63 protein-coding genes, 1 tRNA gene and 1 pseudogene (1 of these 65 cut by a window edge) are annotated in these 54,646 nt (G+C 69.4%); 25 read left to right on the top strand and 40 right to left on the bottom strand.

The features are described from left to right. Positions 1-326: 326 nt before the first annotated feature. The 3 genes from CA984_RS01375 to CA984_RS01385 are packed head-to-tail and all read right to left on the bottom strand — an operon-like array spanning position 327 to position 1,688. Complete coding sequence (locus CA984_RS01375; RefSeq protein WP_086567015.1) at positions 327-899, bottom strand: anthranilate synthase component II; 573 nt, start codon at positions 897-899, stop codon at positions 327-329. After that, positions 899-1,054: a hypothetical protein gene (locus tag CA984_RS45780; RefSeq protein WP_086567017.1), complete on the bottom strand. Its 156-nt coding sequence runs from the start codon at positions 1,052-1,054 to the stop codon at positions 899-901. The genes CA984_RS01375 and CA984_RS45780 overlap by 1 nt, the downstream gene beginning before the upstream one ends. A gap of 10 nt (positions 1,055-1,064) precedes the next feature. Next, a complete protein-coding gene (locus tag CA984_RS01385) occupies positions 1,065-1,688 on the bottom strand; it encodes a class E sortase (protein WP_086567020.1) in 624 nt (207 codons plus the stop codon). Positions 1,689-1,898: 210 nt separating this feature from the next. Between CA984_RS01385 and CA984_RS01390 the strand changes: the two genes are divergently transcribed. Then, on the top strand, positions 1,899-2,144 hold the full coding sequence (locus CA984_RS01390) for a cell division protein CrgA (RefSeq protein WP_012886909.1): 246 nt from the start codon (positions 1,899-1,901) through the stop codon (positions 2,142-2,144). 49 nt (positions 2,145-2,193) lie between these two features. On the opposite strand, the gene CA984_RS01395 is transcribed toward CA984_RS01390, so the two are convergent. Both CA984_RS01395 and CA984_RS01400 read right to left on the bottom strand, forming a co-directional pair. Continuing rightward, positions 2,194-3,072: a rhomboid family intramembrane serine protease gene (locus CA984_RS01395; RefSeq protein ID WP_086567022.1), complete on the bottom strand. Its 879-nt coding sequence runs from the start codon at positions 3,070-3,072 to the stop codon at positions 2,194-2,196. Between the two features lie 153 nt (positions 3,073-3,225). Further along, complete coding sequence (locus CA984_RS01400) at positions 3,226-3,762, bottom strand: peptidylprolyl isomerase (RefSeq protein WP_012886907.1); 537 nt, start codon at positions 3,760-3,762, stop codon at positions 3,226-3,228. Between the two features lie 286 nt (positions 3,763-4,048). Between CA984_RS01400 and CA984_RS01405 the strand changes: the two genes are divergently transcribed. Beyond that, the gene (locus CA984_RS01405; RefSeq protein WP_133061501.1) at positions 4,049-4,534 is read left to right on the top strand and encodes a hypothetical protein; all 486 of its coding nucleotides are present in this window, start codon (positions 4,049-4,051) and stop codon (positions 4,532-4,534) included. Positions 4,535-5,071: 537 nt separating this feature from the next. Here the strand turns inward: CA984_RS01405 and CA984_RS01410 are convergent. Then, positions 5,072-5,686: a hypothetical protein gene (locus CA984_RS01410; protein WP_086567027.1), complete on the bottom strand. Its 615-nt coding sequence runs from the start codon at positions 5,684-5,686 to the stop codon at positions 5,072-5,074. Between the two features lie 124 nt (positions 5,687-5,810). Here CA984_RS01410 and CA984_RS01415 point away from each other — a divergent pair, with 124 nt between their 5' ends. Continuing rightward, a complete protein-coding gene (locus CA984_RS01415) occupies positions 5,811-6,479 on the top strand; it encodes a response regulator transcription factor (RefSeq protein WP_086567224.1) in 669 nt (222 codons plus the stop codon). Between the two features lies 1 nt (position 6,480). Then, a complete protein-coding gene (locus CA984_RS01420) occupies positions 6,481-7,899 on the top strand; it encodes a sensor histidine kinase (protein WP_086567030.1) in 1,419 nt (472 codons plus the stop codon). Positions 7,900-8,080: 181 nt separating this feature from the next. On the opposite strand, the gene CA984_RS01425 is transcribed toward CA984_RS01420, so the two are convergent. The 6 genes from CA984_RS01425 to CA984_RS01450 all read right to left on the bottom strand — a co-directional run bounded on the left by CA984_RS01425 (position 8,081) and on the right by CA984_RS01450 (position 12,743). Next, positions 8,081-9,043: a GNAT family N-acetyltransferase gene (locus CA984_RS01425; protein ID WP_133061502.1), complete on the bottom strand. Its 963-nt coding sequence runs from the start codon at positions 9,041-9,043 to the stop codon at positions 8,081-8,083. Positions 9,044-9,208: 165 nt separating this feature from the next. Further along, the gene (locus CA984_RS46990; protein WP_207620637.1) at positions 9,209-9,649 is read right to left on the bottom strand and encodes a hypothetical protein; all 441 of its coding nucleotides are present in this window, start codon (positions 9,647-9,649) and stop codon (positions 9,209-9,211) included. Further along, entirely contained in the window at positions 9,627-10,238 is a 612-nt protein-coding gene (locus tag CA984_RS01435; RefSeq protein ID WP_086567037.1) for a PadR family transcriptional regulator, read from the bottom strand. Before CA984_RS01435 ends, CA984_RS46990 begins: the two co-directional genes overlap by 23 nt. Before the next feature lie 102 nt (positions 10,239-10,340). Continuing rightward, complete coding sequence (locus tag CA984_RS01440; protein ID WP_086567040.1) at positions 10,341-11,561, bottom strand: hypothetical protein; 1,221 nt, start codon at positions 11,559-11,561, stop codon at positions 10,341-10,343. Next, the gene (locus CA984_RS01445; RefSeq protein ID WP_086567227.1) at positions 11,558-12,070 is read right to left on the bottom strand and encodes a SigE family RNA polymerase sigma factor; all 513 of its coding nucleotides are present in this window, start codon (positions 12,068-12,070) and stop codon (positions 11,558-11,560) included. The genes CA984_RS01440 and CA984_RS01445 overlap by 4 nt, the downstream gene beginning before the upstream one ends. A gap of 136 nt (positions 12,071-12,206) precedes the next feature. Next, a complete protein-coding gene (locus tag CA984_RS01450; RefSeq protein WP_086567044.1) occupies positions 12,207-12,743 on the bottom strand; it encodes a DUF6609 family protein in 537 nt (178 codons plus the stop codon). A gap of 250 nt (positions 12,744-12,993) precedes the next feature. Here CA984_RS01450 and CA984_RS01455 point away from each other — a divergent pair, with 250 nt between their 5' ends. After that, on the top strand, positions 12,994-13,341 hold the full coding sequence (locus CA984_RS01455) for a VOC family protein (RefSeq protein WP_086567047.1): 348 nt from the start codon (positions 12,994-12,996) through the stop codon (positions 13,339-13,341). Here the strand turns inward: CA984_RS01455 and CA984_RS45785 are convergent. Continuing rightward, positions 13,319-13,492 carry a hypothetical protein gene (locus CA984_RS45785; protein WP_165781058.1) on the bottom strand — a complete coding sequence of 58 codons (174 nt, stop codon included), beginning with the start codon at positions 13,490-13,492 and terminating at the stop codon, positions 13,319-13,321. The genes CA984_RS01455 and CA984_RS45785 overlap by 23 nt on opposite strands. 100 nt (positions 13,493-13,592) lie before the next feature. Between CA984_RS45785 and CA984_RS01465 the strand changes: the two genes are divergently transcribed. Then, positions 13,593-14,324 (top strand): ABC transporter ATP-binding protein, encoded by a 732-nt coding sequence (locus tag CA984_RS01465; protein WP_165781059.1) that lies wholly within the window; start codon positions 13,593-13,595, stop codon positions 14,322-14,324. Further along, positions 14,324-16,747: an ABC transporter permease gene (locus tag CA984_RS01470; RefSeq protein ID WP_207620639.1), complete on the top strand. Its 2,424-nt coding sequence runs from the start codon at positions 14,324-14,326 to the stop codon at positions 16,745-16,747. The genes CA984_RS01465 and CA984_RS01470 overlap by 1 nt, the downstream gene beginning before the upstream one ends. Before the next feature lie 176 nt (positions 16,748-16,923). Here CA984_RS01470 and CA984_RS01475 read toward each other — a convergent pair whose 3' ends face one another. From CA984_RS01475 to CA984_RS01485, 3 genes and pseudogenes are all read right to left on the bottom strand, one after another. Continuing rightward, a complete protein-coding gene (locus CA984_RS01475; RefSeq protein WP_207620641.1) occupies positions 16,924-17,883 on the bottom strand; it encodes a CU044_5270 family protein in 960 nt (319 codons plus the stop codon). Further along, positions 17,844-18,140: pseudogene (locus CA984_RS47605) on the bottom strand (RNA polymerase sigma factor); the annotation flags it as partial. The gene CA984_RS01475 and the pseudogene CA984_RS47605, both read right to left, overlap by 40 nt. Before the next feature lie 113 nt (positions 18,141-18,253). Beyond that, positions 18,254-19,195 carry an LLM class flavin-dependent oxidoreductase gene (locus CA984_RS01485; RefSeq protein WP_086567059.1) on the bottom strand — a complete coding sequence of 314 codons (942 nt, stop codon included), beginning with the start codon at positions 19,193-19,195 and terminating at the stop codon, positions 18,254-18,256. Between the two features lie 75 nt (positions 19,196-19,270). Between CA984_RS01485 and CA984_RS01490 the strand changes: the two genes are divergently transcribed. Next, positions 19,271-19,996, top strand: coding sequence for a helix-turn-helix domain-containing protein (locus CA984_RS01490; RefSeq protein ID WP_086567061.1), 726 nt, complete (start codon positions 19,271-19,273; stop codon positions 19,994-19,996). 197 nt (positions 19,997-20,193) lie between these two features. Here the strand turns inward: CA984_RS01490 and CA984_RS01495 are convergent, their stop codons facing one another. The 4 genes from CA984_RS01495 to CA984_RS01510 all read right to left on the bottom strand — a co-directional run bounded on the left by CA984_RS01495 (position 20,194) and on the right by CA984_RS01510 (position 23,641). Further along, positions 20,194-20,616, bottom strand: coding sequence for a hypothetical protein (locus CA984_RS01495; RefSeq protein ID WP_086567063.1), 423 nt, complete (start codon positions 20,614-20,616; stop codon positions 20,194-20,196). Positions 20,617-20,920: 304 nt separating this feature from the next. After that, positions 20,921-21,772, bottom strand: coding sequence for a DUF72 domain-containing protein (locus CA984_RS01500; protein ID WP_086567066.1), 852 nt, complete (start codon positions 21,770-21,772; stop codon positions 20,921-20,923). A gap of 68 nt (positions 21,773-21,840) precedes the next feature. Further along, a complete protein-coding gene (locus CA984_RS01505) occupies positions 21,841-22,488 on the bottom strand; it encodes a response regulator (RefSeq protein WP_242675667.1) in 648 nt (215 codons plus the stop codon). After that, positions 22,463-23,641: a sensor histidine kinase gene (locus CA984_RS01510; protein WP_086567070.1), complete on the bottom strand. Its 1,179-nt coding sequence runs from the start codon at positions 23,639-23,641 to the stop codon at positions 22,463-22,465. Before CA984_RS01510 ends, CA984_RS01505 begins: the two co-directional genes overlap by 26 nt. 160 nt (positions 23,642-23,801) lie before the next feature. Here CA984_RS01510 and CA984_RS01515 point away from each other — a divergent pair, with 160 nt between their 5' ends. After that, positions 23,802-24,515, top strand: a complete 714-nt coding sequence (locus CA984_RS01515; RefSeq protein WP_086567072.1) for an ABC transporter ATP-binding protein — start codon at positions 23,802-23,804, stop codon at positions 24,513-24,515. Continuing rightward, complete coding sequence (locus tag CA984_RS01520) at positions 24,512-25,345, top strand: ABC-2 transporter permease (protein WP_086567074.1); 834 nt, start codon at positions 24,512-24,514, stop codon at positions 25,343-25,345. Before CA984_RS01515 ends, CA984_RS01520 begins: the two co-directional genes overlap by 4 nt. Before the next feature lie 28 nt (positions 25,346-25,373). Here the strand turns inward: CA984_RS01520 and CA984_RS01525 are convergent, their stop codons facing one another. Together CA984_RS01525 and CA984_RS01530 are read right to left on the bottom strand one after the other, a co-directional pair. Beyond that, the gene (locus CA984_RS01525; RefSeq protein ID WP_086567076.1) at positions 25,374-25,616 is read right to left on the bottom strand and encodes a hypothetical protein; all 243 of its coding nucleotides are present in this window, start codon (positions 25,614-25,616) and stop codon (positions 25,374-25,376) included. A 574-nt stretch (positions 25,617-26,190) separates the two neighbouring features. Next, a complete protein-coding gene (locus CA984_RS01530; RefSeq protein WP_242675668.1) occupies positions 26,191-26,550 on the bottom strand; it encodes a DUF6247 family protein in 360 nt (119 codons plus the stop codon). A 153-nt stretch (positions 26,551-26,703) separates the two neighbouring features. On the opposite strand from CA984_RS01530, the gene CA984_RS01535 reads away from it, so the two are divergent. Further along, positions 26,704-27,330, top strand: coding sequence for a ClpP family protease (locus tag CA984_RS01535; RefSeq protein WP_086567079.1), 627 nt, complete (start codon positions 26,704-26,706; stop codon positions 27,328-27,330). Further along, positions 27,327-27,917, top strand: coding sequence for a ClpP family protease (locus CA984_RS01540; RefSeq protein ID WP_086567081.1), 591 nt, complete (start codon positions 27,327-27,329; stop codon positions 27,915-27,917). The genes CA984_RS01535 and CA984_RS01540 overlap by 4 nt, the downstream gene beginning before the upstream one ends. A 27-nt stretch (positions 27,918-27,944) precedes the next feature. Here CA984_RS01540 and CA984_RS01545 read toward each other — a convergent pair whose 3' ends face one another. After that, on the bottom strand, positions 27,945-28,301 hold the full coding sequence (locus tag CA984_RS01545) for a helix-turn-helix domain-containing protein (protein WP_086567083.1): 357 nt from the start codon (positions 28,299-28,301) through the stop codon (positions 27,945-27,947). Positions 28,302-28,938: 637 nt separating this feature from the next. Between CA984_RS01545 and CA984_RS45790 the strand changes: the two genes are divergently transcribed. After that, entirely contained in the window at positions 28,939-29,259 is a 321-nt protein-coding gene (locus CA984_RS45790; protein ID WP_165781060.1) for a hypothetical protein, read from the top strand. Here CA984_RS45790 and CA984_RS47610 read toward each other — a convergent pair. Further along, complete coding sequence (locus CA984_RS47610; RefSeq protein WP_242675669.1) at positions 29,186-29,599, bottom strand: DUF6247 family protein; 414 nt, start codon at positions 29,597-29,599, stop codon at positions 29,186-29,188. The genes CA984_RS45790 and CA984_RS47610 overlap by 74 nt on opposite strands. Positions 29,600-29,768: 169 nt before the next feature. Here CA984_RS47610 and CA984_RS45800 point away from each other — a divergent pair, with 169 nt between their 5' ends. Then, positions 29,769-29,912, top strand: a complete 144-nt coding sequence (locus tag CA984_RS45800; protein ID WP_165781062.1) for a hypothetical protein — start codon at positions 29,769-29,771, stop codon at positions 29,910-29,912. Positions 29,913-29,997: 85 nt separating this feature from the next. On the opposite strand, the gene CA984_RS01560 is transcribed toward CA984_RS45800, so the two are convergent. The 5 genes from CA984_RS01560 to CA984_RS01580 form a co-directional block, all read right to left on the bottom strand. Next, the gene (locus CA984_RS01560; protein ID WP_086567088.1) at positions 29,998-30,639 is read right to left on the bottom strand and encodes a response regulator transcription factor; all 642 of its coding nucleotides are present in this window, start codon (positions 30,637-30,639) and stop codon (positions 29,998-30,000) included. Further along, positions 30,636-31,901, bottom strand: a complete 1,266-nt coding sequence (locus tag CA984_RS01565; protein WP_165781063.1) for a sensor histidine kinase — start codon at positions 31,899-31,901, stop codon at positions 30,636-30,638. Before CA984_RS01565 ends, CA984_RS01560 begins: the two co-directional genes overlap by 4 nt. Positions 31,902-31,909: 8 nt before the next feature. Continuing rightward, positions 31,910-32,878, bottom strand: coding sequence for a hypothetical protein (locus CA984_RS01570; RefSeq protein WP_133061504.1), 969 nt, complete (start codon positions 32,876-32,878; stop codon positions 31,910-31,912). Positions 32,879-33,233: 355 nt separating this feature from the next. Further along, entirely contained in the window at positions 33,234-33,854 is a 621-nt protein-coding gene (locus CA984_RS01575; RefSeq protein WP_165781064.1) for a HepT-like ribonuclease domain-containing protein, read from the bottom strand. Next, positions 33,844-34,140 carry a nucleotidyltransferase family protein gene (locus tag CA984_RS01580; protein ID WP_086567096.1) on the bottom strand — a complete coding sequence of 99 codons (297 nt, stop codon included), beginning with the start codon at positions 34,138-34,140 and terminating at the stop codon, positions 33,844-33,846. Before CA984_RS01580 ends, CA984_RS01575 begins: the two co-directional genes overlap by 11 nt. Positions 34,141-34,334: 194 nt before the next feature. On the opposite strand from CA984_RS01580, the gene CA984_RS47615 reads away from it, so the two are divergent. Further along, positions 34,335-34,577 (top strand): hypothetical protein, encoded by a 243-nt coding sequence (locus tag CA984_RS47615; protein WP_086567099.1) that lies wholly within the window; start codon positions 34,335-34,337, stop codon positions 34,575-34,577. 61 nt (positions 34,578-34,638) lie between these two features. Here CA984_RS47615 and CA984_RS01590 read toward each other — a convergent pair. Further along, positions 34,639-34,711: transfer RNA gene (locus CA984_RS01590), tRNA-Ala, on the bottom strand. 387 nt (positions 34,712-35,098) lie between these two features. Between CA984_RS01590 and CA984_RS47620 the strand changes: the two genes are divergently transcribed. After that, the gene (locus CA984_RS47620) at positions 35,099-35,737 is read left to right on the top strand and encodes a thermonuclease family protein (protein ID WP_086567102.1); all 639 of its coding nucleotides are present in this window, start codon (positions 35,099-35,101) and stop codon (positions 35,735-35,737) included. 243 nt (positions 35,738-35,980) lie between these two features. Here the strand turns inward: CA984_RS47620 and CA984_RS01600 are convergent, their stop codons facing one another. From CA984_RS01600 to CA984_RS01615, 5 genes are all read right to left on the bottom strand, one after another. Further along, on the bottom strand, positions 35,981-38,224 hold the full coding sequence (locus CA984_RS01600) for a family 2 encapsulin nanocompartment cargo protein terpene cyclase (RefSeq protein WP_086567104.1): 2,244 nt from the start codon (positions 38,222-38,224) through the stop codon (positions 35,981-35,983). A gap of 470 nt (positions 38,225-38,694) precedes the next feature. Then, entirely contained in the window at positions 38,695-39,435 is a 741-nt protein-coding gene (locus tag CA984_RS01605; protein ID WP_086567106.1) for an HAD-IA family hydrolase, read from the bottom strand. A 29-nt stretch (positions 39,436-39,464) separates the two neighbouring features. Next, positions 39,465-39,584, bottom strand: a complete 120-nt coding sequence (locus CA984_RS47625; protein ID WP_211264163.1) for a DLW-39 family protein — start codon at positions 39,582-39,584, stop codon at positions 39,465-39,467. 153 nt (positions 39,585-39,737) lie between these two features. Further along, entirely contained in the window at positions 39,738-40,148 is a 411-nt protein-coding gene (locus CA984_RS01610) for a VOC family protein (RefSeq protein ID WP_086567109.1), read from the bottom strand. 186 nt (positions 40,149-40,334) lie between these two features. Further along, positions 40,335-40,619: a GNAT family N-acetyltransferase gene (locus CA984_RS01615; RefSeq protein ID WP_086567112.1), complete on the bottom strand. Its 285-nt coding sequence runs from the start codon at positions 40,617-40,619 to the stop codon at positions 40,335-40,337. A gap of 727 nt (positions 40,620-41,346) precedes the next feature. Here CA984_RS01615 and CA984_RS01625 point away from each other — a divergent pair. The 3 genes from CA984_RS01625 to CA984_RS01635 all read left to right on the top strand — a co-directional run bounded on the left by CA984_RS01625 (position 41,347) and on the right by CA984_RS01635 (position 42,942). After that, complete coding sequence (locus tag CA984_RS01625) at positions 41,347-41,718, top strand: STAS domain-containing protein (protein WP_086567116.1); 372 nt, start codon at positions 41,347-41,349, stop codon at positions 41,716-41,718. A gap of 308 nt (positions 41,719-42,026) precedes the next feature. Then, positions 42,027-42,425, top strand: a complete 399-nt coding sequence (locus CA984_RS01630) for an ATP-binding protein (protein ID WP_086567119.1) — start codon at positions 42,027-42,029, stop codon at positions 42,423-42,425. Positions 42,426-42,537: 112 nt separating this feature from the next. Beyond that, positions 42,538-42,942 (top strand): GNAT family N-acetyltransferase, encoded by a 405-nt coding sequence (locus CA984_RS01635; RefSeq protein ID WP_086567121.1) that lies wholly within the window; start codon positions 42,538-42,540, stop codon positions 42,940-42,942. A gap of 40 nt (positions 42,943-42,982) precedes the next feature. Here CA984_RS01635 and CA984_RS01640 read toward each other — a convergent pair whose 3' ends face one another. After that, positions 42,983-43,456, bottom strand: a complete 474-nt coding sequence (locus CA984_RS01640; protein ID WP_086567122.1) for an NUDIX domain-containing protein — start codon at positions 43,454-43,456, stop codon at positions 42,983-42,985. A 192-nt stretch (positions 43,457-43,648) separates the two neighbouring features. Here CA984_RS01640 and CA984_RS01645 point away from each other — a divergent pair, with 192 nt between their 5' ends. Then, complete coding sequence (locus tag CA984_RS01645) at positions 43,649-44,722, top strand: polysaccharide deacetylase family protein (protein ID WP_242675671.1); 1,074 nt, start codon at positions 43,649-43,651, stop codon at positions 44,720-44,722. A 138-nt stretch (positions 44,723-44,860) separates the two neighbouring features. Here the strand turns inward: CA984_RS01645 and CA984_RS01650 are convergent, their stop codons facing one another. Further along, positions 44,861-46,132 carry an MFS transporter gene (locus tag CA984_RS01650; protein WP_086567128.1) on the bottom strand — a complete coding sequence of 424 codons (1,272 nt, stop codon included), beginning with the start codon at positions 46,130-46,132 and terminating at the stop codon, positions 44,861-44,863. Between the two features lie 474 nt (positions 46,133-46,606). Here CA984_RS01650 and CA984_RS01655 point away from each other — a divergent pair, with 474 nt between their 5' ends. Together CA984_RS01655 and CA984_RS01660 are read left to right on the top strand one after the other, a co-directional pair. Next, positions 46,607-47,623, top strand: a complete 1,017-nt coding sequence (locus tag CA984_RS01655) for an alpha/beta fold hydrolase (protein ID WP_086567232.1) — start codon at positions 46,607-46,609, stop codon at positions 47,621-47,623. Between the two features lie 67 nt (positions 47,624-47,690). Beyond that, on the top strand, positions 47,691-48,446 hold the full coding sequence (locus CA984_RS01660; RefSeq protein ID WP_086567130.1) for a class I SAM-dependent methyltransferase: 756 nt from the start codon (positions 47,691-47,693) through the stop codon (positions 48,444-48,446). A 56-nt stretch (positions 48,447-48,502) separates the two neighbouring features. Here the strand turns inward: CA984_RS01660 and CA984_RS01665 are convergent, their stop codons facing one another. Then, complete coding sequence (locus CA984_RS01665; protein ID WP_086567133.1) at positions 48,503-48,985, bottom strand: metallophosphoesterase family protein; 483 nt, start codon at positions 48,983-48,985, stop codon at positions 48,503-48,505. A 146-nt stretch (positions 48,986-49,131) separates the two neighbouring features. On the opposite strand from CA984_RS01665, the gene CA984_RS01670 reads away from it, so the two are divergent. The 3 genes from CA984_RS01670 (at position 49,132) to CA984_RS01680 (ending at position 51,305) form a co-directional block, all read left to right on the top strand. After that, entirely contained in the window at positions 49,132-49,554 is a 423-nt protein-coding gene (locus CA984_RS01670) for a DUF6153 family protein (protein WP_086567235.1), read from the top strand. Between the two features lie 84 nt (positions 49,555-49,638). Further along, entirely contained in the window at positions 49,639-50,265 is a 627-nt protein-coding gene (locus CA984_RS01675; RefSeq protein WP_086567135.1) for a DUF305 domain-containing protein, read from the top strand. A gap of 515 nt (positions 50,266-50,780) precedes the next feature. Next, the gene (locus CA984_RS01680; protein WP_086567238.1) at positions 50,781-51,305 is read left to right on the top strand and encodes a DUF4396 domain-containing protein; all 525 of its coding nucleotides are present in this window, start codon (positions 50,781-50,783) and stop codon (positions 51,303-51,305) included. An 8-nt stretch (positions 51,306-51,313) separates the two neighbouring features. Here the strand turns inward: CA984_RS01680 and CA984_RS01685 are convergent, their stop codons facing one another. Both CA984_RS01685 and CA984_RS01690 read right to left on the bottom strand, forming a co-directional pair. Further along, positions 51,314-54,127, bottom strand: a complete 2,814-nt coding sequence (locus CA984_RS01685) for a DUF5682 family protein (RefSeq protein ID WP_086567138.1) — start codon at positions 54,125-54,127, stop codon at positions 51,314-51,316. Next, on the bottom strand, positions 54,124-54,646 hold the end of the coding sequence (locus CA984_RS01690; protein ID WP_031158397.1) for an ATP-binding protein. The gene runs 593 nt beyond the window's last position; the window shows 523 of its 1,116 coding nt (coding positions 594-1,116); the start codon falls outside the window, past its right edge; its stop codon occupies positions 54,124-54,126. The genes CA984_RS01685 and CA984_RS01690 overlap by 4 nt, the downstream gene beginning before the upstream one ends.

The following is a 54,646-nucleotide window of genomic DNA, read 5'->3' on the forward strand; positions in this document are numbered from 1 at the left end:
GTCTTCGAGGGCGCAGGGGGCTTTTGAGGGCTCGGGGCCTTTTCGAGGGCTTCGGGGGCGGATTTTTAGGGGCTCTCTGGGACCCGGCGTTCTCTGGGGCTCAGGACCCTCTCAGGGCTCTGGGCACGCTCAGGCCCCTGGGCTCTCTCAGGGCTCTGGGGCCTCTGGGGCTGTCAGGGCGATATAAAACCGTCTGGCCCGGTAGCCGATCCGTTCGGGAACAGATACCGGTAGCCGGTCCGCCCGAGAACGGATAAGAGCCCTTCCGCCACTCGGGGGCGATGGCGGAAGGGCTCACTGGTTAGTCGTTCAAGACGGTTCCGGCGTTACACGAATCCCGCGAGCCAATTTCCGAGCAGCCGGTGGCCGTGTTCGGAGATCACCGATTCGGGGTGGAACTGCACGCCCTCGATGGGGGCGGTGCGGTGGCGCAGGCCCATGATCAGGCCGTCACCGGTGGTCGCGCTGACTTCGAGGATCTCCGGGACCGTCTCCGGCACGACCGCCAGCGAGTGGTAGCGCGTCATGGTCACCGGGGACGGCAGCCCGGCGAAGACACCGCGGCCGTCGTGCGCGATCGCGCTGGTACGGCCGTGCATCAGCTCCGGAGCCCGTGCCACGGTGGCGCCGTGGGCGACCGCGATGGCCTGGTGGCCGAGGCAGACGCCGAGCAGCGGAAGGTCGCGGGCCTCGCAGTAACCGACGAGCGGGACGCTCACCCCGGCTGCTTCGGGGGTGCCGGGACCCGGACTGACCAGGACCCCGTCGAAGCCGGCTGCGTCCTCCGCCACGACGTGGTCACGTGGGCGCACGTCGCAGGTGGCGCCGAGCTCACGGAGATACTGGACGATGGTGTGGACGAAGCTGTCGTGGTTGTCCACGACGAGAATGCGGGTCATCAGTCCACCGTGGTGTGATCGAGGGGGACGCGGGGTTCGAGCCAGGGGAACACGACGTACCAGAGTACGGCCGCCGCCAGCCCTGCCAGCACCGCCGCGATGAACACCTTGGTCGCGAGGCCGCCGGGGAGCAGCCGCCAGATCCAGCCGTACACGGGACTCTCCTCATCTGCGACGGTCCTCACTCCTGTCCAGCTCTCCGAAGACGATGAGCCGCTGGGCGGCGGAGTACTCCGGATGGCAGGTCGACAGGGTGATGAGGGCATCGGTGGGCTTGCTGCCGGGCTTGCCGGGGACCGGGGCGATCACTCCGACCTCGGTGGGCTCGACGACGCGCTTGCCGGTGACCCGGTAGGTGTAGCGGGCCTCGCGGGCGTCGACCACGATGTCGTCGCCCCGGCGGAGCTCGTCGAGCCGGCTGAAGGGCGCGGCGTAGGTGGTCCGATGCCCCGAAAGAACGAAATTTCCGATTTTTCCCGGCATGGCTGAGCCCGGGTAGTGGCCGGGCCCCATCCGCAGTTCCTCGAAGCCGACGCCCTCCACCACGGCGTAGCGGTAGTCGTCCCCGAACCGGGGGATCCTCAGCAGCGCCATCGCCCCGCCCAGCCGGATACGTGTGAGCTTCGCGGGCTCCTTGGCGGCGAACTCCTTGAGGAGCTGCTCGCGCAGCACGGTCTGCTGCCGGTCGGTGTAGGCACCGGTCCCCCAGAGGAGGTATGCGCAGAAGAGCAGAATGATCACCCCGGCGGTGATGCTCAGCTCCCCGAAGGCCCTCAGCGCGGCTCTCATGGGCTCAGGCTAGTGACGGCGGATCATCCCGACCGGGCGCGGATCACGCGATTGATCCAAGGTTTGCGCTGCGATGATCCCTTCTGGGATCGCCATGTCCCGTGTGCGGAGACTATTCTTACTCGGGTCTTCGCCCACCAGCGATTACGCTAGCTGACATAACCTGCGCACGGTCCGGATCGCGCAGGGTCGACGCAGGAAGAGACCCCAGTGCCCAAGCCCAAGACTCGCAAGAAGGCGGTCTACACGCCGCCGCAGACGACCCAGCAGGTCAAGATGAGCCCGCGCTGGCTGGCGCCGGTCATGGTGGCATCCTGGATCATCGGCATCCTGTGGATCGCCATCTACTACGTGGCGCCCACCGCACCCTTCATCGGTGACCTGGCGAACTGGAACCTGCTGATCGGGTTCGTTTTCATCATCTTCGGTGTGGTGTTGTCCACTCGCTGGCGTTAGTTTTTTCCACAGAATTTATCCACACCCTGGGGAAGCATCAGGGTGTGGATCAGCCGGTGAGGCCGAACTCGGCCTGGAAGGCGTACGGCGGCAGCAGTGCGACCATCGCCACGAGCACCACGAGCACCGCCACGCAGCCTCCCCACTGGACCGCGTTACGGTTCTTCGGCGGGGCGTAGGCGAGGATCCCGCCGACGATCGCACCGGTGACCAGGCCGCCGAGGTGTCCCTGCCAGCTGATGTTGGGGATGATGAAGGTGATCACCGCGTTGGCGCCGATCAGCCAGAGCACGCCGCGGGCGTCGTAGCCGAGCTTCTTGGAGACCACGAACAGCGCGCCGAACATGCCGTAGATCGCACCCGAGGCGCCCACCGCGCCAAGGTCCAACAGGTAGACGGCGACGGATCCGCCGAGCGCGGAGAGCAGGTAGAGCGCCAGAAAGCGCAGCGAGCCGAGGCGTCGCTCCAGCTCGGGACCGATGGCGTAGAGCGCCCACATGTTGAACAGGATGTGGGTGAGTGCGAAGGAGCCCGCGGTCAGCGGCTTGTGCAGGAAGGCCCCGGTGATCAGGCGCCACCATTCGTCCCGGTAGGCGACGTCGCCGGAGCTCATCGAGAAGTAGTTGAGCACCCAGGCGGGGCTCAGGGTCTCCGCGGCGTAGGCCAGGATGTTGACGATCAGCAGTGCCCAGGTGACCCGCGGCGTGATGACGGCCCGGCCGCCGAAGGTCGACTGCGCCTGCCGTACCGTCTTGTTTCCCTGGGCCACGCACTCGGGGCACTGGAAGCCGACGGAGGCGTCGCGCATGCAGTCGGGGCAGATGGGACGCTCGCAACGCTGGCAGCGCACGTAGGTCTCACGGCCCGGGTGCCGGTAACACGTGGGAACGGCGGCGGTTTCAGGCTCGCTGGGTGGCTGAGTGGTCATGGCGTGTCGCTGGCCCCTTCGACCGTGCTGTTATCCACAGACTGCCAGCCTATTCATGATCCCGAGCACCTGGACACATGAAACGGCGGCCTCCATGTGGAGGCCGCCGTTTCAGGAGCGCTCAGCGCCGCACGCGGTCGGTTCCGAGAGCGGTCAGCCCTGCACGCGGTCGATGGTGACCGACTCCAGCACGACGGGCTCCTTGGGCCGGTCCCGGGCGTCGGTGTCGGTCTTGGCGATGGCGTCGACGACGTCCTGGCCCTCGATGACCTCGCCGAAGATGGAGTGCTTGCCGTTCAGGTGCGGCGTGGGCACCACCGTGATGAAGAACTGCGAGCCATTGGTGCCCTTGCCGAACTGGATGCCGGCGTTGGCCATGGCGAGCAGGTAGGGACGGTTGAAGTAGAGGTCCGGGTGGATCTCGTCGTCGAACTTGTAGCCCGGACCGCCGGTGCCCTGACCGAGCGGGTCGCCGCCCTGGAGCATGAAGCCCTCGATGACCCGGTGGAAGACCGTTCCGTCGTAGAGCTTGTCGGTGGTCTTCGCGCCGGTGGTCGGGTTCACCCACTCGCGGGTGCCCTCGGCCAGCTCGACGAAGTTGCGCACGGTCTTGGGCGCGTGGTCCGGGAAGAGCTGGATCTTCACGGTGCCACGATTGGTCTTCAGGTTCGCGATCAACTTCTCAGCCACGATCGGATTGCCCCCTTCTGGTCTTGGCTAAAGCCTGTGCAACATGCTGCTCTTGTGGTGTTTTGATGGTTGCGGCCGTAGCCGGTCCATCTAGCATCCTCCCATGACTGGTCATGATTGAGCCGCCTTCGAGCGGGCAGGGGTGGCAACGGGGCCCCGACGACCTGGGGAGGATAACGTGCCTCTTGCACAATTTGGAAAGCGTCCCATCGAGATAGTGATACCGGAATCGCGCCTGAACCAGGTGAAGGCTCAGGTCGCGCGTGCCGCCGACCGGGTAGGCCCGATGGCCACTCATGCCCGGGACGCGGCCACTCACGCCCGTGAGGCCGCCACCCACGCCCGTGGGACGGCAAACGACAAGGTCTACGTGGCCAGGGAGTGGGCGGCACCGAGGCTGGACGCCGCCGCTCACTCATTCGAGGAGCAACTCGCACCGAAGATCAGCGCGATGCTGTCGCAGGCGGCGACCAGGATCGATCCGGCACCGGCGGCCAAGTCCCGCAGGTGGCCGATGGTCCTGCTGTTCACCGGTCTCGCGGTCGGAGCCATCGGCTTCGCGATGTACCGCAAGAGCGCCGACCAGTGGACCGAGGCGATGAAGGACAGCACGGCCGACGCGTCTCGCTGGGTGGGAGAGAAGGCGCACTCCGCGACGGGCAAGGCATCCGAGATGATGCACGGCGTCAAGTCGAAGGCCGAATCCACCGCCGAGGAGACCGCTCACACGGCCGACGTCCAAGCGGATCAGGCAGCCAAGAAAATGTCCTGATCTATAGCGGTACGAATCTGTAGCGGTACAAGATTCATCGGAGTACGGCCCGCACCCTCACGGTGCGGGCCGTACTTCCGTGCTGACCGGCGGGCAGCGACCTCGGGGTGCGGGGGAATCGGTCTGAACAGCCAGGGCCCCGGGGCGGGCCGGCTCTCAGGATCATCCTCTTGGCCACCGGTCCCCCGAGTAGCGACGGACCAGCGCCCACGTCACCAGATACACGGCGCCCAGGAAAAGCCCGCAGAGCAGCACCGCAAACAAGATCGACTCGAAACTGTACCCGAACATGCCCACCTCCGCCGGTCCTGGAGATCAGCCTGTTCGCGATGGCCCATCCGCGTCAATACGGTCGTCGCCTGCCGCCGCATGTCAATCCGGCCGCCGTCAGCCCTTTTCAGCCCGGACCCACAGTGCCTCACCTCACACGGCTCCGGCCCGTGAGTGCCGCTGCGGCGTGAACTCACAGGCCGGAGCCGCGCGTCCGAGCCCGTGCGCGCCGTACCGGTCCCCGTCCGGTACGGCCCGCACCACGGGCTACTCGCCGGCCTCTCCGGGCGCCTCCGCCTTCTCCGCCTTCTGAGCGCAGGCGACGGCCACGCCCTCGGGGAGCGGCGCTCCCGGCACGGCCTCGGCCGTCACCTTGGTCAGCAGGACGCCGTGGGAGAGCGCGTCGAGGCGGCTCTCGCCCTCCTTCAACGGGGAGACCCTGACCGTGGTGGCCCCGGCGATCTCGTCCTGCTTCGAGGGGTCGAGCGGGGTGGCCGGAACGGCGAGCGTGGCGGCCACCGAATCGGTGACCTCGGTCACCTTGGTCGCCTCGGTGCTCTCGGCGGCCTTGGTGGTCTCGGCGGCCTTGGTGGTCTCGGTGATCTTCACCGGGCCCGCCCCGGTGTCCCTGGTGGCCTCCACCGAGCCGGTCTCGATGGCCTTCCGCCAGTGCTCGCCCTTGGCCTGGAGGTCCTTCAGTTCGGCGTCGGTGAGCCTGCGCACCGCGACGGCGCCCTGCCCGTCGCCGGCCTCGCACACGATGCTGAAGGCCGCCTCCGGCCTGGCGGGGGCGGGGTCGTCGGAGGCGTTGGCGGCACCGGTCAGGGTGGCCATCAGGGCGCCTGCGGTGACCACGGATGCGGCGAGAAAACGGATGCGCATTCTGTTCTCCTCGATCGGTCGGATCTGACGGTCACACCGTCCCGCGCGCCGCCTGAACCCAGCCTGAACATCGCCGAAGCCGTCTTCAGGTTGGCTTTAGGTGGTCTGCGGCACGCTGGGCGGTATGCGCGTGCTGCTGGTTGAGGACGAGAAGCGCCTGGCCGACCTGCTGAAGGGCGGGCTGGCCGGCGAGGGGTTCGCCGTGGACGTCGCCCATGACGGGCGCGACGGGCTGTGGATGGCGAGCGAGAACGTCTACGACGTGATCGTGCTCGACGTCATGCTGCCCCGGATGAACGGTTACACCGTCTGCGCCAAGCTCCGCGACGCGGAGAACTGGACGCCGATACTGATGCTCACCGCCAAGGACGGAGTGCACGACGAGGCCGAGGCCCTGGACACCGGCGCCGACGACTTCCTCTCCAAGCCGTTCTCGTACGTGGTGCTGCTGGCCCGGCTGCGCGCGCTGATCCGCCGGGGCGGCCGGGCCAGACCTGTCTCCATCACGGTGGGCGACCTGACCGTCGACCCGGCCGGGCTCCGCTGCCGCCGGGGCGAGGTGGAGATCTCCCTCACCCCGAAGGAGTTCGCGGTCCTGCACGGCCTCGCGCGCAGGCCGGGCGAGGTGGTCTCCAAGAGCGAGCTGCTCGCCCAGGCGTGGGACTTCTCCTACGACGGCGACCCGAACATCGTCGAGGTCTACATCAGCGCGCTCCGCCGGAAGATCGACTCTCCGTTCGGCCGGTCGTCCCTGGTGACCGTGCGCGGTGCGGGTTACCGGCTGGAGTCCTGAGGTGTCGCGCCTGTCGGTCAGGGTCCGGGCGACCCTCGCCGCCACCGCCATCGTCGCGGTCGCGCTGGGCGTCGCGGCGGTGGTGCTCGTCGGCGTGCTCAAGGGCAGCCTCGTGGACAGCGCCTCCGCCGAGGCGGCCCGGCGCGCCTACGGCACCGCCGACATGATCACCGCCAGCCCCGGGATCATCGCCGGCAGGGTCACCGATCCGCTGGACCCCGATGTCCAGGTCATCGAGGAGGCCGACCTCTCCGAAGCGGAGTGGCGGGCGGCCCTGGCCCAGCCCGCCCAGGCCGCCCTGCCGATCACCTCCGGACCGGACACTCCCTGGACGGGGACCACCAGATCGGACACCACCCGGTCGACCGCCTCCCGAGGGGAGACAACCCGATCAGACGCCGTCAGGCCGGAGACCACCGGACCGGCCGCCGTACACGCCGAGCGGTGGGCGCCCGCCGGCTCATTCACGGTGGCCACCATGCCCGTGTCCACCGTCGAGGGCGTGGTGCTCGTTCAGGCCAGGGCCTCCCTGGAACCCACCAGCGCCGCCCTGCAGACCCTGCAGGGGCTGCTGATCCCCGGCATCCCCGGACTGCTCCTGCTGGTCGCGGCCCTGACCTGGCTGGCGGTCGGCCGCGCGCTCGCGCCGGTCTCCGCCATCCGCACCGAGATGGCCGACATCACCGCCAGCGATCTGCACCGCCGGGTACCGGTGCCACGGTCCCGCGACGAGATCGCCCGGCTCGCCGAGACGATGAACCGCACGCTCGACCGCCTGGAACTCGCCGTCGACCGGCACAAGCGCTTCGTCGCCGACGCCGCCCACGAGCTGCGCAGCCCGCTGGCCATCCTGCGGACCCGCCTGGAGCTCGCCCCACCCGGACCGCTGGCGGCCGAGGCGCTGACGGACGTGGAGCGGATCCAGGCGCTCACCTCCGACCTGCTGCTGCTGGCCCGCCTGGACGCCGGCGAGCCGGCCTGTCACGGGGAGGTGGATCTCGGGCAGGTCGCCGCCGAGGAGGCGACCCGGTCCCGGCCCAGACCGGAGATCCGCGTGGAGCTGGAGGTGGCCGCGGACGTGGTCGTCCGCGGCTCGGCCGAGGAGTTGCGCCGCCTGGTGGCCAATCTGGTGGACAACGCGGTACGGCACGCGGACTCTACGGTCACCGTGCGCCTGGCCCGGGACGGGGGCGGAGCCGTACTCGACGTGCGCGACGACGGGCCCGGCATCCCGGCCGAGCACCGTGAGGCGGTCTTCGACCGGTTCACCCGGCTGGACGAGGCCCGGGACCGGGACGCGGGCGGGTCGGGGCTCGGTCTCGCCATCGCCCGGGACATCGCGGTACGGCACGGCGGCGGCCTGAGTGTCGTGGGGGAAGGCCCGGGAGCGCGGCTGCGGGCCCGCCTCCCCTCGCCATGAACCACGGGTGATCCGCGGACGGAGGTGATCCGCGGGCGCAGGTGGTCCGCGGAGGCGGATGATCCGCAGTCACAGATGATCCGGGGACGCGGGTGGTCCGCAGAAGCGGATGATCCGCGGACGCGGGTGGTCCGCGGGAGGGTCCCGCACCGGGGGTGAGGGGCTCCGGGGAGCGTCCGTCTCAGCCGATCGGGAGGGCGTAGGTGGTCGTGCGGTGCTCGACCTCGAATCCGGCGCGGGTGTAGATCCCCAGCGCACCGGTCGGGTTGTCGGCGTCCACCCCCAGCCCGGCCCTCTGGTAGCCCTGGGCGCGGAACTCGGTGAGGGCGTGGGCGAGCAGCGCGCTCGCCACCCCCTTCCCCCGCCATTCGCGCAGGGTGCCGATGATCTGGATCCACGCCTCCCGGACCCCGGTGGCCTCGGTGTCGGCCTCGAAGTAATGGGTGAGCAGCACCGCCACGTTCCCGCCCGCCCCGTCCTGGACGAGGAAGGAACCCTCGGGACGGAAGGCCTGCACGCCGACGATGGCGTTCTTCCAGCTCTCCGGGGTGTGGGGGACACTGCCCCAGTGGTCGGTGAAGGACGCGTTGCGCACCTCCCGGGCGGCCTCGGCGAGGTCCTCGCCATAGGCGACGATCTTCAACCCGTCCGGCAGGGCGATCGCGGGCGGTTCCGTGCCCAGGTCGCGGCTCATGCCGTAGAACCACCGGACCGGGGTCATCCCCGCCCCGGCGACCAGCGCCGCCGCGCCCGCGTTGCTGTCGAACGCGTGGACGTGGAGTTCGAGGGGCTGTCCGGGGAAGCGGCGTCCGTGCAGCACCGGTGTGGTGCGGACCGCCCAGTCGAGCAGATGCCTGCCGAGACCGCGACGGCGGTAGTCCGGATGGACCGCGCCCCACAGGGTCATCTGATGGACCGGGTCGGCGGCCGGGCGGCAGGCGGTGACGCCGAAGGCCACCATCCTGTCCCCGTCCCACGCGGCCAGGGTGCCCTCGGCCAGGTCGAGCAGGGGGTTGTCGACGTCGTCGGCGAGGTCGTCGGCTCCGTAGTTCTCCCCGACCCGGTCGGCCCTCTCGACGTCGGCGAGCAGCTCCGCCCATTTGCCGGTGTCGTTCTTGGTCAGCGGGATCCAGTCGAACGTCATGCCCTGGAGCATACGAACACGTGCGGCCGGCCAGCGAGTGCTTTTCTCCGCACGGAACGCCATACAAGCACGGAAGCCATACAGCGCACGGAACGCCGCACAGCGCACGGACCGCCATACAGCGCACCGAGCGCGGCACAGCGCACCGGGCGGCACGGAACGGGCTCAGAGCAGACGCACCGGGCAGTCCAGCTCCCGGCCGATCCGCTGGAGTCCGGTGGCGAAGCCGTCGCGTGTCTTCCCGCCGGAGCCGATGAAGAACCGGTTGGCTGCCGAGACGGCCCAGCGGCCCCGGCTCGCGACGTTGAAGACGCGATGGGTGAGGAGCGCGCCCTCGGGATGCGGCTCGACGGCGTACTCCCCGCGATACCACCAGCCGCCCTGCGCGGCGAAGGTCCGGCCGGTCACCTCGACGGTCATCGCGTAACCCGTCGCCCGCAGGGTGAACCGCCCGGGACCGCCCTCGATCGTGCCGCCCGTCGAGGAGAGCAGCCAGGCGTTGTCCCTCCCGACCGGACCGGGACGGACCGAGAGCACCAGCCGCTCCACCCGCTCGACCGGGGCCGCGACCACCCCGGCGACCTCATACATCAGCGTCTTTCCCATCCGGCCCTCCTGACAGATCCGCTCTGCGCTGGTCGGTCCAGGCGAGCTCCCCGGATCCGAGCCGGTCCAGGACGCTCCGCACCCAGGTGAGCTCGGCGCTCCGGAGCGCACGCTCGCACTCCAGTTCGAGCACGAGCACGCGGGGGAGCCCGCTCTCCGCCAGGCCTCTCATGTGCGCGTCGCAGGCGAAGACCGCGCTCTCCAGCGCGGCCGCGCGGGTCAGCAGCGCCCGCTCGGCCTCGGGCACCGGCAGGCAGCCGACCAGCGAGATCGCGGCGAGGAAACCCCGCGTGTCCGGCCCCGGCTCGCTCAGCAGCCTCCGCAACCGGGTCGCCAGCTCGGCCCGGCCCTCGTCGCTGAGCTCGTAGACCGTGCGCTCGGGACGGCGTCCCTCCCGGCCCGTCTCCACGGGCACGATCAGCTCGTCCCCGGCCAGGCGGCCGACCGCGTGGTAGAGGCTGCGGGGCAGCCCGGTCACGTAGTCCTTGTGCGTGTCGAGAATGAACCGGTGCATCTCGTAGGGGTGGCTCGGCTTGACCGAGAGCAGCGCGAGCACGGTGAGCCCGACCAGATCGGGACCTCGCGCCATCGCCGTCCTCCTAGTGCAGAATTCTTTATTGCATTCTGCACTATAAAGATATGGTGCGAGCCGCACAAGGACGAGGATCTCGTACGGCTCGCGGACGGTCGCTCAGCGACGGGTGAAGACCGGCTCCCACGAGCCGGGTCTCTGGCTGTTCTCGCGGTATCCGGTGAGCGGCACGGCCTCGCCGCCGTTCACGTCCACCAGGAGCAGCCGGTTGCTGAACTCGCCGTTGACGCAGCTGTTGAACCCCTTGGACTCACACGCCCAGGTGATCACGTGGCTGTCGTCCGCCCAGGCCACGATCTGCTCGACCCATTGCCCGTCGATCGGCTTGACCGACAGGACCTCGCCGGTGCGCACGTCCTTCAGGGCCATGGCGGCGTTCTTGTCCGGGATCTGAGCCGGGATCCACCGGCCGTCGGGCGACACTCCGGCCGCCTCGTAGGTCTCGGCCGCCCCCGGTGGTCCGGGCCGCGGGTTGCCGTCCAGGTCATAGAACTTCTTGGTGCCGGGCGGCGTGCTGTTGTGCTCCCACACCAGCGTGCCGTCCGTGCTCCAGGAGAAGTCCTGGCGGCCGCCGAACCGGTTGTTCTCATCCGGCTCCAGCGCGTGGAACGCGGCCCGCCCGCTGTCCAGGTCGACGACGGTGTAGCCGGTCCGGGACGTGGGCATCATCTCCTGGCTGTTGTTCACAGGGACGTAGGACTCGTCCGGGTTGCCGCCATAGTTGGTCACCAGAAGCTTCTTCGCGTCGGGGGACCAGCGCACCGCCCCGGCCGGGCGCTCCAGATCGATCCACCGGACCTCGCCGCCCCGGCCGGTGATCACCCCGACCCGGTGCGCGGGAACCTGCTCCAGCACCGCGACCGACTCCCCGCCCGGCGCGACGTCGAGCCATGCCCACGGGGTCTGCTCGTAGGTCTGCCCGCCCTTGTCGTAGAGGCTCCAGGCCCGCGTCAGCACCTGCCGGTCGTCGGAGATCTTCACCTGGTCCCAGACGTAGTAGGAGTAGACCGCCGTGCCCCCCGCGGCCACCAGGGTCCTGGGCGGCGCGGACTCCGGGTCTCCCACCGTCTCCGCGGACGGGCTCGGATCGGTCATGACGACGACGGCGGACCGGTCGCCGTCCACCTGCCCCCTCTGGACGAGGACCGGGACCGTGAGCGCACCGGCCACGACGGCCGCGGTCGCCCCCGCGACCACCGCGAACGCCTTGACCCTGGAACGCCGCCGCCCCCGGAGGACCCTCGACGCCAGGTCGGAGGGGACCCGCGCCTCGTCGGACCAGTCGCGGAGGGTCCGCCTGACGAGCTCGTCGATGGTCATGCCGTCGCCTCCCCGAAGATCGTGTACGGCTCCCGCAACTCGGGCGCGAGTTCGCGCAGCCTGGCCAGGGAGCGGTGGGCGGTGCTGCGGACCGTGCCCACCGAGCAGCCGAGGATGCCGGCCACCTCGGCCTCCGGCAGATCCTCGTAGTACCGCAGGACCAGCACGGCCCGCTGCCTGGCCGTCAGTCTGGCCAGCGCGCGGCGCATGTCGATCCGCAGATCGACTCCGTGCGTGCCGTCGGGCAGGGCCCGGCCGGGCGGCTCCGCGACGACGGTCTCCCGGCGTCGGCGCCACCAGGAGACCTGCTGGCGGTACATCGCCTGCCGGACGTATGCCTCGGGCGCCTCCACGCTCCGCCACCTGGTCACCGTCCTGGCCAGCGCCGTCTGCAGCAGGTCCTCAGCCGCGTGCTGGTCGCCACCGGTCAGCAGGTAGGCCAGGCGCATCAGCGCGGGGGACCTCGCCGAGACGAATTCGCGGAACCGTCGCTCCTCTGCGGCGTCCACGATCACCTCCACTGTGTGGTTACGCCCTACAGACGCACCGGAGTGGACGCCACTATGCTCCGCGGGCCGTACGGAATCAGCCGGGACGCCGGCGCGGCCGGTCCTCTCGCCTGGTCACGCCCTCGTTCCCGCCGGATCACGTGTAGGTGAGCGCCGGGTAGAGGAACAGCATCCAGGAGCCGATCCCGATCTTCAGGAGCGCGTCGAAGCCACCGACCAGCCGGAGCGGCAACTTCGGCGCCACCTTCAACCCGATCCAGGCGTTCAGCGACGTCACCACGCCGAGGACCGCGATCAGCGGCCCGTGCGCCATTCCCATGATGATGAAGTGCAGGCCGACCACGAAGAGGATGCTCAAGATCATGGTCCGGTCGTCCCGGTCCTTGAACGTGGTGATCACGTAGTAGAGGAGACCGGCCTCGACGACGAAGGAGAGGACCAGGGCGGCGATCTGCACCAGGGAGGGCGTGCCCAGGGACGGCTTCAACAGCGCGCTGAGGCCGCTCGCGGTGAATCCGGCGATGAACCCGCCGATGCCGAACGGTATCCACCGGCTGGGGAAGATCCAGCCGAGCAGGAAACCGAGGCCGACGAAGATGAGGAAGAGCCCGCCGCCGCGGATCAGCGGGTAGGGGTGGGGCAGGACGGAGTCCAGCGCGAGCAGGGGGAGCATGACGCCCTTTCGGTCAACACGTTAGCGCAGACGAGATATACCTTAAAATCTAAAGTCGAGATATATCGCGTTTCTGGCTGAAACGCGAGCCGGACTACGCCGATCGCGACCTTCGTCCCTTTCGTCCCCTTCGGACCCTTCGATCCGCTCGGGCCGGTGGCAGGCGGCGGTGTCGGTGCCGTCGGGCAGACTGTGGCCGTGCCGAGCCGCCACAGTGCGAACGCGGCTCCTCAAGTGGAAGGAACCGCCCATGAGCATCCGCCGCGTGGTGCCCGACATACATTCGGAGAACCTGGAGGAGAGTCGGGAGTTCTACGGCCTGCTGGGCCTCGTGGAGGTCATGCACCAGGGCTGGGTCATGACCCTGGCTTCGCCGTCCAACCCCACGGCGCAGCTCACCCTCATGGGCGCGGACTCCACGGCGGCCGTCCAGCCTGACCTGAGCATCGAGGTGGACGACGTGGACGCGGTGTACGAGGCCGTGACCGCCCAGGGCGCGGAGATCGTGCACCCCCTGCAGGACGAGGCCTGGGGGGTGCGCCGCTTCTTCGTCATCGACCCCAACGGCCGGGTGGTCAACGTCGTGAGCCACCGGTGACCCGGTGTCCCGACAGACCCGCGCCCGTACGGCCGGGCACGTCGGGGGCGAGACGGCGCAGGGCGCCCACGGGGAGATCGGGCGCCTCGTAGAGGACCTCGCCCCGCCTGCCCGCCGCGACGGCGCGGGCCGCCGTGATCAGCTCGTCCACCGGTGCGGTATGTCGATGAGGGTGGACCCATGACGATGTCATGCATGGTTGATGATCGCGTCTCTGGCCCGCGTGAGCCCAGGTCAGAAGACTTGTCCCCATGAACGATGTGGTGCGTCTGGACGCGGTCAGCAAGGTTTACGGCAGGGGACCGAACACGGTGTTCGCCCTGCGCGAGGTGTCGATCGGCATCCCCCACGGCAGCTTCACCGCCGTGATGGGCCCTTCGGGGTCGGGCAAGAGCACGTTCCTGCACTGCGCCGCCGGACTGGACCACCCCTCCTCCGGCTCGGTACGGCTCGGCGGCACGGAGCTGGCGGGAATGAACGAGACGGAACTGACCGAACTGCGGCGCAAGCGGATCGGTTTCGTCTTCCAGGCGTTCAACCTGGTCTCGTCCCTCACCGTGACGGAGAACATCACCCTCCCGCTGAAACTGGCCGGGGTCCGGGTGGACCGGTCCTGGCTTGAGGAGATCGTCAACCGGGTCGGGCTGGCCGGCCGTACCGGGCACCGGCCCGGGGAGCTCTCCGGGGGGCAGCAGCAGCGGGTGGCGATCGCGCGGGCCCTGGTGACACGGCCCGAGGTGGTCTTCGGCGACGAGCCGACCGGCGCGCTGGACACGATCACCGCGCGGGACGTGCTCACACTGCTCCGCGAAGTGGTCACCACCATGGGACAGACCGTGGTGATGGTCACCCACGACCCGGTCGCCGCCTCCTACGCCGACACCGTCCTGTTCCTCGCCGACGGCAACGTCGTCGACGCGATGGCCGCCCCCAGCGCGGAGAAGGTCGCCGACCGGATGACGCGACTCGGAGCGTGGGTGTGATGATCGGTTTCGCGCTCAACACGCTGCGGCACCGCAAGGCTGCCTTCGCCGGCGCCTTCCTCGCCCTGGTCTGCGCCGCCGCGCTGGTCTGCGCCTGCGGCATCCTGCTCGACACCGGTCTGCGCGGCGCGGTCGAACCCGTCCGATACGCCGGGACCCCGGTCCTGGTCGCCGGAGACCAGAACGTCCGTGAGACGACCCGCGACGGCGACAAGGTCAAGAGCAAGGCCAAGCCGATCTCCGACCGGGCCTGGATCCCGTCGTCCCTGGCCGACAGACTGAGGACGGTCCCCGGCGTCCGCAAGGTCGTCACCGAGGTGACGTTCCCGGCGACCGCCGAGGGACGTCCGGTGTGGGGCCACGGCTGGGAGTCCGCGCCGCTCACCCCCTTCACCCTCCGCGAGGGGCGGGCGCCCGCCGCCGGCGAGGTGGTGGCCGACGCGGCCGCCGGGCTGGCCGTGGGCTCCCGCGTGAACGTCCGGACCGCGACCGCCACCCGCGTCTACCGGGTGGCCGGTGTCACCGCCGAGGCGCTCGATCAGCGGACCTCGCTGTTCTTCTCCACCGAGGAGGCCGCCCGGCTGGCCGGACGGCTGGGCATGGTCAGCGTGATCGGCGTCTTCCCCGAGGTCGACGTCGCTCCCGCGCTCGCCGGCACCCCCGGTGTCGTCTACACCGGCGACGAGCGCGGCAGGATCGAGTTCCTGAACGCGGAGAAGGCCCGGACCAAGCTGGTCAGCCTGGGCGGCGCGCTCGGCGGCACCTCGCTGATCGTCGCGATCCTCGTCGTGGTCGGCACGTTCTCGCTCTCCATTCAGCAGCGCCAGCGCGAGCTCGCCCTGCTGCGCGCCGTGGCCGCCACCCCCGGACAGATCCGCAGGCTGATCGGCGGCGAGGCACTGCTCCTCGGTCTGCCGGCGGGCCTTCTCGGCGCCGGGCTCGGCGTCGGGCTGGCGTTCTGGCTGCGGTCGCAGTTCGTGGGGCTTGGCGTGATGCCGGCCAACCTGTCGCTGGTGGTGAGCTTCTTCCCGCCCGCCGCCGCGGTGCTCGCCGTCCTGGGGGCGGCGTGGACGGCGGCCCGGGTGTCGGGCCGCCGTACCGCGCGGATCAGGCCGGTGGAGGCGCTGGGCGAGGCCGCGGTACGCCCGCCGGGCATTCCGCCGGGCCGCACGATCGCCGGGCTGGCCTGCCTCGGCGGGGGCGTCGCGCTGACCCTGCTGCTGTCGACGCTGGAGATCGAGGCCGCCTCCAGCCCCGTCACGATGCTGACGGCGCTGGTCTGGACGATCGCGGTAGCCCTGCTCGGCCCGGTCATCGCCCGCGTCGCCACGGCGGTGCTCGGCCTGCCACTGCGCGCCTTCCGCGCCAGCGGCCACCTCGCCGCCGCGAACCTGCGCACCGGCACCCACCGCTTCGCCTCCGTCGTCACCCCGCTCAGCCTGATGATCGCGATGACCTGCACCATCCTGTTCGTCCAGGACACCATGGGCCACGCGGTCGTCGAACAGTCACGCCAGGGCAACCACGCCGACTACGTGCTCGGCCCGCGCCTGCCCGGCGTCACTGCGGACGCCGTACGGAAGCTCGAAGGCGTCGAAGTGGTCACCGAGGTCCTGCGCACGTCGGTCAGAGTCGGGCTGGAGAGGTACGGCGCGCAGGGCGTGACCACCGCGGGGCTGGAGCGGACCATGGACCTCGGGGTGAGCGCGGGATCGCTCGGCAGGATGGGCGCCGACACCCTCGCGGTCAGCGAGACGGCCGCGAGAAGCCTCGGGGTCGAGGTCGCCGACCAGGTACGGCTGACGCTCGGCGACGGCACCCCCGTCACGCTCAAGGTCGCCGCGATCTACCGCCGGGGCCTCGGCTTCGGCGACCTCACCCTGCCCCACGCCCTGGTCGCCGCCCACGTGGACGACCCGCTCAACCAGACCGCGCTCGTCTCCGCCCCCTCGGTGAGACGGGACGCGCTCGCGGCGGTGCTCGGCGGTGTCGGCGTCCTGGATCGGGTCGAGGCGGCGGCCGAACAGTCCAATGCCGGAGTCAACTACGTGGCCATGGGCCTGATCATCGCCTTCACCGCGATCGCGGTGGTCAACACCATCGCGATGGCGACCTCCGACAGGACCCGCGAGCTCGCCCTGCTCAGACTCGTCGGCACCACCCGCCGCCAGCTCATGCGGATGCTCCGCCTGGAGACTCTCGTCGCGGTGCTGGTCGCGGTCACCCTCGGCACGCTCATCGCCCTGGTGACGCTCAGCGCGTTCAGCACGGGCATGACCGGCTCCGCGCTGCCGTACGTGCCCGTGCTCACCTACCTGGAGGTCATCGCCGCCGCGGCGGGTCTGGCTCTCCTCGCCACCGTTCTCCCGGCCCTCCTCGCCCTGCGGAGCAGGCCCGCCGAGGCCATCGGCACCCGCGAATGACCGTCCGGGGACCGGCGGCACGGGACCCGGGACCGCGACGGTCCCGGGTCTCCGGTCTCCGGTCTCCGGTCCTCCCCAGCCTTCCCGGTTCTCCCGGTCCTCCCGGTTCTCCCGGTTCTCCCGGTTCTCCCGGCCGGAGCGTGCGGGCCCCCGCCCCGCACGCTCGTCGTCCCCGGTCAGGGCGTCTGGCCGGGCCCGTCGACGATGCCGGAGTCCAGCACGGACATGGCGACGGCACCGTCGCCGTCCACGACCTTCATACCGAGGTAGTGGTAGTCCCCGGGATCGAGGATGTAGTAGCCCTTGCTCTCCCCCACGGTGAGGACGACGCCGATGCCCTTGCGTCCGTCCCCGTCCGCGGTGTTCTCCTCGATCGTGACATTCGGGATCTTCGCCAGGGCCCGGTACATCGCCGCGGTCGTGTCCGCGGGGATCATGGGCCCGAACTTCATGTACCAGCCGATCGCCCCGAAGGCCCTGACGTCCCCCTCGGCCCCCGCCGGGCAGGTGGGCCCGCAGATCGACAGCGGTGTCCGCTCCTCCTTGAGGTTACGGAAATGCTCCAGCAGCGCGTCCGGATCAGTGGGGAGGCCCTCCAGTTCCCGCTGGGTCCGGCTGGGGTCCGTCCGCGCGTTCGGCTCCCCGTCGCCGATCCTCAGCTCGCCACCCTCTGCGCGGACGGCCGACCCGCGCCCGTCCATCCGGCTCCAATGCTCGAACGCCGGCAGGTCACCCCCCATATGCTGTGACTCCTTGATGTAGAACCACTGGTCCGGGCGGATGTCGGCGGTCTTGGTCCGGGTGGCGACGAGCGCGGCGTTCTCAAGCACCACGACCGCGTCGGGCGGTTGGGCCGCGGGCTGCCGGTCCCCCGACTGCGCGGTCCCCCCTGGCTGGGGCACGGCCACCAGTTGGGGCACGGCCACGGCCGCGGCGACGGCGAGAGCACCGGCTCCGCCCAGGGCGAGACCCCAGCGCGGGCGGGCCGCGGGCCGTCCGCGGCCACCTGCCGATCGACCTGATCGGTGAACGGCTCGACCACCGAGTCCGCCCCCGTGCGGCTCAGTGCCCGATACAGGCTGATCTCGCGGCGGCGGTGCCGGCGGATGAGGTTGGTGGCGATGCCGTACAGCCATGGCCGCGCGTCGTCACGGGACAGGTCGTACGACTCCAGGCTCTGGAAGGCCACCGTGAAGGTCTCGGCGACGATGTCCTCGGCGGGATCCTGGCCCAGCCGCCTGATGACGTAGCGCTTGAGCGCCGGCGCGTGGCGGGTGAACAGCGTGGCGAACTGTTCGGGCTCACGCCGGGACCGTTCGATCACCGCGGCGTCGTCGGCCGCTTCCACGGCTGCCGGCCGGGGCGGTGCGGCCGTCCGGCTCTCGTGTCGCATCTCTTGCCTCTCGGGTCTCTGCCATGACACCCGTTATTGCCACCCGGAGGATCCGCGGTTCCCGGAAATCATGCGATGGATACAGGGGCCGGCCCGAACCGCGCGGCCACCCCCTACCGGCTGAGCGTGGCCGGGCGGCCGATCCCGGCGATCAGCTCCAGCTGGTCGAGCTGCGCGTCGAGGGTCGGGGCCGCGATGCGGCAGACGAGGTGTTCCGCACCCGCCTCCGTGTAGCGGTTCAGCGTCGCGGCCACCCGCTCGGCCGGGCCCGCGACCATCGCCTGGATCGTCCGCACCGTCTCGTACGGCAGGCCGTACGTGGACCGGCAGTAGGCGTCGAGCTGCCGCTCGCCCCGCTCCACGTCGTCGGTGACCAGCACCGTGACGAACAGCGCCGGGGTGACCGCGTCGCCGGGGCGGCCCGCCGCCCCGGCTGCCCGCCGTACCGCCCGGAGACCCGCGCGGTAGTCGGCCGGGTCGGGCGGGTAGGGCAGCCAGCCGTCGTAGAGCCGCCCGGTGCGCTCCAGCGCCGACGGGCCGGCCCCGCCCAGCCAGATCGGCGGCCCGCCGGGCCGGTAGGACGGCGTGGAGTCGGGCAGCCCGTCGAAGCGCAGCACCTTGCCGTGGAACGCCCGCTCGCCCGCCCACAGTGCCCGCCACAGGGCGACGGTGTCGTCCAGCCGTCCGAAGCGGCGCTCCCACGGCACCTCCGACACCGCGTACTCAGCCTCCGACCTGCCGGGGAAGCCCGCGCCCACGGTGACGACCAGCCGCCCGGCCGACAGGTGGTCGATGGAGGCCAGCTCCTGCGCGGCCGTGACCGGACGGCGGAAGGCGGGCAGCAGCGCCGCGGTGCCGAGCGTGACGCGTTCGGTCACCGGCGCGAGGGCGGCGAGCATGGCCAGCGGCTCGACGCGCGCGCCGAGCAGGGTGTCGTTGGCCCAGACCGAGTCGTAGCCGAGCCGTTCAGCGCGGACGCCGAAGTCGACCAGCCGCCGGGCGTCGTTCCACTGGCTGTGGTTGGTGGGGAGCAGGACCCCCAGTCGCGTGTTCACAGGACGGATCGTGCTCCCGTCCGGGAATGCCGACAATTCCCTCGACGGAATAGACGGACCCGGCAGACTGGGATCGTGGACTTCTCCCAGACCCTGCGCGCGACCCGGCAGCGCCGCCACCTCAGCCAGCTCGACCTCGCCCTGCGCGCGGGCACGACGCAGCGCCACCTCAGCTTCATGGAGAGCGGCCGCTCCCGGCCCGGCCGGACCATGGTGGTACGGCTGGGCGAGTCGATGGAACTACCGCTCAGGGAGCGCAACGATCTCCTGCTCTCGGCCGGTTACGCCCCCGTCTACCCGCAGACCCCGCTGGACGACCCGAGCCTGGAGCACGTGCGCACCGCGCTGGGGCACATCCTGGCCGGGCACCTGCCCTACCCCGCGATCGTCGTGGACGCGGGGCACGACCTGGTGCTCGCCAACGACGCGTTCGGCCTGCTCACCGAGGGCGTCGCGGAGCACCTGCTGCGCCCGCCGGTCAACGTGCTGCGCCTCTCCCTGCACCCGGAGGGCCTGGCGCCCCGGATCGTCAACCTGGCGCAGTGGGCTCGCCACATCCTCGACCGCATCCCGCACGACGACCTGTACGACGAGCTGTCCGGCTACGTGCCGCACGCCGCCCCGGGGCCCGACCACGTGGGCTTCGCCGCCCCCGTCCGGCTCCGCTCGACGCTCGGCGAGCTGCGGCTGACGACCACGATCACGACGTTCGCGACCGCGCTCGACGTGACCGTGGCGGAGCTGAAGCTGGAGGCGTTCCTGCCCGCCGACACGGCCACGGCGGCGCTGCTGGCCGGGTGACGGGCCGGGGCGGTCCGGGGACGATCACGGCCCGGCCCGGCCCGAAGCGGGTGGGATCGGACCGGACCGGCTCGGCTCCGCTCGGAGCGGGTTGGATCGGGGCGACCCGGCCCGGCCCGGCTCGGAGCGGGTTGGATCCGACCGGGTCGGCCCCGGGAGGCGGTCGCGGCCCGGGGCGGATCGACCACGACCGGCTGTCAGATGCCGGGGAACATGTAGTCGGTGGTGATGCGGCCGTTCTCGTCCAGGACGAGGACCTCCAGGCCGCCGCCGACCGCCTCACCGCCGCCGACGGGCACCATCTCCCAGTTGAGCTTGACGACGTCGTGGAGGCGGACGGCGCCGTCCCGCGCCTGGAAGGTGAACTGCCCGGGGGCGACGAACCGTTCATAGCTGCGGGTCACCCGGACGTCGAGTTCGTCATAGCCGTGGGCTTGGAGAGTGGTGGAGTCAAAGCCCAGTCCTGCGGCGATCTCCCGGATCTCCTGGGGCGGCTGAAGGATGTGGGCACCGCCCTCGGCCCAGAGCTCCTCGATGGCTCTGCGACGCAGCTCGGCGTCCGGCTCGCTCCAGAGGGCGATGTAGCGGGCAGCCAGGTCCTGGGCATGGATGTCGGTCACTTTTTCTCCTTGGCTGGTGCCGGTGTTCCTGCCAGATCCTGCGAGAAGGGACCATGGGCCGACAATTCCTCAGAGGGAATGACCCGCTTCCACACGGGACTGACCGGCCGGCCCCCGCGGGCCGTCACCGCCGACCGCCACCGGTTGTCCGGCCGTCCCGGGTGCGATCCCGGCGGTGGTGATCAGCGCGGACCTGACCCGCGGACCCGACCCGGCGGGCGTGCCCGCCCGGCTGCGTCCGCTACCGACCGCCTGCCTGGCCGAAGCGAGGAGTCCGCCCGCCGGCGCACGACGGGGGCGGCGGTCAGAACAGGGTCAGCGGCTCGGCCGGCATGGGCTCCGGCAGCGGCTCGATCTCGGGCAGCCGGGTCCGCACCTCCTCATGGAAACGACGGGCGAGCATCGGCGCGTCGGCGTTGTCGGGGGTATGGATGAACACCGTCGGCGAGCGGCCCTCGCGCAGCCATTCGGTGACCGTGGCGATCCATTGCTGCCAGCCCTCGATCGTACGCGCCGTGTCGTCCCGGCCGAGGTAGCGGATGATCGGACGGTCGGTGAGAGCGGCCGACCGGCGTGGCACGCGCGGTTTCCTCATCCACGCCTCCCGTTCGGCGTCGCTGGTCGGAGGGCTCTGGAAGAAGGTGGTGGTGTCGAACGGGATCCACTCGGCGTCGACTCGGGCGAGAACCCCTTCGAGAAGCCGCTCGGATCGCGCGTCATCGAAGAACGCGCGGTGGCGGACTTCGACGGCGTATCTGTGCGAGCGGGGCAGCCGGTGAAGAAAGCCCGCCAGGGCGCCGAGGTCGGTCGGCGCGAACGATCCCGGTAGTTGGATCCAGAGGGCGTGGGCGCGCGGTCCGAGTGGTTCGATCGCTTCCAGGAACGACCGGAGCTCCTCGTCGACGCCGGTGAGGCGACGCTCATGCGTGATCGACTTGGGCAGCTTGGCCACGAAGCGGAAGTCGGGGGTGGTCTGCCTCGCCCACGACTCCACCGTGCTCCTCGACGGTGTCGCGTAGAACGTCGTGTTGCCCTCCACCGCGTCGCACCAGGTCGCGTAGGCCCGCAGGCGCTCCCCCGGAGGAAGCGGATGAGGCAGGAAACGCCCCTGCCATTGCGCCTGTGTCCACATCGCGCATCCCACATGAAGCCGCATGGCTTCGACGCTATCCAAGGCCGGCGGTGGAAAGGACCGGGTGCGTCACCGGCCGGCTCGACGCACGTTCACAGGAGGCCGGCGTCGCGCACCTTCATCGCGACCTGGACACGGTTGTCGGTGCCCAGCTTGGAGAAGACCCGGGTGATGTTCGCCTTCACGGTCGCGACGCTCATGTGGAGACACTCGGCGATTTCGGCGTTCGAGCTGCCCCGGGCCACCTCGATCGCGACCTCGCGCTCGCGTTCGGTGAGCCTGGCCAGCTCCCGCTGCGCCTCCGGACGTCGCGGCCCGTGTCCGCCGGTGGCTGCGGTGATCACCTGTCGTGTGACGCTCGGCGACAGCACCGGCTCGCCCTTCGCCACGGTGCGGACCGCCTCGATCATCTTCGGTGGCGGCGTGTCCTTCAGCAGGAAGCCGTCGGCACCGAGCCGCAGAGCCCGCAGCACCATGTCATCGGCGTCGAAGGTGGTGAGCACGAGGACGCGGGGCGGGTCTGGCTGGGCGAGCAGCAGCTCCGTGGTGATCAGCCCGTCCTGGTTGGGCATCCGGATGTCCATCAGCACGACATCGGGCCTGAGGTCACGGATCACTTCCATGGCCCGCCGGCCGTCCTCCGCCTCGCCGACAAGGTCCAGGTCGGGCTCGCCACCGAGAATGAGGCGCAGCCCGGTCCGGACCATCGGGTCGTCATCCACGATCACCAGTCGAGTCACGATGTGAAGCCTCCCATGGCAGCCGGGCGTCGAGGATGAAGTGTCCGTCCTGGACGGCATGGCTGAGAGTGCCGCCGGCCATCCGGGTCCGTTCGGCCAGGCCGACCAGCCCCAGCCTTCCGCCGGGACCGGCAGACGTCCCGGACGGCGTCGGATTGCTCACCCGAATCCGCAGGCCGTCACCCGGCCGTCCGCCGAGCTTGGCCGTCACCCGGCTGCCCGGCGCATGCTTGCGCGCATTGGTCAGGGCCTCTTGCACGATCCGGTACGCGTGCCGGCCGGTCTGTGTCGGCAGCAGTTCCCGGTTGCCCACGCTGTCGTCCACCTCGACCTGCTGGCCGGCGCCGCGCACCTCGTCGAACAGGGCGTCCAGGTTGGCCAGGTTCGGCTGCGGGGCCTCCATGCCGCCGTCGCGCCGGAGCGTGCCGAGCACGGTGCGTAGTTCGTTCAGCGACTGGTGCGCGTTCTCCTGTATCGCCAATGCGACCTCGCGGGTCTCCTCGGCGGTGAGGTCCGTCCGGTATGCCAGGCCGCCGGCGAGCATGGACAGCAGGGAGATCCGGTGAGCCAGGACGTCGTGCATCTCATGGGAGATCTTGACCCGTTCCGCCAGCTTGGCCTGCTCGATCCGCTGCGCCTGTTCGCGCTCCGCGGCCAGTGCCGCCTCTCGCTGTGAGGCCGCCAGGTCACGGCGCCCGCGCAGGTACAGGCCGAAGACGGTCAGGCCGCCGAGGACGACGGTCCCGGTCGTCGTGGAGACGACGCTCGCCTGGGTGACGCCTTTCCAGCCGTAGGGCGCCACCAGGCACAGCCAGGACACGAGCGCGACCGGGACGAACTGACGCCAGCGGCGATGCGTGCACAGGGAGACGTACGCGACCTGGGCGGGGCCGGTCGCTGTGGTGGAGAAGACGGTCAGCAGGGCGGTCGCCAGCGCGATCGGCCACGGCCGGCGGCGTCGCCACCGCATCAGGACCAGACCGATCACGCCGAGCCCCACGTCGACCAGTGCCGACGCGAGCCGGTCCTGGTCCCGGAAGACGACCCAGACCAGGACGGTGCCGTGGAACAGCATCGGCAGCACGGCGCACAGGTAGCGCAGTGCGACGCCTGACTGATCCAGGGGCGGCTGGTTCTCCGTACGGCCGTGCACAGCCCACAGCCTAGAGACCGTCGGGCCGGCGCCTTAGCGACCTGGGTCGACATCCGGGTAGCCGCAGGTCCATGACCGGGGCGACGGACCTGGACCTGGGCCCGGTGGTCCTCGACCCGGGTCCGATGACCGACGGTCCCCTATCCGGTGGACTGGATCCATGATCGAGTTCAGCCACGTCAGCAAGGTCTACAAAGGTGTGAAGGCACTCGACGACGTGTCCTTCACCGTCGGAGCAGGGAGCGTCACCGGTTTCCTCGGGCCCAACGGCGCCGGGAAGTCGACGGCCATGCGCATCCTGGTCGGGCTTTCCCGCCCCACCTCGGGGTCGGCCACCGTACTGGGCCGGCCGTACACCGAGCTTGACTGCCCGGGTTCCCAGGTCGGCACCCTGCTCGACGCCGGCGCCCAGCATCCCGGCCGCACCGGGCGGGAGATCTTGACCCTGGGCGTGATGATGCTCGGCCTGCCGGTGTCGCGGGTCGACGAGGTCCTCGATCTGGTCGGACTGACCGGCCGGGAGAGCCGGCGGACGGTCGGCGGCTACTCGCTCGGAATGAGGCAGCGTCTCGGCATCGGTCACGCCCTCCTCGGCCGGCCCAAGGCGCTCATCCTGGACGAGCCCGCCAACGGTCTCGACCCCCAGGGCATCCAGTGGATGCGTGAGCTGCTCCGTGGCTTCTCCGGCTCGGGTTGCTCGGTGCTGCTCAGCTCGCACCTGCTGCATGAGGTGGAGCAGGTCGCCGACCACGTCGTGATGATCGGCCGCGGCCGTGTCCTCATCCAGGGCACCGTCGATGAGCTCAGGCGGGGCCGGAGCCTCGAACAGACCTTCCTCGAACTGACCGCGAACGCCGATCGGAGTACGGCATGACCAACACCGACGTCCCCGGGACCAAGAGCGACATGAACGACACCACGACGGACGACGCCAGGACCGTCGGCTCGAAAACCGCGGACATCCACCGGCCCCCGGCACCGATCCCGTTCCACCGGCTGCTGTCCGTCGAGGCCCGCAAGCTCTTCGACACCCGCAGCAGCAAGATCATGACCGTGGTCCTGATCATCCTGGTACTCGCGTCCATCACCGGCCGCGGCGTCGTCTCCGGTCCGAAGCTGCACACCCTGATCGGCACCGCCGGAATCGGATTCGGGACCCTGCTCCCCGTGCTCGGCATCCTCACGGTGACCGCCGAATGGAGCCACCGCACCGCCCTGACCACGTTCGCGCTCGAACCCCGGCGCCGGCGGGTGCTGGCGGCCAAGTGCCTGGCACCGTTGATCACGGCCGTGGTCGCCTCTCTGTTCGCGGTGCTGGTCGCGGTGCCGGTGACGGCCGTCACCGCCGCCGTTCAGGACGTCCCGGCCACGTGGGAGATCTCCCCTCTCGCCCTGCTGGGCTGGACGGGGACGAACGTTCTGGTGGTCGCGACGGGGCTCGCCGTGGGCATGCTGCTCCTGAACGCGCCGGCCGCGATCGTGATCTGCCTCTCGACCCCGATCCTGTGGGCCGTAGTCGGCAAGCTCGGCGCCACCGGCGAGGTCCTGACCGAGTGGTTCGACCTGAACACCACCGCCACTCCCCTGACGGCCGGCGACATGACCGGGGGCGACGCCGCCCGGCTGGCCGTGTCGACGATCTTTTGGATCGTCGTCCCGATGACGGCCGGCGTAGTGCGCGTGACCCGCAAGGAGGTGAGCTGACATGACCGGACGGCACCCGGCCGTTCCCTCAGTCGCCCTTTTTCCCCCTGCTGAGCAGGCCGCTGACGAGTAGAACGCCTCCAGGAATGAGGAAGACGAACGCGAGTAGGCGCTGACTGCTCTGCTGGTCCGGGCACTGGAACCAGTCGTCCGGGACGAACGCGCTCCCGCATGTGTCGTCACCGGAGTGGTGGATGGGCGAGAACCCGATGAAGAGTCCGACCAGAGTCGCAGCGATTCCGGCCGTGATGACTAGACGAACCCTGCTCATGGGACCTCCGCGATTCCCGGATCTCGGACCTTGATCGAGTGTCTGCCTCTGTCCTGGGAACGACAAGCCCCCCGGGCGGAACAGCGACGGAGCGAGCAGTCGCCAGGACCTGTGAACCACGATCTTTCAGGTGGCTTCGGAGCCGTCCGCCTTGCTGGTCGCCGCGGGTCCGGCTGTTCAGGCTCCTCCTGATCAGTCCGTGGTCGCCCGTTCGGGTGGCTCCCGGAAACCCGTTGGATCACCCGCTCGCGGATCGGCCCGATCGCGGGCCGTACTGACGGAGAAAGCTGGACGGTCGTGGCCTGGCCGTCGAACGAGGTCACGGCCACCCGACACGGATGAGGCACACCCCGCGTCGCTCATCCAGCACGATGTATGTCGCGAGACCACGTTCGCCGAAGGTGTGCGCGAGCATGTCCGCCTTGGGATCGGCCGGGTCGTACGGTTGCCTGCTCCGTGGTGCGACCTCCAGAACCGCGAGGACGTAGGGCTCCTTCGGGGAGTTCGGCGGTTTACTCCTCAGCGGCCGGATCGAGCAGGACCCGGTGGACCTACAGGTCGGCCCCGCGCGCCATCAGGACTTCCCGCCGAGGCTTCCCCCGAGGGGTAGCTTGCCGACAGCGATCTGCTCAGCTTTGGCGCACATCCGGCGACGCCCTCCGGAGTCCTTCACCGAGTCGCACGCGGAGATCCACCAGCGGTGGACGGAGCCGTTCAGCGCACCGAGGTCCAAGCTCACTCGAACCTCATCGAGCACCGCCTTGAGCCCCGCGTCGAGAGCTCCGCGGTCCTGCGGCACGACCAGGGCGGCACGGATGGCTCGCAGGTTCTTCTCATATCGCCCCGCCTCCAGAGCTTCCTTCACGAAAACGCACGCCGGCATGAACCGACGCCTGTCGACTGGATCGAACGGGCCGCGCGCGCCGTTGACCATGACGGGATCGAGACCGAGGCTCCCGCCGGCACGCTCGATTCCCGACCGCAATGCTACGGACCGGGCCGGAAACCGGGTTCCCTCTGCTCAGAGCAGATCTGCCCCAGGCGGATCGTGTCGACGCCGGTCCGGATCGCCTCACATGATGGACGCATGAGCGGAGAATCGAATATTCCACTGTTCAATGCGCGGGTAAGACGCGAGCTCTACGACCAGCGTGTTCTCGTTCTCGACGGCCCCCTCGACGATGACAACGGCACACTGCTGGCCACGCAACTGATAGCACTCGCCACGGAGGACGCGTCGACGGATATCGCACTGTGGATTCACTCGCCGGGCGGGTCGGTTCCCTCGATGCTCGCGATCCGCGACATCATCCGACTCATTCCCTGTGACGTATCGACCCTCGTGCTGGGCATTGCTTACAGCGCCGGGCAATTCTTGCTGTCATCGGGGGCCCGAGGGAAGCGCCGGGCCCTGCCGCACGCACGTGTCCTGATGCACCAGGGCTCGGCGGGAATCGGTGGCACCGCAGTCGACATCGAACTGCAGGCCGGCGACCTTCGGCATACTCGCGACACGGTTCTCGGTCTTATCGCCGAGGACACGGGGCAGCCCGTCGAGCGCATATTCGAGGACTCTCTGCACGATCGTTGGTACACAGCGCAAGAGGCACTGGACTACGGCTTCATAGATGCAATCGTGCAAAATTTCGACGAAATCGCGCCGCGCAATCGCCCACGGCTCGGATTCGGCGTCACCGAAGGAGTCGACCAGTGACCACATATACGATTCCGAACGTCATCACTCAGAATTCTCGTGGCGAGCGGATCATGGATGTCTACTCGCACCTGCTCACCGAGCGAATCATCTATCTGGGCACCGCAATCGACGCGGGCGTCGCGAACGCGCTCATCGCGCAACTGATTTTTCTGGAGTCGGACAATCCCGATGCCGAGATACAGTTCTATATAAACTGCGAAGGCGGAGATCCGAGCGCGATGCTCGCGATATATGACACCATGCGCCATATCCGCCCGCGGGTTTCGACAACCTGCATCGGACAGGCCGTCGCGGTGGGTGCCGTCCTTCTCGCCGCGGGTGCCGAAGGAAAACGTGCCGCTCTCCCGCACGCACGAGTGATCCTGCACCAACCAGCTGCTCAGGGGCGCGGAACGATCCCCGATCTCATCTTGCAAGCCGACGAGGTCGTCCGTGTCCGAGCGGACATCGAGCGCATACTGTCACGGCACACCGGCCAGACGATCGAGACCCTACGCGCCGACACCGATCACGATCGCGTGTTCACCGCGACCGCGGCCTTGGAGTACGGGCTCCTCGATCAGATCATCGAGGAGCGCTCATAGGCCGGTGGATAATCCCGGCAAGCCACGCTACGCGGCCAGAGCATACGCCGCCGAGCAGGTAGCACCTCTCGACGTGCTGTTCTGAGCAGACCGCAAGCTCTCGGCGACGGCAAGGGTCAGATCGACCAAGGTCACATCCAGCGCGCCGGCGACCGCAGCGATCATCTCGCTCGACGGCTCTTTGACGCCTCGTTCCATCTCGGAGAGATACTGCGGCGAGACTCCGGCGCGACGTGCCGTCTCGCTCAACTTCTCGCCCCGCTCGTGACGAAGACCTCTGAGACGCTCACCGAGCGCGTGCCGCCACAGCGGCTCACGAGCGGGAGACGGCTTGGAGGTGGTCCGATCGATCGCTGGACGTGGCGGCGGGCTGGAAGAGGCCATGCCTCACCTTAGGTAGATGGCGCGTTCGAGTTCAGCCCGATCCGCGCAGAGCGGAATCGTCCCGGTCCCCTCCGGTCCGTCTGAGGGCGAATCACGCGCTCACCGAGTGGTCACCGTTGGAAGGACGTCGACCTCGTCCCGCCTGCCTCGTCCACCCTGGAGGGGCAACAGCCCGGGGACGGCGGTTCAAGGCCGTCTTCACGTGTACGTCAACCGGTAGACGTTCCTCGATCATTGGATGGCGACGGCCACAGACGGTCTTGAACCGCAGGAGCCGGGATGTCGGGCTTGCCCGGGACGTGACAGAGGGGACGATCAGCCCCCTACACCAGCCACCATGAAGCCAGCTCTTGCGATTGGCGATCATCCCGGAGCCGAGGCCCCCGCCGGAGGCCCAGAAGACGGCGCGGTAGGTGGTAAAAAACGGCAACGATCACGCTAGCGATCAGGAGAACGGAAAGCAGCAGGGCGCCCAAGATGATCACCGTGCGGACGGCCTCGTGGGCGAACCAGAGATAGATCTCCCCACTGGAGACGCCAGAGAGGGGAGCCTCGACTGTTTCCTCGGGTGACAAAGTCGCTCCTCGTCATATGCGCCGTAGGTGCAGAGTGAGGGTATGAGGAGCTGCGGGCGCATGTGAAGGACTTCACCCAGGACGGCGACGAGGGACTGATCTTCGCGGGACCGGATGACGGGCCGCTCCGCAACACCAACTTCAACCGGCGCGTCTGGTCTCAGGCGCTCGTGGACGCGGGCCTTCCGTTACACGCAGGATCATGGTCACTCAACACTGATGAGATACGCCTCACGTTGCTCGTCCAGGACTACGTACGTCGCGAGACCCCGCTCGCCGAACGCATGAGTAAGCATGGTGGCCTTGGGATCAGCGGGGTTGTACGGCTGACCGCTCCACGGTGCGACTTCCAGCAAGGTGAGCAGCTCGGCGAGTGGACGTAGCGCTTCCACGGGGATCGCAGCGATCTGCTCTTCGGCAAGAGGACCGAGTGTGATCTGTACACCCACGAGCGCCGAGTACCTCACGCCACGGCCTTCCGGAGGAGACCGGCTCACCGGCAAGGACCTGCCCGGCTTTGGCATGCATTCGGCGGCGTCCTTCTGGATCCCGCACCGAGTCACACGCGGAGATCCACCAACGGTGGACGAAGGCGTTCAGCGCACCGAGATCCGAACTCACTCGAACCTCGTCGAGCACTGCCTTGAGCCCCGCGTCGAACGCTTCGCGGTCCTGCGGCACGACCAGGGCAGCGCGGATGGCTCGCAGGTTCTTCTCAGGCATCGGTGAGCCGGGAGGGCACGAAGTCCTGCGGCTGTGCGGTCATGCTGGAATCTTCTCTCCCTGCTCATAGCGCCTACAGACTCCTGATGGGATGGCTCAGGAATCCTGTCACGCGAGCGCGCGAAAATGAGGTGATGTGCGGCCGTAACACCTGGCCGCCCAGTCAGGCGTGGGTCTCGCCGACCTCAAGGCGCGGATGGGGCATGACAGCGACCGGACCGCGCTGATCTACCAGCACGCGACGCGGGACGCCGACCAGAAGATCGCCGACGCGCTGAGCGCACGCGTGGAGGCCAAGGGGAGGAAGAACTGAGCCTCCCCTCGTAATGTGGAGACCGAATCAGGAGAGGTTTGGTCGTGGCAGCGGTCACGCGGCGGCGTTTGATCGGTGCCAGGGCCTAACCCTCGCCCGGAGTGACAACGCCGGATTCGTACGCCAGGACCACCGCCTGGACCCGGTCGCGCAGCCCGAGCTTCGTCAGGATGCGCCCGACGTGGGTCTTGACCGTGGTCTCCGACAAGAACAGCTCGGCCCCGATCTCGGCGTTGGACGCGCCTCGGGCCAGGCTGAGGAAGACTTCACGCTCACGCTCCGTGAGCACCTTGAGCACGGCGTCCGGGTCGGTGTCGGCCTTCGCGACGAGCCGCCCGATGAGCCGCCGGGTCGTGGCGGGCGCGATGATCGAGTCGCCCCGGTGCACGTGCCGGATCGCAGCGATGATCTCCTCTCCCGGCGCGTCCTTCAGCATGAACCCGCTCGCACCGGCGCGCAGCGCGGCCAGGGCGTGCTCGTCGAGGTCGAACGTGGTCAACACCAGCACCTTCGGCGGGTCGTCCAGCCGCTGGATCTCCCGGGTGGCCGTGACACCGTCCATTCGAGGCATACGGATGTCCATCACCACCACGTCGACGCGCCGCGACTCCAACGCCTTCATGGCCGCCAGGCCGTCAGCGGCCTCGGCGACCACCTCCACGTCGGGCTGGGACCTGACGACCATGGTCAGGCCGTTGCGCAGCAGCTCCTGATCGTCGACGATCATGATCCTGATGATGGGAGACTCCTCGGCTCATAGGGCACGGTAGCCGACAGTTCGAAGCCGGCGCCGGGGCGCCTGCCGGCCTCCAGGACGCCTCCCACCATGCTGAGACGTTCGCGCATCCCGGTCAGCCCGACGCCGGCCTCCTCGGCGAGCGGCCCGTCGCCGTCGTTCGTGATGGTGATGTGCAGTCCGTCCGGGCGCCACGTCAGCGTCATGTCGGCCGCGGCCGTCGCCCCCGCGTGCTTGATGACGTTGGTCAACCCCTCTTGGATGACACGAAAGGCGGTCAGGTCGACCGCGGGGCGCAGCGGTCGGGAGTCCCCGACCTCCTGTACGGCGACGCGTACGCCCGCATCGCGCACGTGGTCGAGCAGGTCGGAGAGGTCATCGAGGCCCGGTTGCGGAGCGGTGCCGCCGTCGGCGCGTAGCACGCCCAGGAGCCCGCGCATGTCGCGCAGGGCCTCGCGCCCGACCCCGGCGATGGTGGCGAACACACCCGCCCCGGGCGAGTCCGGATCGGACAGCCTGCCACCCTCCGCCTGGCTGACCATGACAGCGAGCGAATGAGACACCACGTCGTGCATCTCGCGGCTGATACGGTCGCGCTCCGCCCGCGCCGCCTCCTTCCGCTCCCGCGCACGGTCGGCCTCGGCGCGCTCGGCCTTCGCTCTGAGCTGGGACAGGAACAACCCCCGCATCCGGCTGAGGCGGCCCAGCGACCAGAGGCACACTGCCGCGGCGATCAGGCCGACCGACAGCCCGATCCGCCACGCGGCCAGCTCGTAGGAGCCCGACGAGCCGCCCCACGAGGCCGGATTCCACAGACGCGCCAGGACCAGGACCACACCCGTCAGGGCGACGGCCAGACAGACCAGGCTGGGCAGCAGGTCGAGCCGGCCGGACGCCGTGTAGAGCAGCAGTCCGAAGACCAGCGTGCTCGGCAGCAGCACCGCCGGATAGTAGGCGCCGCCCGGGTCGTTCAAGGGCGGCAGCGCCACCAGCAGCAGCATCGCCGCGGCGGCCAGTCCGTACGCCGCCAGTGGGCGCAGCCGACGCGGAACGACGCAAGCATGCAGCACCAGCAGGCCGAGACCCGCGAGCAGGCGGGACGACAGAGGACTGTCCGAGGCCCGGAGCAGGCCCAACGAGACCAGTCCGAGCGGCAGGACGAGCAGGACGGCGAGTATGGCATCGGCGCTCACCTGATGCCGGTTGAGAAACGAGTCCATCGCGGCGCCGGCAGGGGACGGGGACTCTCGCACACCCACCATTATGGTCGGCGTGTCTGAGCGAGGTGCCGGCGGCGGGACAGGTACGCCAGCGCGGCCACCGCCAGGGCCGCGCCCCACAGCGGCCACAGCATCTCCGGCAGCCAGGCGCCCAGCTCGTCGGTCGCCCCCGCCGGGCCAACCTGCTCGCCGGTGAGCTTCTTGCGGACATACATCAGTCCGGCGGAGGTGATGGGGAGGGAGACGGCCAGCGCCGAGTAGGCCGGGAATCGCGCCGGAATCGGCCGCCCGCGCAGGAACGGCATCCAGCGCGGCCAGATCTCACCCCACGGCCGGACCAAACCGAAGGTCAGGACCGCGCCGAGGAGACCGAGCGTGCTGAGACCGGCGCCGATCGGGGTGATCTCGGCGATGTAGGCCAGGAACTGGTCGCTGATGCCGACGGGCACGCCCAGGAGCCAGCCGAAGCGGGTGACGGCGTAGACGACGGGGACGGCGACCGCGACAGCGGTCGCATACCACCCGATCCGTAGCGCGCCGGCGGCGCTGCCGGCCCGCCCGGGCCCTCCGATCAGCGCGCGCGTCCCCAAGAGCATCAGGCTGACGCCGGCCGCCATCAGGATGAGCAGGTTGACGCTCGGCCACGTCAGCATGGTCGCGATCACCGAGAACTCGGCCTGGCCGGCGAGCGCGGCAGCCAGCATCACCGGCAGGTACCCGGCGGTCATCATGATGCGCACGTCGGGCAGGACCACTGCCAGGCCGACGCCGGCCACGACTGCCACGACGGCGGGGGCCCGGTTGAGCGGGCCTCTGGCGGCGAGCACGGCAACGACGCCGGCCACCAGCGCCGACACCACCAGCACGCCCCCGCCCACCGCCGCCGGAACAGGGTCGAGCAGGGTGTTGCCCGCGCCCGCATGGCCGGCGTCGAACGGATATCCGGGCCCTCCGAAAACCCAGCGCAGGCCGAGGGCCAGATAACTCACCGACCAGACGACGATGATCAAGACCGGCACGATCGTACGGGGGCTTCCTGGAGGAGAGGTGTTCACGTGGCCTAATCTGCCGCTGCGGCGGTGCCCCGCACGTCGTCACCGGGTCTCGGCCGGGTCCTCCGGAGGTCGCGACAGCGTCGTCCCAGAGGAGGACCTCCCAGCCGCGGTGAGCTCGGGATGACGCTCGACCGCCCAGTCCGCGAGGGCGGGCCGGGGGCTCCCGCAGTTGGTTGGACGGCGCCGAGACGATCTACCGTCTCCAGATCCGGCCCGTCATGCAGGAGGGCGCGACGGCGATGGACGGCCTCTTCGGAGGCGCACGAGGGGCGTAGTCACCCAGTTAGGCACTCAAGCCCGGTTTTCATGATCACACACTGAGCATTCCCGCAGGTGGAGCCCAGGAGATTCGAACTCCTGACATCTTGCTTGCAAACGGGAGCCGGTCACTACCTGGGAGGCTATTCGCCCTGCTCAGGCGTGTGATGCCGGATGGCAGAGAGAGATGATATGTGATTCTGTTGCTGTACTTCGCTGCTGTACGTGTAGAGGCCAGCCAAAGATCCGAAGCATCTGCGGGCTCAGCGTTCCCCTCACCCGGAAGAGTGGCGGCGATGTGCGATTCCTCTTCCGCCAGGCGTTTGAAAAGGTCCGGGTAGGCATGCTGAAGCAGATCTCGTACTTGCCGCTCCAACTCCGGAACATTGACTGTGGCGGCGCTGTGCACAATCTTCCAGTCGATGCTGAAGTATCGGTGGACCACGTTGTTGCGCAGCCCTCTGATCAGCTTCCATGGAATCTCAGGGGTAGAGGCTCGGGTCTCATCCGAGATTCCTCCGACGGCTTCACCGATGATGGACAGTTGCCATATGACCGCATCACGGCGCATCGAGTCCTTAGCCCATACCTCGGGTGAGACACCTTCGAGGTATGAGGAGATCTTCCTGGCGGCTTCCACGATGTCCACCAGATACAGGCCCTCACGCTGCATACAACACCTGGGCATCCTTGAGGACCTGATCGCGGATGACCCAGTGGAGACCTTCCTTGGAAACCACATCGACCTTACGTCCGAGCAGGTCTTCCAGCTCCTCCTGAAAACCGAAGAACTCAAGTCCGATGTTGTTGCCTGGCTTCAAGACGTAGAGGAGATCGATGTCACTCTCGGCGTCATCCTCGCCACGAGCAACTGAGCCGAAAACGTCCAACTCAGCAATGCCGTACTTCTCGCACAATCTGGCCAACTGCGTGTAGACGGTTGTGAAGTCAACGCTCATGGCACCTCCCGGGTCCCATGTTGTCACCTCGGTCGCGCCGTCGCATGGTTCGGCCCCATCTTGTGGCCCTGGTCTGCTCGCCTTGTCCCAGGTCGACGGCGAACAGGATGATCAAGCTTCCCCCTCAGCCGCATCGGCCTGGGGATGCTCGCCTCGGTCGAGTACGAGATGCGCTACCCGAACACCCGCCTGGCATGAGAGTCAACCAAGCCGACGCCACCGAATCCGGGGTACATCACACCTCGAATGCCGGGGCCTCGATCCGGGAGCTGATGGAGCGCATGGGCCACTCCAGCACTCGGGCAGCGATGATCTATCAGCACTCGACCGACGAGCGGCAGCGGGAGGTGGCCCGGAAGCTCGACGACCTCGCCCGTGGGGCCTTGGCGAAGGGATCGGGCACGCAACGGGCACGGGAGCGGAAGAAGGCCGAATGAAGATCGAAGCCCAGGTTACGGCATCATGCCTGGCCTGGGTTTTTGTGTGTCCGAGAGGGAGTGGAGCCTAGGAGATTCGAACTCCTGACATCCTGCTTGCAAAGCAGGCGCTCTGCCAACTGAGCTAAGGCCCCGCGATTCAAGCCGTTGACCTGCGCACATGCTCCGCTTACGACTTGCTTCAGTCGTACACCGTAGCAACAAGACCCGCTTCCGCGCCACTTGGCCCCCGCGCCCGCCCTCTGGCGACTCAGGCGCCGCACGGGCGAGGCGAGGCCGCCTGTTATCTCCTACCCATTATTGTCATTTAGTGCATTTCTTTCATGTCCATTAATTTCACTTTAAAACGGTCCAAACTCTGCTAGCTTGACGGTCCGTCCCTCTCAAGCATCAGGAGTTTCATGTGAGAAGAGGCATTATGACAATCACGTTGGCCGCCGTGGTCGCATTCGCCACCGCGGGCTTCGCCCTTCCGGCCGGCGTCGCGCCGAACATACCGGCGGGGGGCGGTCCGGGCGAAGGTGAAGAAGATCATCGATGGTGACACCTTGGTCCTTCTCATCGGACGGAAGGAATCGAAGGTCCGGGTGCTGGAGGTGAACGCGCCCGGCGGAAAGGAGTGCTGGGCGAAGGAGGCGACCGCGCGGATGGCCAAGCTGCTGCCGGTGGGCTCCACCGCGTACACGCTGGCCGACAGGAAACCACGGGACAGGAATGGCCTCAGCCTTCTCTATGTCTGGAATTCCGACGGTGTTTTCGTCAACCAAAACCTCCTTCGGTACGGCTATGCAAAATGGAAGTCCATGACACCGAATGACCGGTTCACCGAACGCCTGAGGAAGGTGGAGGAGAAGGCCGCCGGGGAACGTCTCCGGGTCTGGTCCGGAAAGTGCGGTGGCACGGCCACTCCGACCCCCGCCCCGACCTCGACCGGGACTCCGAACCCGCCGAAGCCGAGTCCCACCTCCAAGCCGAGCCCGACCCCGAAGCCGACTCCCACCCCGAAGCCGAGTGACACGGCAAGCACCGGGAATGACCCGCGCTTCCGGACCTGCGGGGAGGCGAACGCCGCAGGTTACGGACCTTACCGGCGGGGCGTCGACCCCGAATACTCCTGGTATCAGGATCGTGACGGAGACGGCCTGGTCTGCGAGCGCTGATCACACCGACCGGGTATCGGGGCGTCCTTGCCCAGGCGGGTGTTGGTGACACCACGCACGGCCGCCGTCCGGATGGATGTTCCGGACCCCACCGGCCTGAAGCCGGTGGGTGCCCGTATCTGTTTCCCCGGCGGAGCCGGGAGGGGCCGCGGCGTTTCCCCAGCGGAGCCGGGAGGGGCCGCGGCCGGAATCCGACCTGCCCGGCTCCGCATCGTCCGTGTCACGACCTGCCCGGCCGTCCGTTCAGCCTTGGAGCCTGCCGGCCCCGACCCGCACCGCCGAGGTGCCCAGCCCCGTGGGCAGAAGCGAGAAGCCCGTCGGCGCTCCTGGGATGCGGCTGCGCCGGAGCTCGGCCTCGGTGTATCGCGCGCACTTGCGGTGCCATTCCAGGATTCCCGACATCCACTCCTTGAGGTCGTCGGCGTGGCGGGTGAGAATCCCGCGGGTCTGCTCGTCGAGGGCGAAATCGTCGAACAGCGCGGGCAGGCCGTTGGCGATGATGTGCTCGAACTGCTGCATCCGTGCTGTCATCAGGTCGGCCACGACATCTCGGGCCTTCCACCTGTCCACTTCCAGGAAGTTCTCCACGACCAGGACGAGGTTGTGGACCTCGCCCTCGAACTCGATCTCCTTCTGGTAGGAGAACAGGTCGTTGGTGAAACAGGCGTAGTCCTGGGCCGCGGTGTCCAACTCCCGCATGACCCGTGTCTGGTAGATCTCCGCGGGCACCATGTCCGAGTGCGCGAGCCGGGCCAGGCTCATCGTCATGTCCGACCCGAACGTCTTGCGGCGCATCTCGATGTAGTCGACCGGATCGGGGACACGGTGCTGGGCCTGGTTGACCAGCTCCCACAGCCAGCTCTCGGTCATGTCCTCGACCGCCTTGCGGAACTGCTGCCGGGCGGGCATGGTCATCGGCCCCGCGGTGCGCCGCCACAGGTCCTCCAGCCCCCGCTCGATCGGGTTCGTCGGCTCCGGGGTGGTCCCGGCGTCCTCCAGCGGCATGAACGCCGACAGCCGGTCGTTGCAGAGTTTCGCCGCCACGAGGTCGCGGGGCGCCCCGAACACCACGGGGAAGTAGTCGTCACCGTACGTTCCCCAGGCCAGCCAGTCCGAGGACAGGTTGAGCTGTTCGGGGCTCGCATCCGCGTGGATCATCGCGGCGCAGTGGGCGAAGTCGAAGCCGATGAAGCGCCGCTCGTCCCACAGTCCGCCGGCCTCCACCCCGGGCACCGAGTCGAACATGCCCATCCGCCGCGCCCAGCCGACCGCGTGGCGTCGCGCGGCGTCCAGGTGGGGGCTGGTGCGGATCGGGTAGGGCATGTAGAGATCCGGCAGCGGCAGATGTCCCACCCGCTGGAACGGCGTGTGGGACTGCTGCTGGGACCTGCGCCGCAGGCCCAGCCGAGCCGGGGAGGGCATGGGTACGGCGGCGGAGGTGCCCAGACCGGTCGGCCCCCTCAGCACAACGGCGGGGCCCGAGGCGGCGCCTTCGTTCATGTACCGGCTGGATCTCGCGTGCCACTCGTGTCCGCCGGACTGCCAGTCCTGCAGGCCCTTGACGTAGGCGGCGACCCCGATCTGCTCGTGCACGGGCACGGTGTTCTCGGCCAGCAGGGCCGGGACCTCGATCAGGGTCGTGTTCTCGAACTGCTGCAGCCGGGAGGTCAGCAGGTCGTTGACGAGCTCGGCGGCCTCCTGCGTCGGACAACCGAAGAATCGCTCGAAGACCAGCACCGCGTTGGAGTTCTCTCCCTCCTCCTGGACCTCGCGCTGGTAGGAGAACAGGTCGTTGCGCAGGTGCACCGCGTCCGAGAACGTGTCCGACAGGACCCGCATCGGTCTCGTGCCGGCGAGACCGTCGGGGATCTCCGCGCCGACGGCGTATTCGACGAGGTTGGCCGACCAGGGCGCTCCGCCGACCCTCCTGCGCATCTGCACGTATTCGATCGGGTTGGCGATCCGGCCTCGGTCGATGTTGTCCAGCTCCCACATCGACTCCACCATCAGGTTGTGCGTGCTGGTGATGAAGCGCTGCCGCCACCCGTGCGACATCGCCGGAACCGTACGCTCCCACAGGTCTTTCAGCCCCGCCTCGGCCGGGTTGTCGGGCTCCGGCGGCGTCTGCCCGTCCGTGGTCATGAACAGTTCGAGGTGGTCGAGGTAGGCCTTCGCCCCGAGAAGGTCACGGGAGTACTTGAACTGCTCAAGGAAGTGGTCGTCGAAGAAGAACACCCAGACGTACCAGTCGGTGATCAGGTCGAGGGTGGGGCCGTCGCAGTCCGGGTGGGTGTAGGCGCACATCAGCGCGTAGTCCATCCTGGCCAGCTCGGCCTCGTCCCACACGACACCGCCGCCGGGCTTGGGTGAGTCGAGCATGCCCATCTGCCGGGCCCAGGCCATACTGTGCTCGCGGGAACGCTCCATATGAGGATTGATCCTGGCCGGATATGGCATATAGAACTCGGGCAGTGCGAAAGCCTGCATGAGTGCGCCTACTCTCTTGAGCCGACTGATGCGATTCACTCAGGGTAAAGACACTGCCACCAAGGGTAATTTATCGCAATGCCCGGCCGCGGGATATCCCTTCAGAGATCCGCTCGCCGCCGGGCCCCGGGAACGCGTTCTTTCATCCGCCAGGAGAAAGGCCGCGAAAAGGACATCCCTTGACGGTGTGTCCGGAGGCGCGGGGCTCCGGGGCGGCGTTCGGGAGGTGGTCGCCCGGACGGGAACCAGGAGCACCTCTCGGAGATCCCGGAGAGCCGGAGGGCTCTCGGGGGCCTGGGAGGGGGCCGTCAAGCTCAGGAAGGTCCAGAGAGCCGGGAGCGCCGCCAGGAAAGAAGCTTGAAGACGCGGAGAAGCTCGGAAGCGCATCGCTCTGATGGCTCCGGAACTCGGAGAGAAGCTCGTGAAAGAGCACCGAGCGCCTCAGAGGGGGCGATGGGTGTGGGGGCTCTCTAAAGAGCCGAGGCGCACACCGGCGTCTCCACCCGCGCGCTGCCGAGCACCAGGGTGGGGAAGTCGGCGATGGAGTCCAGGATGTGCGTGGCGCCGCCCTTGAGGAGGCGCTCCTTGCTGTGCACTCCGGTCAGGACACCGGCGACCACCGACGCGCCGGAGCGACGGCCGCAGAGCATGTCGCTCTCGGAGTCACCGGCCACCGCGACCTGACGGACATCCTCGATGCCGAGACGCAGAACCGCGGCGAGGACCATGTCGGGCATGGGGCGGCCGCGTCCGGCGTCTTCCGGGCAGAGCGCGAGATCGACCTTGTCCGACCAGCTCAGGGCAGCCAGCACCCGGTTGAGCGTGATCCGGCTGAAGCCGGTGATGAGGCAGATCTTGACGTCGGCGGCACGGAGCTTCTCCAGCGCCTCGACCGTGCCGGGCAGCGGGGCCAGGCCCGCGCGCCCGATGGCGCCCTCGTAGGAGCGCTCGAAGGTCAGGTTGGCCGCCTGGGCCTGGGCCTCGTTGTCGGGGAAGATCCCCCGGAAGACCTCGATCGTCGGGCAGCCCCGGGACCGGTGCACGTGCACCATGGCGCGTGCGTACGCACCGGTCCCGGGCACGATGCCCTGCGTGGCGATCGCCTCGGCGAACGCCCGTTCGACCATGGCGATATCACCGATCGTGGTGCCTGCCAGATCCAGACAGGCAAGCCTGATGGGTATTACTCCCCCACCTTGGGCAAGGACCATGAAAGCACCCAAATCGGTAGCCGCGTTGTTCAGTTCTCGCTGCCGGTGGCCTCAGTCCACAGATCCAGCTCGGCGCGGTCAGCCTGCACCTTGCGCCAGACCAGCAGTCCCCCAAGCGCGACCAGCGCCAGAACGAGCAGCTTCTTCACGGTGTGACCCCACTTCTTGACGGTCTCACCTGCCGGGGTGAGACAACGCCCGGTTCCAACGGTTCCCTGCAGCCTAGCAAGGGATCGGGCCATGATCCGGCTTGCACCGTAAGCCAACGTGGCAAATCTGCGCCAACCGGGTGATTTTCATCATCATGTCGTACGGCTCGCGCCCGACCGATCGCGATCCGCGACCAGTTCGACCTCGAAGCCGTCCTCGTTCTCAAGATAACCCGCGTATTGGTCGGTTCCGCCCGCATGAGGGTGCCGATCGGCGAACATCAAGGTCCATCCGTGCTCCGGCGCCGCCGCGACCAGCGCATCCACCTTCTCCGAGCCGATTACGCGGAACGCCAAATGATTCAGACCCGGCCGGCATCGATCATGAGAGGGAGCGGTCATGGCCGGCGACTGCTCGACGACGATGTACACGCCGTCCAGTGCCCAGCTCCGGCCGTCGCTCCATTCCTGGAAGATCTGGTATCCCATCTCCTCCAGCAACCATCCCCATGACCTCGTCGCGCGGCCGAGGTCGGGCACCCACAGCTCGATGTGATGCAGCATGGCCAGATCCTGCCACCCGCCACGGCCGCCGCGTACGGCCCGGCCGGCGCCACCCCGACAGCACCGCCTCGGCCCGACAGCGCCGCCTCGCCCGAGCGGCACCGCTCCGGCCGGACGGCTCCACCCGGCCGGACGGTCCCGGCCGGCCGAGAGGGGGCCGGGGTGGCCGAGAGGAACCCCGGGCGGTCAGCCGCCTTCGACGAGGTCGGCGTAGTCGGGGTGACGTTCGATCCAGGTCTTCACGAACGGGCAACGCGGCACGATCTTCACCCCTTCGGCGCGGGCTCCGTCCAGCGCCGCGCGGACGAGCGCGCCCCCCACCCCTTTGCCCTCGAACTCCGCGTCGACCTCGGTGTGGGTGTAGACGATGACACCGTCGCGCCGGACGAACTCCAGCTGTCCGGCGTGCTTGCCGTCCACCTCCGCCTCGAAGAACTCACCACCGGGTGAGAGCTTGACATCGACCTGCATGCGGCCTCCTCCGTCTGGCCGCCGGACGGCGGCGCCTCGATAAGCGGAACTCCTGCCCCGTTCATTCCCGGGAAACGTCCGTGCCCGTAGACGGGAGGCCCGTGACGTACACCGCCGGGCCGGTCGACGCCCCGGCGGCCGTGGCACGGCTTCTCCTACGCGGATCGGGCGACGACGGCCCCGCACCGGGCCCGAGCTGGGCGGGGCCGGGCAGGACGACGGCCGGTTGCCCGGCGGGCACTTCACAAAAAGGATCCGACGAGATTTTGAAGGATAAGTAAACTGGGAGCGATTACAGCGGCACTGATCCACCGGCCTTTCCCGAGGTGGTCAGTGCTTTCACCGAAGACTCGAGATCGCGGGTGAACAACGTCGGCGTCCAGCAGGTCACTTCAGCCTCCGGAGCACCGTGCCCGATCGCCGTACGGCTCCACGGCATCGTGAGCCCCCCTGCCCTCAGGGAGCCGGCCCAGATGTCGGCGCGGCCGAGCCGGCCGGTCCGGGCGCCGATCACCGTGGCACGGCACGAGCCGCGCGAGCGGACCCGGCACGTGCGGCGACGCCTCCGGAAGCCGGTCGCCTCCTGGCGGAGCATGCCACCGCCTCAGGTGCCCTGCCGTACGACGGTCGCGATCGGGCAGGTGCTCACCGGGCCCGGTTCAGGTCTTTCCGATGCCACCGCCATGTCGACCCCTTCCACCCCTCGATCGTCTGCAGAGGTTTCCCCGTGAGCACTGCCGTCCGTGTCACAGTCACATCCGACGACACCCTGGAGAACGTGTCCCTGCTCGCCCTGGCCGGCGAGCTCGACTACACCAACGCCGAGCGGCTCCAGCACGACTTCCAGGAATCCATCGGCACGGAGTCGCGCGATCTCATCGTCGATCTGAAGGATCTGACTTTCTGCGACTCCACCGGGATCCAGGTGTTCCTGGCCGTTCGGAAGCTCGTCCACGGCCGTGGCCACAGCGTCGTCCTGGCCCAGTTGCATCCCCGCCTGGAAAGGCTCTTCCACCTGACCGGGCTCACCCAGGCCTTCGGCATCCAGCCCACCGTCGGCGACGCCGTCGAGGCTCTGCAGGCACAACAGTCGTCATAGGGGTCCGTACGGGCGGGGTCCGCGTGCCGTCGCACGCGCGTCCCGGCCCGTAAGCCCTGCTCGTCCGGCTCGCACACCGCTCCCGTCCGGCTCGCACACCGGCCTCGTCCGGCTCACGCGCCGCTCTGCGGCGGACGGGTCCGCGGCGGGCGGTCCTCGGCGGATATCTCGTCTGCCCACATGGTCGTAAGTTGGCAATGACCGGGCAGGTGTTTAGCATCATGTAACTCGTCAGCAACGCCGTGATTCTGGAGCGAGTCGGCTCACCCTCCGGTGACTGCCAGACAAGGCGACGTCAAGGGGGTGTCGTGACCGGCGACCACGGCCAGCACTGGCCGATCGACGACGATCTCACCGCTCTGCGGCAACGTCTCCTCCGCCATGCGGCTCACGCCGGCATGCGCGGTGAACGGCTGGACGACCTGCTTCTCGCGGTCAACGAGGCCGTCATCAACGTTCTGGAGCACGGCGGCGGCAAGGGCACGTTGAGCATCTGGCACAACGACACCTGCATCACCGTGGAAGTCGTCGACACCATGGGCGATCTCGCCCCCCAGAACATCCCTCCGGAACGTCCCACCGGCACGGTGCGGGGATTCGGCCTGTGGCTGATGAGCCAGCTGTGCGACGAGTTCAGCATCCACCAGGTCTCCGGGGAGTCACGCGTCCGCCTGCGGATGTTCCTGCACCCCACTCCCGCCCTGTAGCCCCCGCTCCACGGCACGGTCCGATCCGACGGGGCCGATAAACGGATCGCCCGTACCGGTCGTCCCTGGATATCCTGCCCGCCCGCACGATCTCCACAGGGAGCGCAGGTTCATGGTCCGCTACACCGACGCCGTCGACACGATCGAAGCCGACCGGCTTAAGGGCTTCTTCGTGGGATGGCCGACTCCCGCGTCTCCCGAGCAGCACCTGGCGGTTCTGCGGGGGAGCTACCGCGCGGTCGTCGCGATCGACGAGGAGACGGACCGCGTCGTCGGCTTCGTCAACATGATCAGTGACGGCGTCCTGACCGCGCTCGTCCCCTGGCTGGAGGTCCTCCCCGAATACCAGGGGCAGGGGATCGGCAGCGAGCTGGTGCGGCGGATCCTCGCGGACACCGAGCACCTCTACTCCGTCGACCTCCTCTGCGACGCGTCACTCCAGCCCTATTACGAGCGCTTCGGCATGCTCCGGCTCCCCGGCATGACCCTCCGGCACCGCTCCGCCCTCCAGGGCTGAGGCGACGGCCCCGGAGGACCGCCCTGCTCCGGGGCACGATTCACCCGGGTACGGCCCTGCCGTACTCCAGATATGCCGGTCCACCGAGCTCGCGAGCGGCGGCCGCCGCCTTGACCCGCCGGGCCAGGCGCTCGTTCAGCAGGTCGTCCACGTCCTCGACGGGGTGGAAGCCGAAGCCCGTCAGCTCGCCGTCGGCGAACGTGATCCGCCTGAGCGTGTCCGCGCCGAGCACGCCACCGTCGAAGACGAAAAGGATCAGGTCGCCCACCCCCTGGTGAGGCGCCCAGTCCACCGCGAGCAGGCGGCCGATCGGCGGCTGGATGCCGAGCTCCTCACCGACCTCGCGGACACAGGCCTCGTAGGGGGTCTCTCCCGGCTCCACGCCCCCGCCGGGGATCTCCCGATCCGTCTTGTAGGACGGATGGACGATCATGACGCGGCCGTCCTCGTCGAAGAAGAGCGCACCCGCCGCCGCCCGGGCACGGGTGCGGGGCAGGCCGTCCTGCTCACTCATGGTTTCGACTCTAGGCGAGCCCCGTCCGCGGGACCACGGGCAGATCGCCTACCGGGCCGGCGCCGCGATCCCGCACCGGCGGCGGGTCCGCGGCTCCTCTCGCCCAGGTACGAAGCCTTTGCCTGAGACGGAGATCAATCCGCAGGTCAGCGGGGGATGACGAGCATATCGTCTGTGCGCTGGGGGGATTCGATGGGCCTTCTTAGGGTGGGCAGGGTCGGTGTGGCGGTTGCGGCGGCGGGCGCCGTGCTCGTCGGGTGCATGCCGTGGCAGGGTGAGGAACCGCAGGACAAGAAGGACACCGGCGTGGCCGCCGCCGCCAAGGCCTCCGCGGCCGCCGCCGGGCAGGCGGCCCTTCTCAAGACCAGGCTGGCGGCCGCCGCGAAGGTCCACGCCAACGAGCTGGGGCAGATTCCCGTGCTCATGTACCACCGGGTGGTGGACAAGCCGGCGACCCAGGATGACCGCACCCCGCAGCAGTTCCGCACGGAGCTGGAGCGGCTGGCCAGGGAGGACTACGTCCCGATCACGGCGGCCGAATACGTCACCGGGCGCATCGACATCCCCGCGGGGCGGCACCCGGTCGTCCTCACCTTCGACGACTCGTCCCCGTCGCAGTTCGACCTGGACGGCATGGGCGCGCCCAAACCGCAGACCGCCGTCGCCATCCTCCAGGAGGTCGCCCAGCGTCACCCGGGATTCCGCCCGGTGGCCACGTTCTACGTGACGCGCGACATGTTCGGGAAGACGACCCCGGAAGAGCAGGCCCAGATGCTGATGTGGCTCCGTGACAAGGGGTTCGACATCGGCAACCACACTCGCGACCACCAGAGCCTCCGCGGCAAGCCGGAGAAGCAGGTGAGCTCCGAGGTCGCCGCCGGCCACGAGCTCATCACCAAGCTGCTGAACGCCAACCCCGTCACGCTGGCGCTGCCGTACGGCAACCAGCCGACCAAGAAGGAGTGGGGCCGCAAGGGCGCCGCCGGTGACGTCTCCTACGACTACGGCGGGGTGTTCCTCGCCGGATACACCCCCGCCATGTCGCCGTTCAACAAGAAGTTCGACCCGGACGGCATCCCGCGCATCCGCTCGATGGACAAGACCGGCGACTGCGTGAAGTTCTGCTCCACCGCCTGGCTCGACTGGCTGAAGGCGAACGGCGACGAGCGCTACACCTCCGACGGAGACGCGAAGACGGTCGCCTTCCCGAAGTTCAAGACGCCGTTCGTGGTCAAGCGTTACACCGACCGCGTCCTCGCCTACTGACCCGCTCGTCCGGGACGGCGGTCGCGGGCGGGTGACGGACCTGGAGCGGGACGGGCGACGGACCCGGAACCGGGGGCGGGTCCCCGGCCGGAGCGGGGCGGCGGAGAGGTTTTCGGCGTCCGGTGTCCCGCCTCGGCGTCAGTGTGACAGGATCCTGGTCTCCTTGACACCGGTCCTCTCGGTGGGCGCCGGGGCGCGGAGACCCCGCACCCCCGGGGAGAGCAGCGCGGCGAGGGAGGACAGCACGATGACCGCGGCGCACCCGAGCAGGGCGGGCCTCGGGCCGATCACGATCGCCAGCGGTCCCGCCACCAGCAGGCCGACCGGGCCGAACATCAGGGATCCGAGAGCGTCGTAGGAGCTGACCCGCGACAGCGACTCGGCCGGGATCTCCCGCTGCATCGTGGTGTTCCACAGCACCCCGAAGATGTCGAAGCAGACCCCCATCACGACCGCCCCGAGGATGATCGTCCACAGCGGGGTCCCCAGGCCGAGCAGCAGGTAGGGCAGCGCCGTGGGCACGGTGAGGATCGTGCCGACCAGAATGGGGCGGCGGGGGCGCAGCCGCAGCGCGATGAAGACGCCGCCGATCATGCCGACCGCCTCGCCGGCCAGGATCGCCGCCCAGGCCGCCGCCCCGCCCAGGTTCTCCTCGGCCACCAGTGGCCCGAGCACGCCGTGCGCGGCCTGCACGGCCATCACCAGCACCGAGAACTGCGCGACCACCACCCACAGCCACTGCCTGGAGACGAACTCGCGCCAGCCGCCGCGCAGGTCGGCGAGGACCGAGTGGCTCCCGGCCGCGGAGCGTTCCGCCGGGGTGAGGCGGAGCGCCGCGATGAGCACGCCCGCCACGGCGAACATGGTGCCGCTGACGATGAGCGCCCAGCCGCCGCCGAGCAGGACGACCGTGGCCCCGCTCAGGATGAGCCCGGCGACGCGCGAGCTGTTGGCGCCCAGTCCCAGCAGGGCGTTGGCGGTCTGCAGCCGGTCGGCGGGGACGACGTCGGGGATGATGCCGGTCAGGGCGGGGAAGAGGATCGCCATCGCGACGCCGCTGATCGCCGCGGCCGTCACCAGGGCGGGGAGCGGGGTCCATCCGGTGAGCAGCATCGCGGCGAGGCAGAAGAACGCCGCCGCGTTGATCGCCTCACCGGCCATCATCACCCGGTGCCGGGGCAGCCGGTCGGCGATCACTCCGCCCACGAGCATGAACGCCACCATCGGCAGCGCCTCCGCCGTGAGCACCACCGACAGCGTCGTGGCCGTCGCTCCCGGCAGGGCGAGGATGCCGAAGGCGAGGGCCACGGGTGCGAACGAGCTGCCCAGCACCGAGACGGTCCGGGCGACGAGCAGCAAGGTGAAGCGCCGATCTCGGAGTATCTCGAGGTCGCGGCGGTAGCTGTGCACGTGCTGGCTCCTTCACGAAATGCCCGAAGAGCCTCCATCCTGCCGTTCTTCGGGCAGGATGTCGCTTCAATATGCGGGGCCCGCGACCACCCGCGCCCGGAGACGCACCGGCGGGGTTCCGTACGGCGGAGCGGCGGGGATTCCGTACGGCGGAGCGGCGGGGATTCCGTACGGCGGAGCGGCAGCGGTGAAGGCGGTGGAGAAGAGCGGAGCGGCAGGGGTGAAGGCAGTGGAGAAGGGCGGGGCGGGCACGGCCGGAAAAGTCACGCGGTGAGAAACCCTCAGGCCGTTATCGAGAGCGCGAAAAGTCCCCCGTGCATGCGAAAAGACCCGCGACAAAGTGCCATATAGCCGTATTGACCTGCGAAAACGGGGCAATGCACCCTGCCTTCCGTTCAGCGCCCCGGCTAAAATACCGACTCAGGAGCGCGAAGCATCGGACGATCGAGACCGGTGGTCGGCAAGGAGGCCTCCATGGACTACGACGTCTTCGACCTCGGTGATGTCCGGCTGCAGAGCGGCATCACGTTGCCCGCCGCCGAGCTGGCGTACAAGACCTACGGCGAGCTCAACGCCGGCAGGGACAACGTGATCGTCTACCCGACGTGGTACTCGGGCCAGCACTACGACAACGAATGGCTGATCGGCGAGGGCATGGCGCTCGATCCGTCGAAGTACTTCATCATCATCCCCAACATGCTCGGCAACGGGTTGTCGTCGTCTCCCAGCACCACCCCGCCTCCGCACGACCGTGCGCGTTTCCCGCACGTGACGATGTACGACAACGTCCAGGCGCAGCACCGCCTCGTCACCGAGCGGTTCGGCGTCGAGCGTCTGGAGCTCGTCACGGGCTGGTCCATGGGAGCCGGGCAGACCTACCAGTGGGCGGTCAGCCATCCGGACATGGTCCGGCGGATACTTCCCTTCTGCGGCGCGGCGAAGACCAGCCTGCACAACATCGTCTTCCTTGAGGGCGTCAAGGCCGCCCTCACGGCCGACGCGGCGTGGGACAACGGCTGGTACCGCGAGCAGCCGGGCGTCGGGCTGCGGGCGCTGGCCCGGGTCTACGCGGGCTGGGGCTTCTCCCAGCAGTTCTACCGGGAGAAAATCTACGAGCGCGAGCCGCTCGGCTACGGCTCCCTCGAAGACTTCCTCGTCGGCTTCTGGGAGGGGTTGTTCATCAAGCGCGACGCGGACAACCTGCTCGCCATGCTGTGGACCTGGCAGAACGCCGACGTGGGGAGAACTCCGGGGTTCGGCGGCGTGGAGGAGGCGCTCGCCGCGATCCGCGCGCCGGCGATCGTCATGCCCGCGGAGCAGGACCTCTACTTCCCGCCTGAGGACAGCGAGTGGGAGGTCGCCCACATGTCCGACGCGGAGCTGCGGGTCATCCCTGGCGCGTGGGGGCACTTCGCCGGCGGCGGTCTCAATCCGGTCGACACGACGTTCATCGACGACGCCCTCAAGGAACTGCTCGCGAAGGACGTGTAGCCGACGCTCGTCCTCGGGACGGGAAAACCCTTGGACAGGCTCCGAGGCCGGCTGGCAGTTTCGAAGGATGGCACGGACATTCGAGGACCTCGTCGCCGAGGCCGGATCCGTCTCCGTCGACGGGTGGGACTTCTCATGGCTCGACGGCCGGGCGACGGAGGAGCGCCCCTCGTGGGGATACGCACGGCTCCTGGGTGAGCGGATGGCGCAGGCGTCGGCCGCGCTGGACGTCGAGACCGGCGGCGGGGAGGTGCTCGCGGGTGTGCCGCGGCTCGCCCCTCGGACGGTCGCCACGGAGTCCTGGCCGCCGAACCTCGCGCTGGCGACCGCACGGCTGCGTCCGCGCGGGGTCACGGTCGTCGCCACCGGCGACGAGCGGCGGCTCCCGTTCGGCGACGGCGTCTTCGACCTGGTGACCAGCCGCCACCCGGTGACCACCTGGTGGGAGGAGATCTCCCGCGTGCTCCAGCCGGGAGGGACGTACTTCTCCCAGCAGGTCGGCCCCCGGACCGCCATGAGGCTGACGGAGTTCTTCATGGGCCCCCAGCCGGCCGGCTCCGGACGCGATCCCGAGCGGGCCGGGGCGGCGGCCGAGGCGGCGGGGCTTGAGGTGCGCGACCTCCGGATGGAGTCGCTGCGCATGACCTTCCACGACATCGGCGCTGTGATCTACTACCTGCGAAAAGTGATCTGGATCGTCCCGGGGTTCACGGTCGACCGTTACCGCACAGAGCTCAAGGCCCTGCACGACCGGATCCAGGCCGACGGCCCCTTCCTCGCGCACACGACGCGGTTTCTCATCGAAGCCCGCAGACCGGACTGACGGCCACGGGAGACGGGAGACGGAAGGGACGTCCACGGGGATCGTCGCCCGGCCGGTCAGGTGACCGGGACGATTCCGGCCTCGACGAGGACGCCGTCCTCGATCCGCAGCAGGCCCAGGGTGCCGTGGGGCTGGCGACGCCGGTCCGTCGGCGATCCGGGGTTGAAGATGCGCAGCCCGGCGTCGCTCTCGTCGAGCGGGATGTGGGAGTGGCCGAAGATCACCAGATCGGCCGAGGGGAACCGGCGGCGCATGCGGGCAAGCCGTCCCCGCGCCGCCCCGCTGTCGTGGATCATCGCCACGCGCAGCCCGCCGAGGTCGAGTTCGAGCGTCTCGGGCGCCGCGATGTCGGGCCCGTCGTTGTTGCCCTTGACGACGTGGACCGGCGCGTAGGTGGCCAGCTCGTCGAGCACGCCGGCGGTGCAGACGTCACCGGCGTGCAGGATCAGGTCCGCGCCGCGGAGGTGCCCGGCCACCCGCGGCGGGCACGACTTCCACCGCCGTGGCGCGTGCGTGTCGGCGAGGACCACTACTTTCACGACACCATTCTCCCGCCGCACCCCGTCCGCCGTACGCCCGGCCTTGCGGGACACGCGTGCCGGCGGGAGCGGACGGCCGGAGTATTCTTACTATTGAAGATCGTAGACGGTCGGGGCGGCCCTGCCCCATGCGTACGGAGGCGAGGATGGACGGCCCGGCCCGCAGGCATCCGTTGCGGATGCCTCGCCGGCTGTTGCTGCTCATAACGCTCGTCCTGGGCATCGCGGGAATGCACACGCTGGGACACGCCGACCACGGCGGGGACCGGCCCGGCGCGGCCGCGGAGCACCGGGGCCCTGATGCGGCCCTCGCGCCTCCACCGGCCCCGGAGTCCGTGGACGGGTGGTGGGTGTCGGACACGGACAGCGACCTGCCCCGTCTCGACCCGGCCTCGGTCTGCCTGGCCGTGCTGACCGCGCTCCTCGTCCTGCTCCTCGGCGCGCTGTGGGCGCGGCGGCGGGCGCCACGGGCCGGGACCGTCGCCCTCGCGTCGTCGCCGCCCGTCGCCCGGCCGCCGCCCAGGAGAACGGCTCTGCGCCTGGCACGCCTTTCGGTTCTGCGCATATAGGCCGGCCACGTCGGCGGACGGTCCCCGAGACCTGCCCGCGGACGACCGGCACGCAGGTACCACGAACCGGAAAGAGACCAGTCAATGACGTTCACCAACCGATCCGCCACCCGCAGGCTCGCACTCGCCGCCGCGGGGACCGGCATGCTCGTACTGCTCACGGCCTGCGGCGGGGATGACCGGCCGTCGGCCGCGCCCACCGGCACGCCCGGCGGCGCGCAGGCCGCCGCCACGAGCCCGCAGCCGTCGGCCTCCTTCAACGACGCCGACGTCGCCTTCGCCCAGATGATGATCCCGCATCACGAGCAGGCGGTGGAGATGGCCGAGCTCGCCGAGTCGCGGGCCGGCGCTCCCGAGGTCAAGGAGCTCGCGGCGAAGATCAAGGTCGCTCAGGATCCCGAGATCGCCGTCATGAACGGCTGGCTGTCAGCCTGGGGCAAGCCTGCCGGCCCCGAGGGGGGTCATGGGGGGCACGACATGCCCGGGATGATGACCGGAGAGGACATGGCCAAGCTCCGTGAGGCCAAGGGCGCAGAGTTCGACCGGATGTTCGCCAAGCTGATGATCGCCCACCACAAGGGGGCGATCGAGATGGCCAGGACTGAGCAGGCCCAGGGGAGCAACCCCGAGGCCAAGTCGCTGGCCAGGAACATCGAGACCACGCAGCAGGCCGAGGTGGAGCAGTTGCAGGGACTGCTCGACCGTCTCTGACTCACATCCTCTGACGCAGGTCCTCTGACGGCACTCCGCGTCAGGCCGGTGCCCGGGAGCGCACGCATCCGGGCACCGGCGCCGCTCCCGGGCCCGTTCACCGCGTTCGCCGCGTTCGCCGCGTTCGCCACGTTCGTCACGTTCACCGCGTTCGCCACGTCCCTCCTGCCTGTCATGCCCGTCATGCCCGGCTTCCGGGTGGACGGCCCTCGGCGCGGCTTCGAGCGCGACGGCCACCACCGCATGGGCCACCACCACACCGGCCACCGCCGCACCGGCCGCCACCGCGCGGGCCGTCGGCCATCGGCCATCGGCCATCGGCATCCGGGGGCATCGCACCGATCTCCCGTAGTAGTCCCCCGCTTCTCCGGAGGCGTTCCCCCTCCGGGCATCATCCGCCGGCGCGATCGGCCCCGCTACCGGAATCCACCCGTTGCCCATGTACCCCCATGGGGTATAAATTGGCGCATATCGGGGACGGCCGACCGGGCCGGCTGATGGGCAAGGAGAAGGCGATGTCCGAATCGACGCAGCACACGGGCCACCCGGAGCACGGAGAGCACCACGGGCACGATCACCACGCGCCCATGGGCCACTCCTCGACGGTGACGTGGCGGATGGCCGCGTCGGCGACCCTGCACTGCCTCACCGGGTGCGCCATCGGCGAGGTGCTCGGCATGGTGATCGGCACGGCTCTGGGCTGGTCCAACACGGCGACCATCGTCTTGGCCGTCGTGCTGGCCTTCTTCTTCGGCTACGCCCTCACCATCGTGGGACTACGCAAGTCCGGCCTCGGCTGGCGCGAGCTCGTACGGCTGGCGCTCGCCGCCGACACCGTGTCGATCATCGTCATGGAGATCGTCGACAACGGCGTGATGATGGTGGTGCCCGGCGCCATGGACGCCGGGCTCACCTCGGGCCTGTTCTGGGGCGCTCTCGCGTTCGCCCTGCTGGTGGCCTTCCTCGTCACCACTCCGATCAACAAGTGGATCATCGGCAAGGGCAAGGGGCACGCGGTGGTCCACGCCTACCACCACTGAGAACCGCCTCATCGGCCGGAGGCGGACCTCCCGGCGAGCAGTCCCGCGACGGCGTCCGCCGCCTCGGGATGCCGGACCAGCAGATCGGCCACCTCGCGGTGCTCGGGTCCGCCGGCGAGGTGAACGGCCGGCTGCCACCCCGCCTCGCACCCGAGCAGCACGGCCACGGCGTCACATGCCGCCGGGTGACCGGCCAGCAGGTCGGCCACCGGCCCGGCCGGCGCGGGCACCGGTCCGGCCACCGCCTTCGGCGTCTCCCTCGCCGACCACGGCGGTACCCACGTGTCGACGGAGGACAGGCCCGCCGGGAACGTGCGGCCCGCCTCGCGGACGAGCACGGGCACCAGCTCGTGCGCCTGGTCACGCAGGGTCGTGATCAATTTGGGGAGCCACGGGAGCAGGACGGTGTCGGGCAGCCGGGCGAAGGCCTTGGACATCACCTCGACCACGAAGGGCGCCAGCGCCGGAACCGGCTCAAGCGCCTGCACGAACCCGCTCAGGTACAGCGGGAACGCCGGGACGACGAGGGGGTTGTCCAGCAGCTCGTCACACCGCGATCGCAGCTCGTCCTGCGTGAGCAGGCCGAGCCGGAACCGGGCGGCCCACAGCAGCGCCACCTTGGCCGGCGCCTCGGGATGCGACTGCCGTACGGCGAGTTCGAGCTGGGCGCGGTCACACCCCAGGGCCAGCGCGAGACTCTCCATGCTGGACAGGAATCCGAGCATGGCGGCCACCTGGCGGACGCCGACCTCCTCGTCCACGAAAGCGGTCGGCAGCAGCGTGCAGTAGTGCGCGTACCCGGTGGTGACGAAGTCCTCGCACCAGGCCGGCAGCACCGGCTCGGTCGCGCGGTAGTGGGCCAGCAACCGGCGGATCCGGCGCAGCACGTCGGGGGCGTCGTCCACGGTGCGCTCGGCGGCCAGCAGTTCCACGGCCCGACCGCCGAGCTCGTCGGTGAACCGCCGGCTGCCCAGGTACAGGATGGCGTCCTCCACCGCCGCGAGAGCGACGGCGGCGGTGGCCTCAGGCGCCCACACGGTACGGCGCAGGCGCTGCTCCAGCACCTGCTCGACGGTGACTCCCTCGTAGCCCAGCTCGATGATCGATCGCTGGTGACGGCCGATCGCCAGGTCCCAGCTCTCCTGGATCGGCCGCTCACCGAGGCGACGCGCGCCCATGATGGGACGGACGGCGTCCTCAGGCAGCAGGTAGCGCAGCATCCACAGCAGGTGGGAGCAGGGCACCAGCTCCGGGTCCGCGGCGAGGTTCAGCAGCGCCCGCTGCTGGGTGCGCTTCTCCAGGTCGAGCCCGAGCGGCTTCAACCGGTCGTAGACGTCCTGGGCCAGCGGCGGGAGTGCCCGGTAGCCGACCTCTCCGATCCGGTCACCGCCCAGAAGGATCTCGCACAGGCGGCGCACGTCCCGGCGGCCGGGCACCACGTCCTTCTCGATGCACGTGACCGCGGCGTCCTGGAAGTCGTAGGGCGTGGGACGGGCCCGGTTACGCAGGCCGGCGAGCAGGATGGACGTCTCGAACACGGCGATGGCGTCCGCCGTACTGGCCAGGTAACCGTTGCGGCGGGCCAGCCGGACGATGTCGACGCACCAGCCCAGCAGCTCCGCCTCGTCGAGACCGTCCAGCGCGGGCGGGTTCGCCAGGAAACCGGACAGCCGATCGGTGACCGGCCCCTGCGGGACGGGCGCCGCCGGCCGCGCGCGCCCGGGGCGCTTGCGGGCCCCTTTCTGGCCTTCGAGCTGGTACGGCGTGACGCCGTGGCGTGCCACGGCCTTGGTCCAGGTCGCCGCGGCGATCGACACCGAGCCGGAGGCCAGCGCGAACTGGGCCTCGATGGCGGAGTGGCTGGACGGGATGAGCCCGTACAGCCAGCGCGTGGCTGTCCGGGGGCTGATGTCGTAGGCCGGCGCCTCCGCCGCCAGGCCGAACTGCTCGACCCGGCTGGCCGCGTGGAACGCGCCGCACACGTACAGGCACTGCGACGGGTCGGCGTCCGACGCGGCCAGGTGCTCCCGCATCCGGGTCCACATGTAGCGCTCGCGGTCCTCGTCGCGGGCCAGCCGATCGCCCCCGTCAGGGCCCAGCCGTCGGAACAGGCTGCCGATCAGCACCATGACCTGGCGGTAGGTGTCGTAGTCCGCTCCGGCCAGGGGCTGCTCCACGTACTGGTCCCACCACTCGGACCAGTGCCGGACCTTGCCGTGGTGGAGCAGGTGCTCCTCAAGCTCGGCGAAGCGGGGCCGCAGGTCGCCGATCTCGACGCCGACGGCGTCGCCGTGCAGGGCCGCTTCCTCGCCGTGCCCGGCGGCGCCGTCGGCGTCATCGCCGGCGGCCGGCTCGCGGGGCAGCCACTGGAAGACGTGGTCCGCCGAACGGTCCACCAGCACCAGCTCGACCCCCGGCGTGTCGAGGGCGTAGGCGATGGCCTGGTACTCGGCCGACGCCTCGGTGATGGGCGCCACGACGCTGAGCGGCCCCCATGCCGGCGGGAAACCGTCGATCTCCGACGCGAACGCCTGCAACGCCACGGGCAGCCGGCAGTTGCGCAGCTCGTCCAGGAGCGGCCGCAGGTCCTCGCACAGCTCCAGGTAGATGACCCTGGGCTGCTTCTCCCGCAGGCGTCGCACCATGGCCAGCGCCGAGGCCGGTGAGTGGTGGCACACCGGGAAGATCTCAAGCTCCTCGCGCAGCGCCCGGTCGACGTCGTCGACCAGGCCCGACAGGATGCCGGGCAGGGCGCTCGGCGCGTCGGCGAAGGCGGTGGCGGCACCGAGGAGCTGCTCGCGCAGGGCGCCGAAAGGACTCATGACAGCGTGGAGATCGCCTGGCGGCCGCCTTCGAGGAAGTCCTTCCACTCCCCGCCTTCCTGCTTGCTGCGGGGCTCGACGACACCGTGCCAGTACTTGTTCAGGATGGCCAGGTCCTCAGGACTGCGACGGGCCAGTGAGCCGACCAGCGAGCCGGCGAGCGTCTCGGCCCGCAGCGTGCGGTCGCCGAAGAAGTGGCTGTGCAGGATGGCGTCCTCGATCACGCCGATCTGCTCGGCCGTGGACAGCGCCGACTCCAGCTTCTCGTCGTCGCTGGTGGCCGACGCCGCCGCGGCCCGCAGGTCGGCGAAGCTCTGCAGCAGGATGTCCAGCAGCGTGGGCGGCAGGTCCAGCTCGATCCGGTGCCGGCGCAGCAGTTCCGTGGTGCGGAACCGTACGATCTCCGCCTCGCTGCGCTTGTTCGTCACCACGGGGATCCGGATGAAGTTGAAGCGCCGCTTCAGGGCCGACGAGAGGTCGTTCACGCCCCGGTCCCTGCTGTTGGCCGTGGCGATGATC

The organism is Streptosporangium minutum, assembly GCF_002149035.1.
GTDB classification, from domain to species: domain Bacteria; phylum Actinomycetota; class Actinomycetes; order Streptosporangiales; family Streptosporangiaceae; genus Streptosporangium; species Streptosporangium minutum.

Excerpts from the sequence above, each read along its gene's own strand:
- CA984_RS01375 (WP_086567015.1), bottom strand. The coding sequence starts at position 899 with ATGACCCGCATTCTCGTCGTGGACAACCACGACAGCTTCGTCCACACC.
- CA984_RS01385 (WP_086567020.1), bottom strand. The coding sequence starts at position 1,688 with ATGAGAGCCGCGCTGAGGGCCTTCGGGGAGCTGAGCATCACCGCCGGG.
- CA984_RS01395 (WP_086567022.1), bottom strand. The coding sequence starts at position 3,072 with ATGACCACTCAGCCACCCAGCGAGCCTGAAACCGCCGCCGTTCCCACG.
- CA984_RS01405 (WP_133061501.1), top strand. The coding sequence starts at position 4,049 with ATGGCCACTCATGCCCGGGACGCGGCCACTCACGCCCGTGAGGCCGCC.
- CA984_RS01410 (WP_086567027.1), bottom strand. The coding sequence starts at position 5,686 with ATGCGCATCCGTTTTCTCGCCGCATCCGTGGTCACCGCAGGCGCCCTG.
- CA984_RS01415 (WP_086567224.1), top strand. The coding sequence starts at position 5,811 with ATGCGCGTGCTGCTGGTTGAGGACGAGAAGCGCCTGGCCGACCTGCTG.
- CA984_RS01425 (WP_133061502.1), bottom strand. The coding sequence starts at position 9,043 with ATGACGTTCGACTGGATCCCGCTGACCAAGAACGACACCGGCAAATGG.
- CA984_RS46990 (WP_207620637.1), bottom strand. The coding sequence starts at position 9,649 with ATGGGAAAGACGCTGATGTATGAGGTCGCCGGGGTGGTCGCGGCCCCG.
- CA984_RS01435 (WP_086567037.1), bottom strand. The coding sequence starts at position 10,238 with ATGGCGCGAGGTCCCGATCTGGTCGGGCTCACCGTGCTCGCGCTGCTC.
- CA984_RS01440 (WP_086567040.1), bottom strand. The coding sequence starts at position 11,561 with ATGACCATCGACGAGCTCGTCAGGCGGACCCTCCGCGACTGGTCCGAC.
- CA984_RS01450 (WP_086567044.1), bottom strand. The coding sequence starts at position 12,743 with ATGCTCCCCCTGCTCGCGCTGGACTCCGTCCTGCCCCACCCCTACCCG.
- CA984_RS01455 (WP_086567047.1), top strand. The coding sequence starts at position 12,994 with ATGAGCATCCGCCGCGTGGTGCCCGACATACATTCGGAGAACCTGGAG.
- CA984_RS01465 (WP_165781059.1), top strand. The coding sequence starts at position 13,593 with ATGAACGATGTGGTGCGTCTGGACGCGGTCAGCAAGGTTTACGGCAGG.
- CA984_RS01470 (WP_207620639.1), top strand. The coding sequence starts at position 14,324 with ATGATCGGTTTCGCGCTCAACACGCTGCGGCACCGCAAGGCTGCCTTC.
- CA984_RS01475 (WP_207620641.1), bottom strand. The coding sequence starts at position 17,883 with ATGGCTGTACGGCATCGCCACCAACCTCATCCGCCGGCACCGCCGCCG.
- CA984_RS01500 (WP_086567066.1), bottom strand. The coding sequence starts at position 21,772 with ATGCGGCTTCATGTGGGATGCGCGATGTGGACACAGGCGCAATGGCAG.
- CA984_RS01515 (WP_086567072.1), top strand. The coding sequence starts at position 23,802 with ATGATCGAGTTCAGCCACGTCAGCAAGGTCTACAAAGGTGTGAAGGCA.
- CA984_RS01520 (WP_086567074.1), top strand. The coding sequence starts at position 24,512 with ATGACCAACACCGACGTCCCCGGGACCAAGAGCGACATGAACGACACC.
- CA984_RS01525 (WP_086567076.1), bottom strand. The coding sequence starts at position 25,616 with ATGAGCAGGGTTCGTCTAGTCATCACGGCCGGAATCGCTGCGACTCTG.
- CA984_RS01530 (WP_242675668.1), bottom strand. The coding sequence starts at position 26,550 with ATGGTCAACGGCGCGCGCGGCCCGTTCGATCCAGTCGACAGGCGTCGG.
- CA984_RS01535 (WP_086567079.1), top strand. The coding sequence starts at position 26,704 with ATGAGCGGAGAATCGAATATTCCACTGTTCAATGCGCGGGTAAGACGC.
- CA984_RS01545 (WP_086567083.1), bottom strand. The coding sequence starts at position 28,301 with ATGGCCTCTTCCAGCCCGCCGCCACGTCCAGCGATCGATCGGACCACC.
- CA984_RS47610 (WP_242675669.1), bottom strand. The coding sequence starts at position 29,599 with ATGCCTGAGAAGAACCTGCGAGCCATCCGCGCTGCCCTGGTCGTGCCG.
- CA984_RS01560 (WP_086567088.1), bottom strand. The coding sequence starts at position 30,639 with ATGATCGTCGACGATCAGGAGCTGCTGCGCAACGGCCTGACCATGGTC.
- CA984_RS01575 (WP_165781064.1), bottom strand. The coding sequence starts at position 33,854 with ATGCAGCGTGAGGGCCTGTATCTGGTGGACATCGTGGAAGCCGCCAGG.
- CA984_RS01580 (WP_086567096.1), bottom strand. The coding sequence starts at position 34,140 with ATGAGCGTTGACTTCACAACCGTCTACACGCAGTTGGCCAGATTGTGC.
- CA984_RS47615 (WP_086567099.1), top strand. The coding sequence starts at position 34,335 with ATGAGAGTCAACCAAGCCGACGCCACCGAATCCGGGGTACATCACACC.
- CA984_RS01600 (WP_086567104.1), bottom strand. The coding sequence starts at position 38,224 with ATGCAGGCTTTCGCACTGCCCGAGTTCTATATGCCATATCCGGCCAGG.
- CA984_RS01605 (WP_086567106.1), bottom strand. The coding sequence starts at position 39,435 with ATGGTCCTTGCCCAAGGTGGGGGAGTAATACCCATCAGGCTTGCCTGT.
- CA984_RS01610 (WP_086567109.1), bottom strand. The coding sequence starts at position 40,148 with ATGCTGCATCACATCGAGCTGTGGGTGCCCGACCTCGGCCGCGCGACG.
- CA984_RS01615 (WP_086567112.1), bottom strand. The coding sequence starts at position 40,619 with ATGCAGGTCGATGTCAAGCTCTCACCCGGTGGTGAGTTCTTCGAGGCG.
- CA984_RS01635 (WP_086567121.1), top strand. The coding sequence starts at position 42,538 with ATGGTCCGCTACACCGACGCCGTCGACACGATCGAAGCCGACCGGCTT.
- CA984_RS01640 (WP_086567122.1), bottom strand. The coding sequence starts at position 43,456 with ATGAGTGAGCAGGACGGCCTGCCCCGCACCCGTGCCCGGGCGGCGGCG.
- CA984_RS01645 (WP_242675671.1), top strand. The coding sequence starts at position 43,649 with ATGGGCCTTCTTAGGGTGGGCAGGGTCGGTGTGGCGGTTGCGGCGGCG.
- CA984_RS01655 (WP_086567232.1), top strand. The coding sequence starts at position 46,607 with ATGGACTACGACGTCTTCGACCTCGGTGATGTCCGGCTGCAGAGCGGC.
- CA984_RS01660 (WP_086567130.1), top strand. The coding sequence starts at position 47,691 with ATGGCACGGACATTCGAGGACCTCGTCGCCGAGGCCGGATCCGTCTCC.
- CA984_RS01670 (WP_086567235.1), top strand. The coding sequence starts at position 49,132 with ATGGACGGCCCGGCCCGCAGGCATCCGTTGCGGATGCCTCGCCGGCTG.
- CA984_RS01675 (WP_086567135.1), top strand. The coding sequence starts at position 49,639 with ATGACGTTCACCAACCGATCCGCCACCCGCAGGCTCGCACTCGCCGCC.
- CA984_RS01680 (WP_086567238.1), top strand. The coding sequence starts at position 50,781 with ATGTCCGAATCGACGCAGCACACGGGCCACCCGGAGCACGGAGAGCAC.
- CA984_RS01685 (WP_086567138.1), bottom strand. The coding sequence starts at position 54,127 with ATGAGTCCTTTCGGCGCCCTGCGCGAGCAGCTCCTCGGTGCCGCCACC.